This is a genomic window from Microbulbifer maximicatervae (SeqCode) (genome assembly GCF_052467815.1).
On the sequence record NZ_CP174326.1, the window covers coordinates 5,031,982 to 5,089,652 of the forward strand.

General features: G+C 51.6%; 55 protein-coding genes and 1 pseudogene (2 of these 56 only partly in view). 21 read left to right on the forward strand and 35 right to left on the reverse strand.

Features of this window, described 5'->3' with window-relative positions; all coding sequences use genetic code 11:
• Positions 1-176, forward strand: partial view of a hypothetical protein gene (locus ACJJIW_RS21775; protein ID WP_444936344.1) — the 3' portion only. Its footprint begins 175 nt before the window's first position; 176 of the gene's 351 nt are visible here — the last part of the coding sequence; the start codon falls outside the window, past its left edge; its stop codon occupies positions 174-176.
• Positions 177-287: 111 nt separating this feature from the next.
• On the opposite strand, the gene ACJJIW_RS21780 is transcribed toward ACJJIW_RS21775, so the two are convergent.
• The 7 genes from ACJJIW_RS21780 to ACJJIW_RS21810 form a co-directional block, all read right to left on the reverse strand.
• Positions 288-605 carry a hypothetical protein gene (locus tag ACJJIW_RS21780; protein WP_444936345.1) on the reverse strand — a complete coding sequence of 106 codons (318 nt, stop codon included), beginning with the start codon at positions 603-605 and terminating at the stop codon, positions 288-290.
• Between the two features lie 405 nt (positions 606-1,010).
• Positions 1,011-1,250 (reverse strand): hypothetical protein, encoded by a 240-nt coding sequence (locus ACJJIW_RS21785; protein WP_444936346.1) that lies wholly within the window; start codon positions 1,248-1,250, stop codon positions 1,011-1,013.
• Positions 1,251-1,870: 620 nt separating this feature from the next.
• On the reverse strand, positions 1,871-2,761 hold the full coding sequence (locus tag ACJJIW_RS21790) for a hypothetical protein (protein ID WP_444936347.1): 891 nt from the start codon (positions 2,759-2,761) through the stop codon (positions 1,871-1,873).
• A 151-nt stretch (positions 2,762-2,912) separates the two neighbouring features.
• A complete protein-coding gene (gene lysS, locus ACJJIW_RS21795; protein ID WP_444886817.1) occupies positions 2,913-4,397 on the reverse strand; it encodes a lysine--tRNA ligase in 1,485 nt (494 codons plus the stop codon).
• 72 nt (positions 4,398-4,469) lie between these two features.
• Positions 4,470-5,565, reverse strand: a protein-coding gene (gene prfB, locus ACJJIW_RS21800) for a peptide chain release factor 2 (RefSeq protein ID WP_444893198.1) whose coding sequence is annotated in 2 segments (ribosomal slippage) — positions 4,470-5,492 and positions 5,494-5,565 — 1,095 coding nt in all. Because the reading frame shifts where the segments join, the coding sequence is not laid out codon by codon here.
• 103 nt (positions 5,566-5,668) lie between these two features.
• On the reverse strand, positions 5,669-6,061 hold the full coding sequence (locus tag ACJJIW_RS21805) for a MerR family transcriptional regulator (protein WP_444936348.1): 393 nt from the start codon (positions 6,059-6,061) through the stop codon (positions 5,669-5,671).
• A 22-nt stretch (positions 6,062-6,083) separates the two neighbouring features.
• Entirely contained in the window at positions 6,084-6,542 is a 459-nt protein-coding gene (locus tag ACJJIW_RS21810; RefSeq protein WP_444936349.1) for a hypothetical protein, read from the reverse strand.
• A gap of 642 nt (positions 6,543-7,184) precedes the next feature.
• On the opposite strand from ACJJIW_RS21810, the gene ACJJIW_RS21815 reads away from it, so the two are divergent.
• Genes ACJJIW_RS21815 through ACJJIW_RS21830 form a run of 4 tightly spaced genes read left to right on the forward strand, consistent with a single transcriptional unit; the run spans position 7,185 to position 8,078 of the window.
• Positions 7,185-7,355 (forward strand): hypothetical protein, encoded by a 171-nt coding sequence (locus ACJJIW_RS21815; protein ID WP_444936350.1) that lies wholly within the window; start codon positions 7,185-7,187, stop codon positions 7,353-7,355.
• 24 nt (positions 7,356-7,379) lie between these two features.
• Positions 7,380-7,679, forward strand: a complete 300-nt coding sequence (locus ACJJIW_RS21820; protein WP_444936351.1) for a hypothetical protein — start codon at positions 7,380-7,382, stop codon at positions 7,677-7,679.
• Position 7,680: 1 nt separating this feature from the next.
• Positions 7,681-7,926, forward strand: a complete 246-nt coding sequence (locus tag ACJJIW_RS21825; protein WP_444936352.1) for a hypothetical protein — start codon at positions 7,681-7,683, stop codon at positions 7,924-7,926.
• The gene (locus ACJJIW_RS21830) at positions 7,923-8,078 is read left to right on the forward strand and encodes a hypothetical protein (RefSeq protein WP_444936353.1); all 156 of its coding nucleotides are present in this window, start codon (positions 7,923-7,925) and stop codon (positions 8,076-8,078) included. The genes ACJJIW_RS21825 and ACJJIW_RS21830 overlap by 4 nt, the downstream gene beginning before the upstream one ends.
• 573 nt (positions 8,079-8,651) lie before the next feature.
• On the opposite strand, the gene ACJJIW_RS21835 is transcribed toward ACJJIW_RS21830, so the two are convergent.
• From ACJJIW_RS21835 to ACJJIW_RS21860, 6 genes are all read right to left on the reverse strand, one after another.
• Positions 8,652-9,602: an IS5 family transposase gene (locus ACJJIW_RS21835; RefSeq protein ID WP_444935921.1), complete on the reverse strand. Its 951-nt coding sequence runs from the start codon at positions 9,600-9,602 to the stop codon at positions 8,652-8,654.
• A 343-nt stretch (positions 9,603-9,945) separates the two neighbouring features.
• Positions 9,946-10,572 carry a LysE family translocator gene (locus ACJJIW_RS21840; RefSeq protein WP_444936354.1) on the reverse strand — a complete coding sequence of 209 codons (627 nt, stop codon included), beginning with the start codon at positions 10,570-10,572 and terminating at the stop codon, positions 9,946-9,948.
• An 8-nt stretch (positions 10,573-10,580) separates the two neighbouring features.
• Positions 10,581-11,492: a DMT family transporter gene (locus ACJJIW_RS21845; RefSeq protein WP_444936355.1), complete on the reverse strand. Its 912-nt coding sequence runs from the start codon at positions 11,490-11,492 to the stop codon at positions 10,581-10,583.
• Between the two features lie 79 nt (positions 11,493-11,571).
• Positions 11,572-13,299 carry a single-stranded-DNA-specific exonuclease RecJ gene (recJ, locus tag ACJJIW_RS21850; protein ID WP_444936356.1) on the reverse strand — a complete coding sequence of 576 codons (1,728 nt, stop codon included), beginning with the start codon at positions 13,297-13,299 and terminating at the stop codon, positions 11,572-11,574.
• Between the two features lie 60 nt (positions 13,300-13,359).
• Positions 13,360-14,760 carry a threonine synthase gene (gene thrC, locus ACJJIW_RS21855; protein ID WP_444936357.1) on the reverse strand — a complete coding sequence of 467 codons (1,401 nt, stop codon included), beginning with the start codon at positions 14,758-14,760 and terminating at the stop codon, positions 13,360-13,362.
• A gap of 88 nt (positions 14,761-14,848) precedes the next feature.
• Positions 14,849-16,171: a homoserine dehydrogenase gene (locus tag ACJJIW_RS21860; protein ID WP_444937379.1), complete on the reverse strand. Its 1,323-nt coding sequence runs from the start codon at positions 16,169-16,171 to the stop codon at positions 14,849-14,851.
• A gap of 406 nt (positions 16,172-16,577) precedes the next feature.
• Between ACJJIW_RS21860 and ACJJIW_RS21865 the strand changes: the two genes are divergently transcribed.
• From ACJJIW_RS21865 to aspA, 3 genes are all read left to right on the forward strand, one after another.
• Positions 16,578-17,591: an asparaginase gene (locus ACJJIW_RS21865; protein ID WP_282933656.1), complete on the forward strand. Its 1,014-nt coding sequence runs from the start codon at positions 16,578-16,580 to the stop codon at positions 17,589-17,591.
• A gap of 105 nt (positions 17,592-17,696) precedes the next feature.
• Entirely contained in the window at positions 17,697-18,512 is an 816-nt protein-coding gene (locus ACJJIW_RS21870) for a helix-turn-helix domain-containing protein (RefSeq protein WP_444893190.1), read from the forward strand.
• A gap of 106 nt (positions 18,513-18,618) precedes the next feature.
• Positions 18,619-20,085: an aspartate ammonia-lyase gene (aspA, locus tag ACJJIW_RS21875; protein ID WP_444893189.1), complete on the forward strand. Its 1,467-nt coding sequence runs from the start codon at positions 18,619-18,621 to the stop codon at positions 20,083-20,085.
• 52 nt (positions 20,086-20,137) lie between these two features.
• Here aspA and ACJJIW_RS21880 read toward each other — a convergent pair whose 3' ends face one another.
• From ACJJIW_RS21880 to ffh, 6 genes are all read right to left on the reverse strand, one after another.
• A complete protein-coding gene (locus ACJJIW_RS21880) occupies positions 20,138-20,887 on the reverse strand; it encodes a DsbC family protein (RefSeq protein ID WP_444893188.1) in 750 nt (249 codons plus the stop codon).
• Positions 20,888-21,206: 319 nt separating this feature from the next.
• Positions 21,207-21,563: a 50S ribosomal protein L19 gene (gene rplS, locus ACJJIW_RS21885; protein WP_282934563.1), complete on the reverse strand. Its 357-nt coding sequence runs from the start codon at positions 21,561-21,563 to the stop codon at positions 21,207-21,209.
• 73 nt (positions 21,564-21,636) lie between these two features.
• Positions 21,637-22,401 (reverse strand): tRNA (guanosine(37)-N1)-methyltransferase TrmD, encoded by a 765-nt coding sequence (trmD, locus tag ACJJIW_RS21890; RefSeq protein WP_444936358.1) that lies wholly within the window; start codon positions 22,399-22,401, stop codon positions 21,637-21,639.
• Between the two features lie 12 nt (positions 22,402-22,413).
• The gene (gene rimM / locus ACJJIW_RS21895) at positions 22,414-22,953 is read right to left on the reverse strand and encodes a ribosome maturation factor RimM (RefSeq protein WP_108735295.1); all 540 of its coding nucleotides are present in this window, start codon (positions 22,951-22,953) and stop codon (positions 22,414-22,416) included.
• Between the two features lie 22 nt (positions 22,954-22,975).
• Positions 22,976-23,215 carry a 30S ribosomal protein S16 gene (gene rpsP / locus ACJJIW_RS21900; protein ID WP_108733998.1) on the reverse strand — a complete coding sequence of 80 codons (240 nt, stop codon included), beginning with the start codon at positions 23,213-23,215 and terminating at the stop codon, positions 22,976-22,978.
• A 155-nt stretch (positions 23,216-23,370) separates the two neighbouring features.
• Positions 23,371-24,783, reverse strand: coding sequence for a signal recognition particle protein (ffh, locus tag ACJJIW_RS21905; RefSeq protein WP_444893186.1), 1,413 nt, complete (start codon positions 24,781-24,783; stop codon positions 23,371-23,373).
• A 205-nt stretch (positions 24,784-24,988) separates the two neighbouring features.
• Between ffh and ACJJIW_RS21910 the strand changes: the two genes are divergently transcribed.
• Entirely contained in the window at positions 24,989-25,789 is an 801-nt protein-coding gene (locus tag ACJJIW_RS21910; protein WP_444936359.1) for a cytochrome C assembly family protein, read from the forward strand.
• Positions 25,790-25,868: 79 nt separating this feature from the next.
• Positions 25,869-27,131 carry an HlyC/CorC family transporter gene (locus ACJJIW_RS21915; RefSeq protein ID WP_282933663.1) on the forward strand — a complete coding sequence of 421 codons (1,263 nt, stop codon included), beginning with the start codon at positions 25,869-25,871 and terminating at the stop codon, positions 27,129-27,131.
• A 15-nt stretch (positions 27,132-27,146) separates the two neighbouring features.
• Here the strand turns inward: ACJJIW_RS21915 and rnhB are convergent, their stop codons facing one another.
• The 16 genes and pseudogenes from rnhB to rpsB all read right to left on the reverse strand — a co-directional run bounded on the left by rnhB (position 27,147) and on the right by rpsB (position 43,722).
• Positions 27,147-27,764 carry a ribonuclease HII gene (rnhB, locus tag ACJJIW_RS21920; protein ID WP_444936360.1) on the reverse strand — a complete coding sequence of 206 codons (618 nt, stop codon included), beginning with the start codon at positions 27,762-27,764 and terminating at the stop codon, positions 27,147-27,149.
• Between the two features lie 8 nt (positions 27,765-27,772).
• On the reverse strand, positions 27,773-28,942 hold the full coding sequence (lpxB, locus tag ACJJIW_RS21925) for a lipid-A-disaccharide synthase (RefSeq protein WP_444936361.1): 1,170 nt from the start codon (positions 28,940-28,942) through the stop codon (positions 27,773-27,775).
• Between the two features lie 101 nt (positions 28,943-29,043).
• Positions 29,044-29,823: an acyl-ACP--UDP-N-acetylglucosamine O-acyltransferase gene (lpxA, locus tag ACJJIW_RS21930; protein ID WP_444936362.1), complete on the reverse strand. Its 780-nt coding sequence runs from the start codon at positions 29,821-29,823 to the stop codon at positions 29,044-29,046.
• Positions 29,824-29,929: 106 nt separating this feature from the next.
• Complete coding sequence (gene fabZ, locus ACJJIW_RS21935; RefSeq protein WP_108734005.1) at positions 29,930-30,370, reverse strand: 3-hydroxyacyl-ACP dehydratase FabZ; 441 nt, start codon at positions 30,368-30,370, stop codon at positions 29,930-29,932.
• Positions 30,371-30,448: 78 nt separating this feature from the next.
• Positions 30,449-31,510, reverse strand: coding sequence for a UDP-3-O-(3-hydroxymyristoyl)glucosamine N-acyltransferase (gene lpxD, locus ACJJIW_RS21940; RefSeq protein ID WP_282933667.1), 1,062 nt, complete (start codon positions 31,508-31,510; stop codon positions 30,449-30,451).
• 14 nt (positions 31,511-31,524) lie between these two features.
• On the reverse strand, positions 31,525-32,040 hold the full coding sequence (locus ACJJIW_RS21945; RefSeq protein WP_282933668.1) for an OmpH/Skp family outer membrane protein: 516 nt from the start codon (positions 32,038-32,040) through the stop codon (positions 31,525-31,527).
• A 68-nt stretch (positions 32,041-32,108) separates the two neighbouring features.
• Entirely contained in the window at positions 32,109-34,661 is a 2,553-nt protein-coding gene (gene bamA, locus ACJJIW_RS21950; RefSeq protein WP_282933669.1) for an outer membrane protein assembly factor BamA, read from the reverse strand.
• 61 nt (positions 34,662-34,722) lie between these two features.
• Positions 34,723-36,000 (reverse strand): annotated as a pseudogene (gene bamA / locus ACJJIW_RS21955) (outer membrane protein assembly factor BamA); the annotation flags it as partial.
• A gap of 111 nt (positions 36,001-36,111) precedes the next feature.
• On the reverse strand, positions 36,112-37,467 hold the full coding sequence (gene rseP / locus ACJJIW_RS21960) for an RIP metalloprotease RseP (RefSeq protein WP_282933671.1): 1,356 nt from the start codon (positions 37,465-37,467) through the stop codon (positions 36,112-36,114).
• 60 nt (positions 37,468-37,527) lie between these two features.
• Positions 37,528-38,712: a 1-deoxy-D-xylulose-5-phosphate reductoisomerase gene (ispC, locus tag ACJJIW_RS21965; RefSeq protein WP_282933672.1), complete on the reverse strand. Its 1,185-nt coding sequence runs from the start codon at positions 38,710-38,712 to the stop codon at positions 37,528-37,530.
• Positions 38,713-38,821: 109 nt separating this feature from the next.
• Positions 38,822-39,667, reverse strand: a complete 846-nt coding sequence (locus ACJJIW_RS21970; protein WP_282933673.1) for a phosphatidate cytidylyltransferase — start codon at positions 39,665-39,667, stop codon at positions 38,822-38,824.
• Positions 39,668-39,789: 122 nt separating this feature from the next.
• Positions 39,790-40,545 (reverse strand): polyprenyl diphosphate synthase, encoded by a 756-nt coding sequence (uppS, locus tag ACJJIW_RS21975; RefSeq protein WP_444893183.1) that lies wholly within the window; start codon positions 40,543-40,545, stop codon positions 39,790-39,792.
• The gene (gene frr / locus ACJJIW_RS21980; protein ID WP_282933674.1) at positions 40,545-41,102 is read right to left on the reverse strand and encodes a ribosome recycling factor; all 558 of its coding nucleotides are present in this window, start codon (positions 41,100-41,102) and stop codon (positions 40,545-40,547) included. The genes uppS and frr overlap by 1 nt, the downstream gene beginning before the upstream one ends.
• Entirely contained in the window at positions 41,099-41,836 is a 738-nt protein-coding gene (gene pyrH, locus ACJJIW_RS21985; protein WP_282933675.1) for a UMP kinase, read from the reverse strand. Before pyrH ends, frr begins: the two co-directional genes overlap by 4 nt.
• Positions 41,837-41,998: 162 nt before the next feature.
• Entirely contained in the window at positions 41,999-42,862 is an 864-nt protein-coding gene (gene tsf / locus ACJJIW_RS21990) for a translation elongation factor Ts (RefSeq protein ID WP_282933676.1), read from the reverse strand.
• Positions 42,863-42,975: 113 nt separating this feature from the next.
• Entirely contained in the window at positions 42,976-43,722 is a 747-nt protein-coding gene (gene rpsB, locus ACJJIW_RS21995) for a 30S ribosomal protein S2 (protein ID WP_282933677.1), read from the reverse strand.
• 325 nt (positions 43,723-44,047) lie between these two features.
• On the opposite strand from rpsB, the gene map reads away from it, so the two are divergent.
• From map to ACJJIW_RS22050, 11 genes are all read left to right on the forward strand, one after another.
• Complete coding sequence (gene map / locus ACJJIW_RS22000) at positions 44,048-44,818, forward strand: type I methionyl aminopeptidase (RefSeq protein WP_282933678.1); 771 nt, start codon at positions 44,048-44,050, stop codon at positions 44,816-44,818.
• Positions 44,819-44,940: 122 nt separating this feature from the next.
• The gene (locus tag ACJJIW_RS22005) at positions 44,941-47,646 is read left to right on the forward strand and encodes a [protein-PII] uridylyltransferase (protein WP_444936363.1); all 2,706 of its coding nucleotides are present in this window, start codon (positions 44,941-44,943) and stop codon (positions 47,644-47,646) included.
• 31 nt (positions 47,647-47,677) lie between these two features.
• Entirely contained in the window at positions 47,678-48,850 is a 1,173-nt protein-coding gene (gene dapC, locus ACJJIW_RS22010; RefSeq protein ID WP_444936364.1) for a succinyldiaminopimelate transaminase, read from the forward strand.
• A gap of 74 nt (positions 48,851-48,924) precedes the next feature.
• Entirely contained in the window at positions 48,925-49,593 is a 669-nt protein-coding gene (nth, locus tag ACJJIW_RS22015; RefSeq protein ID WP_413662821.1) for an endonuclease III, read from the forward strand.
• Between the two features lie 2 nt (positions 49,594-49,595).
• Positions 49,596-49,940 (forward strand): ArsC family reductase, encoded by a 345-nt coding sequence (locus tag ACJJIW_RS22020; RefSeq protein ID WP_108734022.1) that lies wholly within the window; start codon positions 49,596-49,598, stop codon positions 49,938-49,940.
• 21 nt (positions 49,941-49,961) lie between these two features.
• A complete protein-coding gene (gene dapD, locus ACJJIW_RS22025; RefSeq protein WP_444936365.1) occupies positions 49,962-50,993 on the forward strand; it encodes a 2,3,4,5-tetrahydropyridine-2,6-dicarboxylate N-succinyltransferase in 1,032 nt (343 codons plus the stop codon).
• A 94-nt stretch (positions 50,994-51,087) separates the two neighbouring features.
• Complete coding sequence (gene dapE, locus ACJJIW_RS22030; RefSeq protein ID WP_444936366.1) at positions 51,088-52,221, forward strand: succinyl-diaminopimelate desuccinylase; 1,134 nt, start codon at positions 51,088-51,090, stop codon at positions 52,219-52,221.
• Between the two features lie 280 nt (positions 52,222-52,501).
• Positions 52,502-53,344 (forward strand): cupin domain-containing protein, encoded by an 843-nt coding sequence (locus ACJJIW_RS22035; protein WP_444936367.1) that lies wholly within the window; start codon positions 52,502-52,504, stop codon positions 53,342-53,344.
• Positions 53,341-54,225: an SDR family oxidoreductase gene (locus tag ACJJIW_RS22040; protein ID WP_444936368.1), complete on the forward strand. Its 885-nt coding sequence runs from the start codon at positions 53,341-53,343 to the stop codon at positions 54,223-54,225. Before ACJJIW_RS22035 ends, ACJJIW_RS22040 begins: the two co-directional genes overlap by 4 nt.
• Before the next feature lie 702 nt (positions 54,226-54,927).
• Positions 54,928-55,572, forward strand: a complete 645-nt coding sequence (locus ACJJIW_RS22045; RefSeq protein WP_444936369.1) for a hypothetical protein — start codon at positions 54,928-54,930, stop codon at positions 55,570-55,572.
• A 741-nt stretch (positions 55,573-56,313) separates the two neighbouring features.
• Positions 56,314-57,671, forward strand: the 5' portion of a protein-coding gene (locus ACJJIW_RS22050; RefSeq protein WP_444936370.1) for a S9 family peptidase. Its footprint extends 718 nt past the window's final position; the window shows 1,358 of its 2,076 coding nt (coding positions 1-1,358); its start codon is at positions 56,314-56,316; the stop codon falls past the right edge of the window.

Here is a 57,671-nt window from a genome sequence, read left to right on the forward strand (position 1 = left end):
TTAAAGCTATTGAGAAAGATCTACCACGAGGATCGAGCCACGGCGGTGTAGACGGCAAAAAACAAACTCAGCCTTATATGTTTCATTACCTGATCAACTACTTAGCCACACCGATACCCATAAATCACCCACATAGAGAAACAACATTAATGCTAACGCCAAAGAGTACATGGTAATTGCACGATGTATACCTTCACGTTTTAACAACCCGCAGTCGAAATGTTGCGAAGCGGGGTGCAAACTGCCGAGTGCCAAAGAAACTTAATTAATTGGGTATTTAAGTGTACTCACTGGGGAGCACCAAATATGGCCAACCCCATGAGCGTTACAATAAAGCTGGACAAGCTGGCAAATAGCACCACCATTAATAGAACTGAAATCATACGAGCGAAATACCCCAGAACTTGAAATGGTGAATTGAATGCACAGCGCCATATTGCGACCGCTCCTGCAACACACCAAATAGCGACAGTTGAGTCCAGCATCAGTTCTGAATACGGTGAAACAGGAATACTTAAATAAAGTAAGCACAACGGAAATAATGGCAACAAAAGGTAACCCAGAAAAACCGTCGATAACTTCGCTTGCCCGCAAAATCCTTTCATACTTTGATTCCAATTCAATACTTCACGCCTTTGGCTGCGGCAACCGGACCCACGTACAGAGTGTCCTGCGAGCATTTATTGCGGGTGAGGCTACCCAATTTTGTTATTCAATTTCACTGCCACACTTTGGGCAAAAGCCTTGGTTTGAATTTTTACCCAATTGCATTAACACTGCCCCAAGTTCACAATTACAAGAACCGCATTCTATAGCCCTAGTGAATGATCGAGCCAATAACCAAGCAATATAAAAAGTTACAATTACAACAAAAACAATCCAGATCTTTGGAAAACCTATCTCACTAATTAGAAACAATGAGCCAAGTATAATCGCGAGTGATGAGCAAACCACATATAGGCTTTTTAATTCACCTCTCAATTGATGGCTTTGTTGAATATATCATACACTTAACAGCCTCCACCATCGCCACCACAACCTCCGCCACCGTCACCGCCACCAAAGAAGCCACCTCCACGACCCCCACCGCTACCACCAGAACTAAGAGTACACACCACATCCGTAAGTAGACAAATTGCAAATATAACCAATAGTGTTGGGCAAACTTCGCTTTTAAAGGAAGAGTCAGAATTGAGGTCCATAAAGTGCCACGAAGTGAGCAACCCTACAATATTTATTATCCACAACATATATTTGTAATTCCCCGCAACATTTAACACCTTAATAAAGGACATCCAAAATGGAATCTAGGCTGCCCCATGGAAGTCCAACAGACCAGTATGCACTTGGGCAACTTGTTAAGTGCGTCGACAAACTGAAAATACCGAGATCAGGAATGCTACCCTCCTTTAATATCCTCGACTGAGTGACCAATCGCTTGATTAAACAACCGGCTAAATTCGGGTAGTCACCGAGTTCAAACTTAACATCATTGAGTATTCGTATAAATATACCAACTGGTTTTCTATCAAAGATATACTCTACTTTCACTTCCTGACTCATGTATCAGTGAAATTTAGCTATGTATATGGTCACCCGCAGGCCACCATTAGCTTGACGACTATTTCAAATGTAAATTCGCTCCTCACATTTACTTTTCAGTATCAAATCAATTAGATGCATATAAACTAGACTATAGAACCAAGTGAAAAATGATCCATATAACCACTATTGCGAATCCAAGATAAACAACCAACTCTGTGATATTAAAATTATTACGCCAAAGATCTTAGTTTCTTCAAAAATAACTGTCACCAACAAGATCTGTGAGCAGAACCACACACCCTGATCACCAATATAACTAGCTCAGCTACCACCGCCAAGTTGCCGCAATATACGGGCCATGTTGAGTAATATCATAAGCAAACCGCCCGTCAGAGAGTCGATCGGAATAGTCAATACTGTAATACTGATACCCAAAACGCAGCGAGGTTGTCTTCCAGGCGCGCCAGTCGAATCCGGCTAGTAGATTCCACTGTAAGTCATCACCCCCAGCGCCAAAGCCTCCCAGTTCCGTGCGTACAGCAATGGTTAGGCATTCAGTAATTCCGATTGCACCTCGCGCAGATAGTGTAGGTTCCCACCAACTCTGTTTGCCTCCAAGGCGATTCCTAAATTCGGGCCTGGGGCCTATGTTAATTCCCGCTCGTGCTTTCACTTCCTGCTTCAATCGGTTCCAGCGCAAACCCGCTCCCACATCAACGAAGTACTTTCGCCCACTATTAGCCAGGTTCCCTTCTAAAATCCGGTAACCGGCTAGGGCATTTATCCAGCCCTGGCGAGCATCCACCTCAACATCAATATCTATATCGATATCCAGCTGTGGGTTTCGCGGCGGGGTTATGGTTGCTCCCTTGTCCAGTCTGAGGTGCACATAGTAGAGATCCGCCACTACCCCAAAGCGCCCATTCCAGGCTTCCAGACGTACAGAAAATGCAGCGTTGAGGAGCTCCAGGGTTTTGCTTAAATCCAGATCAATATCGACACTGGTGTCAGCGACAGTAGAAGTCCCTTTAGTGCGAAGCGGGAGGAAAAGATAAGGAGTGGCAAGGAAGCGCCAGTCATCGGGCTCTTTGGAAGTTAGGCTGGCAGCTGTTGCAGGCTCCGAACTTTGCGCAGCGGCGGTACAGGAGATAAAGCTACAGAGCGTTAGCGCCAATATCTGCCTTACGCTTTTTGCTTTCGCCTGTCCCTGTTTCATAGCAGCAACCGCTCCAAATCATTCGAGGCTCCATAGAGCACCAATGAATAAGGATAGATAGAGCTGAGGGAAGTTTCAGAGTGAGGAAATCTGCGGCATAGGGGGAGGAAATACTGCCGGGCAGGTAAAACTACCCGGCAGTGAGAAGCGATTAGTCGTTCGCTTCTGGGCGCATATGCGGGAACAGCAGTACGTCGCGAATCGACGGAGAGTTGGTAAACAGCATTACCAGACGGTCGATACCGATGCCCTCACCAGCGGTGGGCGGCAGGCCGTATTCCAGCGCGCGGATATAGTCGGCGTCGTAGTGCATGGCTTCGTCGTCACCGGCATCTTTCTCCGCAACCTGGGCTTTAAAGCGCTCGGCCTGATCTTCCGCGTCGTTCAACTCGGAGAAACCATTGGCTATCTCGCGGCCGCCTACGAAGAATTCAAAGCGGTCGGTGACAAACGGATTGTCATCGTTACGGCGAGCCAACGGAGACACTTCGGTTGGGTACTCAGTGATAAAGGTCGGCTGGTCGAGACGATGCTCTACAGTCTTCTCGAAAATCTCGATCTGTACCTTACCCAGGCCCCAGCTGTCTTTCAGCGGGATTTCCAGCTTCTCAGCTACCGCGCGGGCGGATTCGATATTGTCGATATCGGCCGCAGTGAGTTCCGGGTTGTAGTGCAGGATGGAGTCGAACACAGACAAACGCGCGAACGGCTTGGAGAAGTCGTAGCTGCTGTCCTGGTATTCCACAGTAGTGGAGCCCAGTACATCTTCACAGATACCGCGCAGCATCTTCTCAGTGAGGTCCATCAGGTCGTTGTAGTCCGCGTACGCCTGGTAGAACTCAAGCATGGTGAATTCGGGGTTGTGGCGCGTGGACAGACCTTCGTTGCGGAAGTTGCGGTTAATCTCGTAAACCCGCTCAAAACCACCCACAACCAGACGCTTCAGGTACAGCTCCGGGGCAATACGCAGGTACATATCGATATCCAGCGCATTGTGGTGGGTAACGAACGGACGCGCGCTGGCACCACCGGGAATAACCTGCAGCATGGGCGTTTCCACTTCCATAAACTGCTGGCCGTTGAGGAAGTCGCGGATGTACTCGATCACTTTGGAGCGCACGCGGAACACTTCGCGGGCTTCCGGCGTGGCGATCAAGTCCACGTAGCGCTGGCGATAACGCATTTCCTGATCGGCGATGCCGTGGAATTTTTCCGGAAGCGGGCGCAGCGCTTTGGTCAGCAGGCTGTACTCTTCACAGTTGACGTAGAGGTCGCCCTTGCCGGATTTGTGCAGAGTGCCTTTTACGCCGACGATATCGCCGATATCCCAGGCACCGAAGCGCTCTTTAATATCTTTCTGTGCCGCTTTATCGGCGTAGAGCTGGATGCGGTCAGACACATCCTGGATCACCATAAAGGGTCCGCGTTTAGCCAGGATTCGCCCTGCTACGCATGCCCGTTTACCCAGTTCTTCCAGCTCCTCTTTCTGTTTATCGCCGAACTCAGCTTGCAGGTCGGCAGCGAGGTTCTCGCGGCGAAAACTATTGGGGAAAGCATTGCCCTTCTCGCGCAGAGCGGAAAGCTTGGTGCGGCGCTCGGCGATCAGTTTGTTTTCGTCTTGCTGGATATCAGTCATGGTGATCTATCAGTTTTGTGATTGATATTGCCCCTCATCGACGAGGGGCGCGGTGAGAGTGGAGACTTTAAATCAGAGGCCGGCTTTTAGGCTGGCTTCGATAAATTGGTCCAGGTCTCCATCCAGTACTGCCTGGCAGTTGCTGGTCTGGACATTGGTGCGCAGGTCCTTGATACGCTGGTCGTCCAACACGTAAGAGCGGATCTGGCTGCCCCAACCGATGTCGGCCTTGCTGTCTTCCATGGCCTGCTTCTCTGCGTTGCGCTTGAGCATTTCCTGCTCGTACATTTTTGCGCGCAGCATTTTCCAGGCTTTATCGCGGTTCTGGTGCTGGGAGCGCTCGCTCTGGCACTGCACGACGATACCGGATTCTGTGTGGGTCAAACGCACCGCAGAATCGGTTTTGTTCACGTGCTGACCACCGGCACCGGACGCGCGGTAGGTGTCTTCACGCACCTGGGATTTGTCGATTTCAATCTCGATATTGTCATCGATCTCCGGTGACACAAATACCGAGCTGAAAGAAGTGTGACGGCGGTTGCCGGAATCAAACGGCGATTTGCGCACCAGGCGGTGTACGCCGGTTTCTGTGCGCAGCCAGCCGAAGGCGTGGTCGCCGGCGAAATGCACAGTGGCACTCTTGATACCGGCAACTTCCCCTGCGGAGACCTCTTCCAGGGTGGTCTTGAAGCCGTGGGCTTCACCCCAGCGCAGGTACATGCGCAGGATCATTTCCGCCCAATCCTGGGCCTCGGTACCACCGGAGCCGGCCTGGATATCCAGGTAGGCATTGTTCTCGTCGTTCTCGCCGGAGAACATACGGCGGAATTCCAAAATCCCCAGCTGCTGCTGGAGGCCTTCGATCTCAGTGGAGACCTCCCCTACGGAGTCCTCATCATTTTCCTCGACGGCCATTTCCAGCAGTTCGCGGCAATCGGCGATGCCGGAGTCGAGATTTTCGATGGTATTGACCACCGTTTCCAGGGAGGAGCGCTCGCGCCCCAGTTCCTGTGCGCGGTTGGGGTCGTCCCAAACGCTCGGCTCAGCCAGCTCCAGCTCTACTTCGGTAAGGCGTTCTTTCTTGCTGGCGTAGTCAAAGATACCCCCTAAGAACGTCGGTGCGCTCTTCGAGGTCTTTTAATTGATTGATGAGGGGATTGATTTCCATGAACTTTCGGTGTCCGGACAAAATAAAAAGCGGCGCGCATTCTACCGCAGCGCGCGGGGGTCCTTCCAGTCAGATAGGGGCTGATATGGCGGCAAATCCTCTACTAGGCGGTCTGTCCCGAGAGCTTTTCCAGAATTGCGCAGTCTGGGGACTCATTGCCGGCGCAGCTGTCGGCAAAGGCCCGCAAGGTTGCACGCATCCCCAACAGGGTCTGCAACTGCTCTTCGAGCTGGGTAAGCTTGTGATTTACCAGGTCTTTGGTCTCGCGGCTGTGGCGTTCCGGGTTATCCCGCAACCCCAGTAGCGCCCGGACCTCCTCAGTGGTAAAGCCACAAGCCCGCGCGCGGCGCACGAAGCAGAGGGTTTCGACATCGGCAGTGGAGTAATCCCGATAGCCATTAGCAGAGCGGCCGGGCACCACCAGGCCAATATTTTCGTAGTGGCGCAGGGCTTTGGCACTGAGGCCCGAATTCTTTGCGGCTTGGGAAATATTCACAACGCCCCCTTCAGATCACGGCTCAGGCGCTGTTATCCCGGCAGGCTGCAAACTGATACTGCACTTTCTCAGCGGGGTTATACCCCAGCTCAAGTGAGGCATCCAGGGCATCCATACCGATCAGGTGCATCAGGATATCTCCAGTGGGTGCGCCACATACGGCTGGATACATCCGGTCTGTGCGGACTCCACAGCGGGACTCCTGTACCATCACCCCGCTGTCACGCAATTTGGCCAAGCTCTGTTGAAGGGTCATACCACCCCCTTCGCACTGCTTGCTGCCGCTGCTGCGGTAAATCCACACCATTTCCCCTGGGGTCATAGTGGCTGCGGGAGGCGTGGGTGCGACCTCGGGTTCCGCCGCGCCGGGCGTGTTCTCAACCTCGTTCTCCATCGCTTTCTCCTCTCTCGACTGGCCGCAAGCCGCCACTGAGATAATCAGGGCCCATACCCACAGGAAAGACAACCGTTTTTTCAGCACAGAACATCCTCCATAAAGCGATAAATAGCCGTTTCAAGAAAGCGCCAGCCAGTGCGCCATTGGCATACTTGCTCACAACGCCATCTATTACCTTGTGATGGAGAATACCACCTCCCACAATCTCAGTGGTGGATGGTAGCCCCAAAAGTCTAAAGTTTTGATATGGATTTGAAACTATAAGATGGCGAAAAACACTTTTTTCATGGCGTAGAAATATACCCCAGAGCCTTAGCTACCCATTCTCTCAAATTCCGGGTACGAGCAGCTATAAGCGGATTTATCGCATCACCCATCGACCCCTTGAGGAAGTTTCTCGACATCAGATTTGAGGTGCTCCACCAGCGACTCAATCACTGCCCGAAGTCAGCACGGGAGGGACGCTCCACGCACACCAGATAGCTAGGCGACCTGCTCTCACAGCCCATTGGCACGAAAGAAACCACTGAAATGTCCGCCCAACGAGGGCTAGAATCGCTCCTTTCATCTCACAACCCGCATTGGGGGGGCAAGCGTACGTTTGAGTGCCAATTACCCTAACTTAGCCTGTTTTGTGTGTGTCATTATTCCCGACCAATACCATGAACAGTTACAATCGGGGCTTTTCATCATCGAGGAATAATGATGACAGGCCTCCGCCTCAGAATGCGAGACGAATTAGAGCAGCGATATAACAAACTACGACTCGATGCATTAAATAGTGCGACCCGCGTGCTGGATAACCCAAGCATACAACTCAAATTGGTCGATAACGCTACCTACTCAGCCTTTCAACAATGGGAAAAGCAGCCTAACCGTATCAAGGATTGGGACTGACCAAGCACATTACAGCAATGGAAGATGCGCTTCCCCAAGAGATTTGAGGCGGCAGCTTGGAAGAACAACAAACTTGCAGGTTTGTCGTTAGGTAGACCAACCTACGCAGGTACAGGGCTTCGGCTCGATTACATCGAAAAAGCCCCCGTGACAGACATTAGGCTGGTCGAAACCATGTTGGTGGCACTGACTGCCTATGGTACGTTGTTAGGAGCAAATCACCTTAAAATCATGCATCCTGTCAATGCAGCGGTAAGAGATTACTATGTGAGTTTCGGATTTACCTATATAAGCAAGCAGGACTGCTGCATGAAGAGGTTGTGATATGGCAAATATTAAACAGATCAAAGATAAGCAGGATGAAAAGCTCAAAGGTAAATCTGATGAGGAAAAAGCCCTTGCTGCTGCACGTCGCGCCATGGCAGAGATGCGCAGTAAACGCCACTTAAAAGAACCCGATCAGATTGCTTCTGGTAAATCAGACAAGGATGGCAATATGGTCATTGAAGAGCTAACACCGAAAGACGATATCGACATTGACGAAGAAAACAGTAAAGGTTCCCCAAAATGACTGATCATCAAAAACCTAAAACCCTGACTCCAGAAGAAAAGCAATATACAGTACTACCCAACGAGGCAGAGCCGAACACCTCAATGACCAAAGCGATAGCAGCGGCACTTAAAGCAAAAGGTAAAACGCAGAAAATCCATAAACCAAGATAAAAAAGACAGCAATTCCGGGGAAGGATTTGGCACTTTTACGGACTGGGGTGAAACTGCATAAACTATCGACTAAAAAGACACATTCATCTTGCCCCTAATTCCGAGCTCATAGATATCAGGATATCGTCTCATTGATTACGGTAAAAATTTAAGTTATTAACAATACTTCAGACATTTTTTTAAACTATACCCCGACAAGGCAAGGCCTATGTCTTGATGATTGATATTTTTCATGTATCTTGGGCAGCCTTAAATTGCAAAAAAATCACATAGCGCTCCAAGTGTCGGAATCACCAAGCTAAACCCACCCAAGATATTGAATTAAAACTATCAGGCAGCTAAAAATTACATTAATGGCAACCAACATGCTCATAATCGCAGAGAGACATAAATCGTGAGCGCTATCATATAAATGATCAATTAAGGAACCCCTGATCAATGAAGCATTTTTCTAGAATTAAGCTGATTTTTTTGAAAAATTCACTTTTCGACGCAAAACGCTTAATTTTCGCGTAATAGCCCCCTAATTTTTCACCTAAAATCCCCAGTTGGCGGATTTCAGGCGCACCACCCCTAGGTGGCCAAGTATTTTCTCCCTATTAATAAGTTGGTAAAGCCTGCCAGTAAGCACAGCCTCTCAGTATTTTTTACCAGTCCCCGATAGCGGACCTTGTCATAACCAAATACCCGTTTTATGTATCGAAAGGGGTGCTCGACCTTTGCTCTTATCTGCGCCTTGATCTTTTCCGCTTTACGGAGTGCATCACGCCCTGGAAGAGTTTTTAGCTTACTCGGCTTCATTGCTATGTACCAATCTGCCTCCCGCTCTTTCAACTCTTCACGTTTCTCCGCACCAATGTACCCAGAGTCTCCCCAGATTCTTTTCTCCTCCCCGTGGAGAACTCGCTCTGTGGTTGTGACATCATGCGAATTGGCTGCTGTTGTATCTATGCTATGTATTACTCCGAGCACATCATCAACCCCGATATGCATTTTCATTCCAAAATGCCACTGATTGCCTTTCTTTGTTTGATGCATTTCTGGATCACGTTTTTTCTTTTTATTCTTGGTTGAAGTTGGCGCAGAGATAATAGTGGCATCTACAATCGTGCCTTCACGCAGTACCATGCCATTCTCAGCAAGATGCTTGTTGATTTCATCAAAAAGAGCTGCACCTAGCTGATTGAGCTCCAATAAGTGGCGAAAGTTAAGAATCGTTGTTTCATCGGGAATTGGGCCACTCAAAGTCAATCCAGCAAAACTACGCATGGATTCAATTTCATACAGTGCATCCTCCATAGCGGGATCACTGAGATTATAAAATAGCTGCATGCAATGAATACGGAGCATGACACTCAATGGATATGGCTGTCGGCCACGTTTGGCTTGTGGATAGCAAGGAGTGATCTGAGCCTCTAGTCGTTGCCATGGGATGAGGGCTTCCATTTTAGAAAGAAACTGCTCTCGGCGAGTTATACGGCGCTTTAGCTTATATTCTGCTTCGGCAAAGGTGACTTGGTGCATAATCTATCGTAGTCTTGACGGATTACTGAATACTACCAAATTGGCTTGGAATTATTCAGAGGTTCCTTAAAAATAACGCTGAATATAGACCTTAGAATAACCATCAATATAAGCAGCTCCAACGATAAAGCGGCTACGCACAAATTAATTACTTGCAATACAAGCTCAATAACAGATATCAATTCCTCATTCAACTTGCCAGTATTAAACGCAGTACCATTGCTGCAGTGCACTTGAATTTTTACACCATTTATACCGAATTTTAGAAAAGTAGTGTTCGGAAGCGACACCGCATATGATGCGATCAAACCAACCTATAGCTGTTAGCGTAAAATACGCCAATTCAGGATAAGGCCAACCAGGCTCCCACCGATAGCATCAAAGTACCAGAGATCCGATTAACCAAACGCACATTTTCAGACCGCTCCAGTAGTCGACTCAGGGCCTGGCCACCACTGGCATAGATCAGCAGGCACAACGCCTCCAAAAATAGCAATATCGCTAACAAGACTGAGAGCTGCGGTACCAATGGTTTGGCATCGTTAATAAATGGCGGTAATAACGCAATAAAAAACGCCCAGCCCTTGGGGTTGGCCACAGCAGTGACAAAACCCTGTAGTGCCAGCGCTCTTCGCGATGGTCGGCTAGCATCGACCGTATCACCCTGATCCATCAGAGCCAGCTGCCCCCGGGAGCGCCACATCTGCACGCCTACCCAGGCTAAATAGGCGGCCCCGCAGTATTTGAACAGCTGAAATAAAGTCGGATACTGAACCATCAATACCGCAGCACCGAGTGCAGAGGTAATCGCCACCGACGCAACACCGATCAACTCTCCCACCATCATCCACAGAGTCTGACGCACGCCCAGGGTAATTCCCAGACTGAGCGATAGCATCATGCAGAGCCCCGGTGTGACCGAGGCAAAGAAGCTTGCGGGAACAAAGAGTGCCAGTGTCGATAATTCCATTGATATTCCTAGTGGTGAGTGCCGCTGTGGTTGCCGTAATGACTGACCAGCATCCCCGCCAGCATCAAACCACAGCCAATTAACTCCGTGGTATTGAGCATTTCATTGAGGAATAGCCAGCCCGCCGCCAGGGCAAAAACTGCCTCCAGGCTCATAATTACGGTAGCGTGAGAAGGCGCGGCGTAGCGTTGGGCCAAGAGCTGGAAAGTAAACGCCAGTGCCGTGGAGAAAATCATCATATAGGCAATGGGCCAAGCCGCATCGATCGCCGATTGCAGTGTCGCCTCTTCGGTAAATAGCGAAGCTACGGCGGACAAAAGGCCACACACCAGGAACTGGATACAGGCGAGTCGCAAAGCGTCGTAGCGTTTTACTAATCGATCCGCCGTCAATACCTGGATGGCAAAAACAAAGGCACTGGCAAATACCATTAAGTCACCCACCAGCTGGGATTCTTCACTGAAGTCCGCCAGCCAATAGAGGCCAAACAAAGCGAGACCAATTCCCATCCAGGTCCAGCGGTTGGTTTTATGCCCCAAGGACAAACCGATCACCGGCACCAACAGTAAATAAAAACCGGTAATAAATCCGGCGCGGCCGGCAGTGGTATAAAGCAGGCTCACCTGTTGCAGTGCCGCGCCGAGAAACAGCCAAAAACCCAACAGTGCGCCACCGGGCAGGCAGGCGCGCCAGGTGTGATTCACCGATTGCCCTTTGGCTTCACCGGGCTGGGCATCGCGACGGGAGGATAACCAGTAAACGATGGGAATCAGGATTAAACCACCGAGAATAAAACGCCATGCGTTAAATGCCAGCGGCTCAATATCCGCCATGGCAATCTTTTGCGGCACAAAGGCTACGCCCCAGAAAAGAGCGGCTAATAACAGTAGGACTTCGGCCTGAACTTGTTTACGTTTCACTACTTTTTACTTCCAAACAACTTGGGAGCTGTTGCAAAAAACTCCGTGTTTTTCCCAACAGCCAAATACAAAGTGCACCCTATACCGCTTCTAACAGGCTCACCATTAATTGCAGGGATTCCCGCCCGCGAAATTCGTTAACATCGAGCTTAAAAGCCAAGCGCACTCTTTCCGTGGGCTGCGGCCACTGCTCGGTGTCCACATTAAAAGCAATAGCATCCAGCGCTAATTGCGGCGCCTGGGGCGGCGCCACCACCATTTTTAAATGGCGCTCGCCGACAATGCGCTGTTGCAGCAACAGGAATTCACCGTCAAATACCGGCTCTGGAAACGCCTGTCCCCAGGGCGCGCAAGCGCGCAACATGGCTGCCGTGTGCAAAGTGTAATCCCCAGATTCCAACTCACCGTCAGAGTCGATAACCGCGTGCAGCTGGTTTTCATTCAGGCGGTTGCGCACCACCTGCTCAAAAGCCTTGCGGAAAGCCTCCAGGTTTTCCTGGGGTAAGCTCAGCCCCGCCGCCATGGCGTGGCCACCGAACTTGCTGATCAGGTCCGGGTGAGAGGCGGCTACGTCACTCAGGGCATCGCGAATATGCAGCCCGGGAATCGAACGCGCAGAGCCCTTCACCAGGCCGTTATCACCCTCAGCAAATGCGATCACCGGGCGGTGGAATTTCTCTTTGATGCGGCTGGCCAAAATACCCACCACACCTTGATGCCAGTTGGCATCGTACAGACACAAACTCCAGGGAATTTCGCCCTCCAGGCGCAACTCATCCAGGGCCGCCATTGCCTCCCGCTGCATCCCCTGCTCGATCGCTTTGCGATCCCGGTTCAGGGCGTCCAGCTCGCCGGCCAGCTCCCGCGCTTCACTGGGATCGCGGGTGAGCAGGCAGCGGATACCGGTGCCGATATCGTCGAGACGACCAGCCGCATTAATTCGCGGCCCCAAAATAAAACCAATATCTGTGGTAGAGAGCCTGCGCTGGTCGCGCCCGGCAACCTCCATCAGGGCGGCAATACCGGGCCGGCAGCAGCCGGCACGGATACGGGCGATGCCCTGATGAACCAGAATCCGGTTGTTGTGATCCAGCGGGACCAGGTCGGCCACAGTACCCAAGGCGACCAAATCCAGGTATTCGGCCATATTGGGCGGGGCGATACCGCTCTGCTCAAACCACCCACTCTGCTGTAGGGCCGTGCGCAAACGGCTGAGCAGATAAAAGATCACCCCCACCCCAGCGAGGTTCTTGCTGGGAAAGTCACAGTCCGGCTGGTTCGGGTTTACGATGGCATCCGCCTGCGGCAGCTCACTGCCGGGCAGGTGGTGATCTGTCACAATCACTTTCATACCAGCAGCTTTTGCCGCTGCCACGCCCTCGATACTGCTAATACCGTTATCTACGGTGATCAGCAGATCGGGCTGATAATCTTTGGCTACCTCGACAATTTCTGGAGTCAGCCCGTAGCCGAAGTCAAAGCGATTCGGCACCAGGTACTCCACTCCCGGCGCGCCCATTGCACCCAGGGCCAACACCCCCAAGGTGCTACTGGTGGCTCCATCCGCATCGAAATCCCCCACGATAAGGATTTTCTTTTGCCCGTGGATAGCATCCACCAGCAAGGAAACGGCAGCCTCCAGCCCTCGCATACTCTGCGGGCTCTGTAATTGAGAGAGGCTGTGATCCAACGCTTCTTCGCTGACAATCCCCCGCCCCAACAGGACACGCTGCAATATTTTTGGTGTTTCAGAAGCAAAACGGCCAGTAGACAAATCCACTGGCCGTCGCTGAATTTTTGTACTCAATGTATTTCTCAGCAAACTAATAGCTAATCGGTTGCCGCTTATTGCACGACAGTGTGCCGATTAACTGCCTTCTGACAGCATCGTCGCCATATAGTCGTGTACTTGGGACAAGTTATTGGGCAATACCTTGAAGCGCTCCTCCCGCTGCCAGAGATCCTGCATATGACTCGGCAGGGGAATCTCTTTTTCTGGCAGGGCCTGGGCCACGGCATCGGGGAATTTTGCCGGGTGTGCGGTAGATAAGCAAACCATGGGCTGTTCGGTAGAGTGACGTACCTGTCGTGCGGCTTCAACCCCGATAGCTGTATGCGGATCGAGTAGATATTCGCAGGAGCTGAAGGTCTCGCCAATCATTGCAACCGTGCGCTTGTCATCCACACGGCTGGAGGAGAAAACTTCTCTCGCTTTGCCCAGGGCCGATTCACTCAAATGCATGGGCTGGCTGCGATCCGCGAGCAATTCGGCAACCGTCGCACCATCGCGACCGTAGAGATCAAACAGTAATCGCTCAAAGTTGCTCGACACCATAATATCCATACTGGGAGACAAGCTGTGCACCAGTGGTTTGGGAGTGTGGTCATTGCCGCTGATGCAACGATGCAGAATATCGTTGGCATTGGTCGCAATTACCAATTGGTCGATAGGCAATCCCATCTGCCTCGCCAAGTAACCGGCAAAAATATCGCCAAAATTACCGGTGGGCACGGAGAAGTTAACGGTTTTATCCGGCGCCCCCAGGCGCAGGGCAGCATAAAAGTAATAGACGATCTGCGCCATAATCCGCGCCCAGTTAATGGAGTTAACCGCTACTAGGCGGCGTCCATCAGGCAGGAATGATTGATCGGCAAAACTCGCTTTCACCATATTCTGGCAATCGTCGAAATTACCTTCGAGAGCGATATTAAATACGTTGTCCGATTGCACTGTGGTCATCTGGCGTCGCTGGACTTCAGACACACGGTTATGGGGGTGCAGAATAAAAATATCGATATTGTCGCAGTGGCGGCAACCTTCGATCGCGGCCGAACCGGTATCCCCAGAAGTTGCCCCCATAACCACCACTCGTTCACCACGCTTTTTCAGCAGGTGATCAAAGAGTTGACCGAGGAACTGTAAGGCAAAATCTTTGAATGCCAGGGTGGGCCCATGAAACAACTCGAGCACCCACTCATTGGTGTCTGTCTGCACCAGCGGGGCAATAGCTTTGTGGCGGAAGTGCTTGTAGGAGCGTCCGATAATACCGCTCAGCTCTTCATCACTGAGATCATCCCCCACAAACGGCTGGATAATGCGAAAGGCCAGCTGCTCGTAATCGAGCCCCGCCATAGAGGCAATTTCCTCGCAGGAAAATTTCGGCAAAGTCTCGGGCACGTAGAGGCCGCCATCGCTGGCGAGGCCGGTGAGAACGGTATCGGCGAAGGAGAGAGGCGGCGCGCTGCCGCGTGTGCTGACAAATTTCACAGTATTTCTTGGCTCTTATCGCTGGCTGGGGGGGTTATTGATCGGGCGCCGAACGTGAGAATTCCCTCTCTCGGCGCCGATAAGATTTTTAACCGAGACTCTCGACTCGAATTCTGACGACTTCACCTTCGACCGTCTCCAGGCCCTCTATCTGCGCAACCGCTTCGCGCAGGCTGGCCTCATCGGCGCGGCTGGTTAAGATCACCACCGGCACCAGCGCCTCACCTTCAACCGGTTCGTGCTGGATCAACGCCTCGATGCTGATACCCTGATCACTGCAAATGGTGGCCACCTGAGACATAACACCGGGCTTGTCGTGGGCGGCGATACGCAGGTAATAACTGGTAATAACATCTTCTTCCGGCAGAACCTGGGTTCCCCCTTGGTTCGCAAGAGCGACACCCGCTGCCGGCACTCTGTGCTCCGGCTTGGCCTCAAGAGTGCGGGCCACATCAACAAGATCGGCGATCACTGCCGATGCCGTGGCTTCATCGCCCGCACCAGCGCCGTAATACAGGGTTGGTCCCACAGCATCGCCGCTGACCAGCACCGCATTCATAACGCCGTTTACGTTGGCGATCAGGCGGCGCTGGGGGATTAAGGTCGGGTGCACCCGCAACTCCACGCCCTTGTCGGTGCGACGCGCAATCCCCAGGTGCTTGATACGGTATCCCAGCTCATCGGCGTAGCGAATATCTTCACTACAGATCCGGCTGATGCCTTCGGTGTACACCTTGTCAAAAGCGAGCGGCATAGCAAATGCCAGGGAAGCCATAATCACCAGCTTGTGAGCAGCATCGATACCTTCCACATCAAAAGTGGGGTCCGCTTCTGCATATCCTAATGCTTGGGCCTGGGCCAGAGCTTCATCAAAGCTCCGCCCTTTTTCCCGCATCTCAGTGAGGATGTAATTGCCGGTGCCATTAATAATTCCGGCGAGCCACTGCACCTGGTTGCCCACCAATCCTTCGCGCAGGGATTTAATAATAGGAATACCGCCAGCTACTGCCGCCTCATAGGCAATAGTGACATTGTGCTTTGCGGCCAGCTCAAACAGCTCGTTGCCGTGTTCGGCAATCAACGCCTTGTTAGCGGTGACAACATGCTTGCCATTTTCAATCGCTGTGCGCACCAGCTCCTTGGCTACCGTAGTACCACCGATAAGCTCCACCAAAATATCCACGTTGGGATTATTGGCGACATCGAAAATTTCCCGGGTAACGTTTATCTGGCTGGTATCACAGTGTGCGTTATCGCGGCGCGCACCTATTTGTTCAATGACCAGGGCGCGACCACAACGGGCAGCAATTTCCCGTCCATTGCGCGCCAGTACATTCACCGTTCCGCTACCGACGGTACCCAAGCCACAGATACCAATCCGCACGGCACGGGGTGCCTTTTTTACAACCACCTGAGCCTCCGCCTCCGCAGTCTCTTCCACTGTTGCGCTCACAATGTTCCTCCGCGCATTTACCTCGGGGCAGCGAACCAGGCCGGGATCTATCCCCCGATGTGGCTCACTGTGCCATCACAGGAAGCTGCGCAATAAATGCAAATAAAATTGACAAAAGATCAACAACCTTACCGAGCGAAGCGTGAAAAAGTCAATATAATTGCGCCATAAAGGCACCACTTCCGGCGAGAGAGCAGTCGAAACTTTTGTCACCTAAAATCACTACTTGAAACCTATAGCGTCCTCAGTAGATGCTATAGAAGCATCTACTAGCATCAGGTAACAGCAACCTGCGAAATTGCATCCACCGCGCCTTTGAACAAAATAGGGCGCACTGAATCCGGACTCAGATAGTGGTCGAGTAATGAAGAAAACCCTAATCCTTTACACAGGTGGAACCCTGGGAATGCGCCGAAGCGAATCGGGCTATGTACCCGACGCTGACCTGGAAGGCGCACTGGGCCGCCTCTTACAAGATGTTATCGGCCAGCTTCCACAATACGATTTCCAGGCACTCGACCCACTGCTGGATAGCGCCAATATGCGACCAAAGGACTGGTATCACATTGCCAGCCTGATACGCGACAACTATAGCCAGTACTCAGGCTTTTTGGTGCTGCACGGCACCGACACCATGGCCTACACCGCCTCAGCACTGTCCTTTGCCCTGCAAGGCATAGAAAAGCCTGTAGTCGTCACCGGCTCCCAGATCCCTCTTCGAGAAATGCGCAGCGACGCCTATAACAACTTAATCGCGGCGCTACTATTAAGCGGCTCCGACGATATCAGGGAAGTCTGCCTCTACTTCAACGGCAAACTTCTACGCGGCAACCGCGCAGTAAAGGTCAGCTCCGGCTCATTAGACGCTTTTAGCAGCCCCAATTACCCCTGCCTCGGGGAAGTGGGTATCCAGGTCAATATCGATCACAACGCCCTGCTGGTTCCCACCGGTGAACCTCAGTTTCAGATTCCCGCAGACGCCAATGGCGGAGTGATTTTGCTGAAACTATTCCCCGGTATATCCCCCTCACTGATTGAGAAAATTTTGGAGAGCCGCCCCAAGGGCCTGATTATTGAAACATACGGCACCGGCAATGCGCCGACTGACGACAGTGCATTTACCGAGCAACTTGAGAAGGCTTCAAAGCTCGGCACTATCTGTGTAGCAGTGTCCCAGTGCTTGGAGCACCAGGTGGATCTGGGTAAATACGCTGCGGGCTCCGCCCTGCTTGATGCCGGTGTTATAGGTGGCCTGGATATGACTAGCGAAGCCTGTTTTGTAAAGCTCAACCACCTGTTGGCAATGGGCTATCCCGACAAGGAAATCAAAACCCTTTTGCAGCGCCCATTGTGCGGAGAATGCAACCACCCCGACTGATAGAAACTGGAATTATTGGCGAAGCCATATGGCTTCGCCCTTTATAAGGAACTGAGTGATTAACAGGGTTTGAAGGGACCCCCTCTATCCAGAAGCAAAATACCGATGAGCAACGATTTTTCGCAAAACCTCCGCCTTCTGTGCAGCTTCTACCCATCCATAGCCGAGGTGTGCCGGCGAATTGGGGTAAACCGTGCCCAGTTCAATAAATATCTCAACGGCAACACTCAACCCTCCCAGTATACCCTGGGAAAGATATGTCATTTTTTTGGCGTAGAGCCCCATGAAATCGTGATGCCCCACGAGCAATTCAGCCAAATTGTTCGCGTGCGCAACGCGCCCGTCTCCGACAGTCTCCCCGCCAGACCTTACAATCGCGATATTGATATTCTGATGCGGGAGTCCCAGGGGCGGGCCGATAAATATTTAGGCTTCTATTTCGAGTACCACTACTCCATGACCTTCTCCGACCATATTATTCGCAGCCTGCTGCATATTGAGTCGGATGGTGATGGGTATTATTTTCAGCGCTTCGAACGAATGCGCTACCCGGACAGGGACGAGTGGTATAAATCCCGCTATAAAGGCATGCTGCTCTTTCTTGCCGATCGTATTTTTTTGGTCGGCTATGAATCCTTGACTCACAATGAAATCGCACAAACTATTTTATACCCCACCTATAAAAGCCGAGTCAGCTATTTATCCGGATTAAAATTGGGAGCATCCGCCAGTGACAGGCGTGAGCCCGTCTGCACAAAAGTAGTTCTCGAATCTCTCGGTCGCAACATCAGCATAAAAAATGCACTGAAACTATGCGGTGTTTTTGGTCCTGAGTCCGAAGAGATCAACAGAAATATTCGCGAGAATATTCGCGCAACCTCTACAGAGGGGCCGCAGAGTTTCTTTGCGACACCACTCTAAAAATACTTCCCAATTAATTACTAAATTACCCCAACACGAGGCTTGCGGGAGGTGGGGATATTACCTCACCCCACACAGGCCCATACGATGAAGAGAAGAGAAACTGATGACCAACGATTTCCACACACTCAAACCAATGCCGGTTTTTAGTGCAGGTGCAGAAACCCGCTTGGAGAAAGACTTATTGGGTGAGCGCGAAGTACCGGCCGATGTCTATTTTGGCATTCAAACTTTGCGCGCTTTGGAAAATTTCCAGATTACCGGAATTACCCTGAACCACTTCCCCAATCTGGTAAAAGCACTGGCGATGGTAAAAAAAGCTGCGGCCAGGGCCAATGGACAGCTCGGCTACCTGGAGCCCAAACTGCAAGATGCGATTGCCACTGCCTGTGACGAGATTATCGATGGCAAACTGCACGATCAATTTTTAGTAGATATGATTCAGGGCGGCGCCGGCACTTCTACCAATATGAATGCCAATGAGGTGATTGCCAACCGCGCGCTGGAATTACTCGGTCACAACAAAGCCGAGTACAAAAAAGTACACCCCAACAACCATGTAAACCTGTCGCAATCTACCAATGATGTTTATCCAACCTCGATAAACCTGGCCATTCTACTCAGCTACAGCGATCTGGTTCAGTCCATGGAGAGCTTGTGCGTTGAGTTCGACAAGAAGGCTAAAGAGTTTGCCTCAGTAATTAAAATGGGTCGCACCCAACTGCAAGATGCGGTACCTATGACCCTGGGCCAGGAATTTGCCGCCTTCGCCGCCACTGTGCGCGAAGATGTCGACAGAGTTAAGGAGCTGGTCGCCCTATTCAAAGAGATCAATATGGGTGGTACCGCGATCGGCACCGGCATTAATACCGACCCGGAATATCGCCAGCTGGTTGTTAACGCGCTGTCAGAAATTTCCGGCATCGATTTTATCTGCGCAGAAAACCTGGTGGAAGCCACTTCCGACATGGGCGCCTTCGTGATGTTCTCCGGCGTCATGAAACGCATCGCCGTTAAGATCTCGAAAATTTGCAGCGATTTACGCCTGATTTCCAGCGGCCCTCGCGCTGGCCTCAATGAAATTAACCTGCCGCCGATGCAGCCCGGTTCATCCATTATGCCCGGCAAGGTCAACCCGGTTATTCCCGAAGTGGTTAACCAGGTCGCCTACCAGGTGATCGGCAACGACCTCACGATTACCCTGGCTGCTGAATCCGGCCAGTTACAGCTCAATGTAATGGAGCCAGTGATCGCCTTTAACCTGTTACAGTCCATGCGCCTGATGACCCAAGCCATGACCACGCTTGCGGATCGCTGTGTGAGCGGCATCACTGCCAACGAAGAGCACTGCCTGCAACTGGTTGAGAACAGTATCGGCCTGATTACTGCGGTAAACCCGTTTATTGGCTATGAAAATGCCACCCGTATCGCCAAGCAGGCACTAATTACCGGAGCCAGTGTGAAGCAGTTAATCCTTGATGAGGGGTTACTGAGTGAGGAGGAACTGAACGATATCCTCGCGCCGGAGAATATGACCCAGCCGAGAAAAGTAGAAATTAAAAACCCTGCTTAAAAACAAAAACCGGCAACCTCTCGGTTGCCGGTTTTTTAGCTATCAGCCGGGCTTAGATTCCCAGCTCTTTAAGCAGGCGATCCGGTGGTAAGTAACCGGGAACAACCCGGCCATCTTCCATCACGATAGTCGGCGTACCGCGCACATCGATAGCCTCGTTGCCCAACTTGTATTGAGCTGCCACCGGGTTTGTCTTACAAACATCCAAAGGCACGTTTTCACGGTTCTTAAGTGCAGTCAGCGTCTTATTGCTGTCTTCCGCACACCATGCAGTTGCCAGTTTGCGATATCCCAGGGAGTTAAGACCACCACGCGGGAACGCCAGGTAGCGCACTTCGATACCGCGCTTGTTCAACTCGGGCACATCCTGGTGCAGCTTGCGGCAGTAACCGCAGTCCACATCGGTAAATACATAAACGCTTGCCTTGGTTTCACCTTTCGGGGAGAAGACAATCATATCCTCTGTATCAAGGGCGCCCATCACTTCAGCGCGGCGCGTCGTCCTACGCTGCTCGGAAAGATTGGCAACACCGCCAGCCTTCACCTGGTAGAGATCGCCGTAAACAAAGTGATTGCCATCAGCAGAGACGAACAGGGTCGTGTTGCCGTCATCGACATCCACTTCGTAAAGCCCCTCAATTGGACTCTCCCGTACCTCTCCATAGGTTGCTTTGGGATTACTCGCCTCAAGGCGTGTCTTGATGGTTTTTACAACGTTGGTATCGACTTCTGCCAACGCTGCAGAGCCCACCAGACTGAGTAGCGCGCCAGCGATTGCCAGCGGCTTCTTGATAAGCGTCATTACCAATTGCTCCTTAAATTCTCATTGGGCTTCGACTTAATCATCGGCCTTCAGTTCCAGCCAGTATGGCAGCTCTTTGCCGCTGCGAACCTAATTGGCACGTTTTAACATATCCAGTCATCTTGGACCACGCAAAACACCGCAAGACGTGAGCGCTTTAGCGAAATTGACTGTATCCCCGCGCCAGGGCAAGCCCGTGTCCATTTATGTCAGTTAAGGCAAGCAGGCCCAATCAGGGACACCAAATATGCTGCTCGTAACCCACATACAAAAAAGGCCGAAGCGTACGCTTCGGCCTTTTTCTGCGATCAAGGAGAGCTTAGTTGAGCTTCTCTTTGATACGTGCAGCTTTACCAGTCAGGCTGCGGAGGTAGTACAGCTTGGCCTGACGCACGTCACCGCGACGCTTAACCTTGAGGCTGTCAACCATCGGGCTGTGAGTCTGGAAAGTACGCTCAACGCCAACACCGTGGGAAATTTTACGCACGGTGAAGGAGGAGTTCAGACCACGGTTGCGCTTACCGATAACCACGCCTTCGAACGCCTGCAGACGCTCACGGTTGCCCTCTTTTACTTTTACCTGAACGATTACAGTGTCGCCCGGTGCGAAGGGAGGTACTTCGCTCTTCAGCTGTTCCTGCTCCAGCTGCTGGATAATTTTGTTAGTCATTTGGATCGCTCCCAAATACAGATTGTGTAGCTTCTCAGCTAGTTCACCGAACTACTCGCGCCTCCCGGCGAATTCGGCCTCAATTTTCTTCGAGCTTCTGTTCCCGCTGGATCTCATCCAGCAACAACTTCTGCTCATCGCTCAGCGCCAACCCTTGCAATAAGTCCGGGCGTCGCTGTTGCGTGCGCACCAATGCCTGTTTCAGGCGCCAGCGGCGTATTCTTTCATGGTTGCCGGAAAGCAAAACTTCCGGTACCGCTACTCCCCGATATTGTTCCGGTCGGGTGTAGTGTGGGCAGTCCAGCAGGCCAGAGGAGAAAGAGTCCTCAACCGCCGATTGGTTGTGTCCAAGTGCGCCGGGAATCAAGCGGGTAATAGCATCCACCATCACCATAGCAGCCAGTTCGCCACCGCTGAGGACATAGTCACCAATGGACCACTCCTCGTCGATCATAGATTCGACGATACGCTCATCCACACCTTCGTAGCGCCCCGCCAACAACACCAGGTTGCCAGCTGCAGACAGCTGCTCCACTCCACCCTGATCGAGCTGTCGACCCTGGGGAGACATGTAGATACTGCGTACAGATTCACCATCTTCACCAGCCCAAGCTCGAGCAGCCTCGAGAGCCTGGTAAAGGGGCTCAGCCAACATCACCATTCCCGGTCCGCCGCCGTAAGGGCGATCGTCCACAGTCCGGTGCCTGTCACTGGTAAAGTCCCGAGGATTCCAACAGCGAACTTCTAAAAGGCCATCTTTCACAGCCCGTCCACTGACGCCATACTCGGTCAATGCGGCAAACATCTCCGGAAAAATGCTTACCAGAGCGATTCGTTTTGTCATCGCTCCTACGCCTTAAAAAGCCGGGTCCCAGTCGACGGTTATTACACCGACTTCCAGGTCAATATTGGTAATAAACTGATCAGGTAGATAGGGAATCAAGCGCTCGCGCTTATCCGCTCCACCGCGCACCACCATTACATCGTTGGCGCCAGTTTCCATCATGCGAGCAACGGTACCAAAGTCGTGATCTTCGCCATCGAAATGGCTGACAACCTTTAACCCTTCGAGCTGGTGCCAGTAATACTCACCATGCTCAAGCTCAGGCATCAGTTCACGAGCTACAGCAATATCGCGCTGGCAAAGTCGAGCCGCCAAATCGCGGTCATCAATGCCTTTCACATGTACGATCAAGCCCTTGCCGTGACGCTTACCAGCGTCAATTTCGAGAGCTTCCCAACCTTTCGGCCCCTGCAAGCGCCAATTAGGGAACTGCAGGATGTTGTCCATCGGCTCGGTATAGGAGTGAACCTTGACCCAGCCGCGCACACCATAAACGGTAGTAACGCGCCCAACCGTGACCAACTCTTCGGAAGGTTTTCCGTTATCTGTCACAGGAGCACCACTTACGCGCAAATTAAGCAGATTCTTTCAGAAGCTTGCCGACGCGGTCAGAAACCTGTGCGCCACGACCCAGCCAGAAATCAACACGCTCGCGATCAACACGCAGACGCTCTTCCTGACCACGGGCAACCGGGTTGAAGAAACCAACACGCTCAATAAAACGACCGTCGCGAGATTTGCGGCTGTCGGTAACGGTCAGATGATAAAACGGGCGCTTTTTAGCACCACCACGGGCCAAACGAATGGTTACCATGTAACTTTCCTATAGGTTCAACACTAGGCAACCGCACTAAGCAGTCACCACAACAACTTTTTACCGGCAGCAGGGCCGGCAGAAAGGCGGCGTATTCTAATGTACCACCCCAGATTTGTATAGGGTCGCCAAGCCGCCCGGAGAACTGCGGTTCTCTACTTCTTTTTGAGGCCCGGTGGCAGGCCTCCAGGCATACCGCCCATACCGCCAGGCATACCACCGCCCATACCGGGCAGGCCGCCGAGGCCGCGCATCATTTTGCCCATGCCGCCGCCTTTGAGCTTCTTCATCATCTTGCCCATCTGCTTGTGCTGCTTGAGCAGGCGATTCAAGTCCTGTAGCTGGGTGCCAGAACCAGCAACGATGCGGCGCTTGCGCGAACCGTTAAGAAGGTCAGGATTGCGGCGTTCGGCCGGCGTCATGGAGGAAATCAGGGCATCCATACGCTTAAATTCTTTGCCCATATCGGCCTGTTGTGCAGCCTGCGCTACACCGCCCATGCCGGGCATTTTCTCCAACAGGGAGCCAAAGCCACCCATGTTTTGCATTTGCTGCAGCTGATCGCGCAGGTCTTCCAGGTCAAAGCCTTTACCCTTCTGGACCTTCTTAACCAGCTTTTCGGCTTTCTCTTTATCAATCTTCTGCTCTGCTTCTTCAATCAGAGACAGAATGTCACCCATACCCAGGATACGGGAGGCGATACGATCCGGGTGAAAGGTTTCCAGGGCGTCGGTCTTTTCACCAACACCGATAAACTTAATTGGCTTGCCTGTGACGTGACGCACGGAGAGAGCGGCACCACCACGGGCATCGCCATCGGCCTTGGTGAGAATCACACCGGTCAGCGGCAGTGCATCATTAAAGGCACTTGCGGTATTTACCGCATCCTGACCGATCATTGCGTCGATCACGAACAGGGTTTCCGCCGGGTCCAACTCACTGTGCAGCTCACGGATCTCATCCATCAGCTCGGAGTCCACATGCAGTCGACCGGCAGTATCCACAATCAGCACATCGGCAAATTGTTTGCGGGCAGCGTCCACAGCACCCTTGGCAATATCCAGCGGTTTCTGCTCAGCTGTAGAGGGGTAAAACTGTGCCCCCACTTCACCGGCCAGGGTCTCCAGCTGTTTGATAGCGGCGGGGCGGTAGACATCCGCACTCACCACCATGACTTTTTTCTTTTCACGCTCCTGCAGGTATTTGGCCAGTTTGGCCACACTGGTGGTTTTACCAGCGCCCTGAAGGCCCGCCATCAGGATTACCGCCGGAGGTTGCACGGCGAGGTTGAGAGGCTCTGCAGCCGCACCCATCACCTTAACCAGCTCATCCTGAACAATCTTGACGAACTGCTGGCCCGGGTTGAGAGCCTTGCTAACCTTCTGTCCTACCGCAGCGGTGCGCACTTGCTGAACAAATGCCTTAACCACTGGCAGAGCGACATCCGCCTCCAACAGCGCCTTGCGCACTTCGCGCAAAGTATCGCGGATATTGTCATCCGTAAGGCGCGCTTTACCGGTAACTTTCTTTAAGGCCGCCGATAAGCGGTCACTCAGGTTATCGAACATAAATTCGTCTCGATCTCTCCGTTTACGGACTCAACCCCAGTGCGGAGGGGCGCGAAATTAGGGGGGAGCAAACTGCAACTCCCTCTCTGAGGCGCGGCAGTATAGCCCAGGTCTCGCCACAGCCGAAATATCGCAAGTCTTCCTTGTTTCAACTGGCTATGACACACTCCTGCCCTAACGCAATAATGAAGACACGGATTTACCCATGGCGGCTTTCGCCCACTGGACAGCTATCGCTCTCTACCTGGCCACAACCATAGTTGCAGGTGCGGCTCTGGCCCGAAAACAACAGCCGAATTCCAATCTGCTTCTCAGCCTTTTGGCGGGTGCACTTGTCACCCACGGAATATCCCTGGGACACGTTCTCTTTTCACCCGAAGGCTATCGCTTTGACCTGCTGGCAATGCTCTCGCTGATTGCCTGGGTAGTTAACTTTCTATTATTGATCCTGGCCGTTGGCCGGCCACTTACGCTACTTATTCTTATTTTCGCACCAGTGGGAGCCGCCACTGAATTTGCCGCATCCCATATTTGGGGCACCGTAACGCCACATCAACAGATCTCTACCGGCATTGCGGTACACGCTCTATTGTCTATTTCTGCCTATTCGCTGCTGACCCTGGCTACCCTTCAGGCGATCTATCTCTATTACCTTAACCAGCAGCTGCACAACCACAGGCCGGTAGGCGCCACCCGTCTTCTGCCACCATTGCAGAGTATGGAATCACTGCTGTTCGGCCTGATCACTTTCGGGCAACTACTGCTCACCGCCTCCCTGCTGACCGGTTTCGTCTTTGTTGGCAATTTGTTTGAAGAGGGGCCAATACACAAAACCATCCTCTCTATGGTCGCCTGGGTTCTTTACACCATACTCCTATGGGGACACTGGAGGTTGGGCTGGAGAGGCAATACCGCTGTGCGTTGGACCTTAAGCGCTTTCGCCGCCCTACTACTTGCCTATTTTGGTAGTAAGCTGGTTATGGAAGTCATTCTCCAGCGCGGGTAATCGAATATACGACTGCAAAGCTTGCGGAGGTCGGCAATATGTTCCAATATCTCCGCTTGGAAATAAAAAGAGTTCTCCCTTGAACGAGATGCCCATGGGCCTGCTATTCGGTTTGCTGGCCCTATTGATACTGATATCCGCCTTCTTCTCCAGCTCCGAAACCAGCATGATGGCGCTTAACCGCTATCGCCTGCGGCACCAAGCCAAAAGCGGGCACCGCGGGGCAAAGCGCGCCACCGAGCTGCTCGCACGCCCGGACAAGCTGATCGGCTCAATTCTAATCGGCAACAATCTCGTTAACGTTCTTGTATCCGTAATCGCCGGCTCAGTATTCGCGCAGATATACGGAGAAATACTCACCACCATAGTCTTAACTCTTGCCCTACTGATTTTTGCTGAGGTCACACCAAAGACTATTGCCGCTCTACACCCGGAAAAAATTGCTTTCCCCGCCTCATTTATTTTGCGCCCACTGCAATGGCTGCTCACTCCCCTGGTGCTGTTGATTGGTGGCATATCCAACGGCCTAGCGCGCATGTTGGGAGTCGAAACAAAAGCGAATAGCGAAGCGGAACACCTGGCCCCCGAAGAGCTCCGAACCGTTGTATTCGAATCAGGCGCCCTGCTTCCCAGCAAACACAAAGGCATGTTGCTCAACGTGCTGGACCTGGACCAAGCAACCGTTGAAGACATCATGATTCCGCGCAATGAAGTCATGGGCGTTGACCTGGAAAACAGCGCCGAAGAGATCCTGCAGCAGCTAGCGGAAAGCTCCTACACTCGCCTCCCCGTATATCGCGGTGACATCAATCGAGTAGTAGGCATACTTCACCTGCGAAAAGCGGCGCAAATACTGCGCGACGGACCGGAAAATTTAACGGCAGAGCAGCTCAACTCCTTCACCGATGAGCCTTACTTCGTACCCGAGGCAACACCACTCCCCACACTGCTGATGAACTTCCAGAAAACCAAGCGCCGCATGGGGCTGGTAGTTGATGAGTACGGAGAGGTAATGGGTATCGTTACCCTGGAAGATCTGCTGGAGGAAATTGTCGGCGACTTCACCGCAAGTCCAGTACCCAGCGATGACGAGGAGATAGTCGCCATAGAAGATGGCTGGTACATGATCGAAGGCGGCACTTCTATTCGCGATATTAATCGCACCCTGGGCTGGGAACTGCCCACTGATGGGCCAAAAACCTTTAACGGCCTGGCAATGGAACACCTGGAGAGCATCCCCGACGGTAATATCAGCCTGTACATCCTCAATTACCTGGTGGAAATTGAGGAGGTCTCAGACAAGATGATTACCCGGGCCAGAATCAAGCGAATCGATAAATAGCGCTACAACCGTTTATCACTCAACCTCTTCTAGCAAGCGCCTTACCGGCGCAAAGCTGGTGCGGTGTATTGGAGTGGGACCCTGCAACTGTAAAGCTTCCATATGCGCCTTGGTGGGATACCCTTTATGACCTGCAAGGCCGTAACCGGGATATTCAGAGTCCAGCACCACCATTTCCCTATCACGGGTCACCTTAGCCAAAATAGATGCCGCCCCAATTGCAGCGACACGACCATCGCCCTTTACAACGGTATCGCAAGGGTAATCCCAGTTCGGTTTTTTATTGCCATCCACCAACACAAATTCAGGCTGCACGGATAGCTGAGCAACTGCACGATGCATCGCCAGTAAACTTGCCTGCAAAATATTTAGCTGGTCAATTTCCTCAACTGTTGCAAGAGCTATGGAGTAACTGAGCGCTCGCTCACAAATCTCATCAAACAACTGCTCGCGCTTTTTTTCAGTCAGCTTTTTGGAGTCGGCAAGCCCGGCGATTGGCTTGTTAGGATCAAGAATCACAGCTGCGGCAACTACATCACCAGCTAAGGGGCCGCGCCCAACCTCATCGACACCTGCAATCAAATCACCCTTGAAAGGGCAAACATAGGGGGGCAATTCTGTTTTACTACTCATAACTTATACTACTCGGCAGATTCAGGCTTAGCTTCCAGCAGCCCCACCACGGCATCAGCAGCCCGCTCAGAAGCATTTCGCCTCAACTGTTGATGCATCTCGAAAAACTCGCGCTCTAAATGATCCCCAAGAAGCGGGTCTTCAAAGTACTGCATCACTGCCGCACCAAGATTCTCTGGAATGGCATCATTCTGCAAAATTTCTGGCACCAGTTCTTTTTGGGCTAATAAATTTGGTAGCGAAACCCATGGGGTGTGCAGCATCCGTGAGACGATCAATGACGTCAACCTGCCCAGCTTATAGGTAACGACCATGGGCTTTTTAAGCAGCATTGCCTCTAAGGTTGCTGTACCCGATGCTATGAGCACACAGTCTGCCGCAGAAACGGCCCGTCTCGATTGCCCCTCAAGTAAAGTAATAGGGAGTTCAGGGTAATCTTTTAGCTGCTCTTGAATCTCATCCATACGCTGCTTGTTGGCAGCGGGAATAACAAATTTAACATCCGAGTGACGCTGGTGGCACCATCGGGCCGTCTGCAGAAACAACGGCCCCAGCATGCGAACCTCACCTCCACGACTGCCAGGCAAAAGGGCAATTACCCGGTCGTCTTCCTCAAAGCCCAATGCTTTGCGTTCGCCGGCTACATCCACTTGCAGGGGAATTTCATCAGCCAAAGGGTGGCCAACAAAGGTCACCGGTACTTGGTTATCTCGGTAGAAATTCGCTTCAAATGGAAGCAGGGTCAACATGTGGTCGACAGCCCGCGCAATCTTTTTAATTCGACCCTGCCGCCAGGCCCAAACCGAAGGACTGACATAATGGACGGAGGGGATACCCTCAGCCTTGAGCGCAGCCTCGAGAGTCAATGTAAAGTCCGGGGAATCTATACCAATAAATAGATCGGGCGGGTTATCAGTAAAGTGGCGACGGAGAGATCTGCGGATTTTCAACAGTTCTGGAAGGCGCTTCAAAGGTTCTACCAGCCCCATTACCGATAGTCGCTCCATAGGGAATAAACTTTTAGCACCCAGTTCCAGCATGCGCGGCCCGGCAATTCCCTCAAACTCTACATTGGGAAGCCGAGTTTTTAATGCAGTCATCAAACCAGAACCGAGGATATCTCCTGACGCCTCACCGACAACAATACCAATTCGTATCGGCTTATTTTTTTCTGACACGCCTAAATCCCTCCTCTTGGGGAGCTGTTTATGTTGGAATGAAATGGGAGCTCAATAAAGTGCAATCGGAGCTGCACGAAACAGCTCCAAAGGGAAGTGAATCAGCGAACAATGCCGCGGGTGGAAGATTGCAAAGACTCTATCCACGGCTGAATAACTGGAGATTGTTCGCGCAACTCCATCAAGGCCTGCAGCGCCTCTTGCATAGTGAGACCGCGACGATAAACAGTCTTGTAAGCTTTATTGATCAGGGCAATATCTTCTCTAGAAAAGCCCCGTCTGCGCAGCCCTTCTGAGTTAATGGTCTTTGCTTCGGCAGGATTCCCGGCAACCATAACATAAGCAGGAACGTCTTTACCGATAGCAGCACCCATCCCCAGAAAGGCATGCTCTCCCACGGTACAATTCTGGTGAACCAGACTATAACCACTCAGAATCGCCCAGTCTTTTACAATCACATGACCGGCTAGCCCGCAGTTATTCACCATAATTGTGTGATTACCGACGACGCTATCGTGGCCTATGTGGGCATAAGCCATAATCAAGTTTTCGTTACCGATTGTGGTCTCGCCCCGGTCTTGGATAGTACCGCGATGAATCGTCACCCCCTCACGGATCACGTTATTGTCGCCAATAACGAGTGTCGTCTCTTCACCACGATACTTTTTATCCGGGGTATCCTGCCCTACGGAAGCAAACTGGTAGATTCGGTTGCTCTTCCCCAGTTTGGTCGGCCCACTAAGCACCACATGAGAGGCAATATCACAGCCATCACCTATCTCTACGCCGGCTCCAACAATGGTGTAAGCACCAATACTCACCCCGGAACCAATTACTGCCGTAGAGTCGACAATAGCTGTAGGGTGGATACTTGTCTGCATTCTGGGATCTACTCCTCGGCATTAATCGTACTGGGTAACCTGCACCCTTAAAAACAAAGGCTACCCGGAAAATCCTGAACCTAACTCTCCAGCGAGCTTTACAGAATTACTGAACCTTTTTCACGGCACATAGGATATCAACAGAAGCCGCCAGCTCGCCATCAACACTGGCTTTACAAGCGAATTTCCAGATATTTCTGCGAACAGATACCGCTTCAGACTCGAGTTCAAGGCGATCACCTGGGATCACCTGACGCTTAAAGCGCGCCTTATCAACCCCACCGAACAGATACAGATATCCATCTTCCGGTTTTTTGCCAAACGTTTTAAAGCCGAGGATTCCCGAGACCTGGGCCAGGGCTTCAACAATCATCACTCCCGGGAAAATAGGCATTTCCGGAAAGTGGCCATTAAAAACTTCTTCGTTTCCAGAAATGTTTTTATAGCCTTTTATATACTTCCCTTCTTCGAGTTCTACTACACGATCCACCAACAAAAAAGGATAACGGTGCGGCAGGTACTCGCGAATTTCACGTACATCCATCATTCCAAATGCCCCCAGAAACCACTTCGGGGCGTAAAACGCCCCGAAAACAACAAAGCTAAATTAATTAATAACTAAAGTTCAATCGTCTGTCCCACTCTTTTGGGACAGTGCCTGAACCTGTTTTTCCAAATCTTTCAATCTGCGCGCCATTTGATCCAACTGACCAAAACGCACAGCATTACGACGCCAGGTAGAACTATCGGCAAAGGATAGCGCTCCAGAGTAGCTACCAGTATCCTTTATCGATTTAGTGACAAACGTGTTGCCCAACACCTGACTGCCATCTGTAATCGTTATATGTCCGTTAATACGGCTACAACCACCGATAAGACAATGCTTCCCTATCTCAGCACTGCCAGCAATTACGGCACACCCGGCTATGGCCGTGTAGTCACCAATCTTCACATTGTGCGCGATTTGGACCAGATTGTCGATCTTGACTCCTCGCCCAATCACCGTATCACCCAAAGCTCCACGGTCTATACAGGTATTGGCTCCAATTTCCACATCTTCGCCAATTTGCACTCCACCTAGCTGGTGAATTTTTACCCAGCTGCCTTTATTAGGCGCAAACCCGAAGCCATCGGCTCCAATAACCGTCTGGCTATGAATAATACCGTGTGCACCGATAGAGCAGTTATGATGAAAAACAACGCCGGCATACAGGCGTGTTCCTGCACCGACTAAACTGCCCTCGCCAACATAGCAGTTAGCACCAACAATCGCTCCAGGCTCTAATTTTGCGTAGGCCTCGACCACAGAGCCGGGCCCCACACTGACACCAGTACCAATCTCTGCCGTAGGGTGAACCACTGCAGAGGGGTGAATACCAATAGGTGCTTCAGGAGTTGTATCGAACAGGGCTGTTGCTCGAGCAAAGGCCAAGTAGGGGTCCGCAACACATAAAGCCGTTACCGGGCACTCTTCAACAAACTCTTCCGATACCAGCACTGCGGCAGCTTTGGTCGTTTTCAGAAAGCGTCGATAATTGGGGCTTGCAAGGAAAGCCAAGTGCTCTGCACCGGCATCCTGCAGTGTATTTAAACCCTGAACTTTTTGATTGGAATCTGAACCGGGCGCCAACCGCAAGTCGGCCCCCAGCTCTTGCGCCAACTGGGCAAGAGAAAAGCTATCTTTCATATAAGACTATCGACTTACTTGGCTGCGTTCATACGCTTAACAACAGCCTCTGTCAGGTCGACGCTGGGGCTTACATAGTAGGCAGTATTGGAATCCAGCACTACGTCAAGCTTTTGCTCTTTAATCAGTGCATCCAGGGCATCCCTAGCCTTTGGCCCCATAGAAGCCTGGATCTCTTGACCCACTTGAGCTTCCATTGCACGCAATTTTTTCACCGTCGTCTCAAAATCTGAACGCTGAAAATTCATTTTGCGTTGGTATTCGGTCTTTTGTTCATCAGACCAGGTCACACTATTTTTCTTGGCATCTTCTGCCATTTTTTGCAGTTCAGCTCGAATCGACTCAGCACTGCTTTGCAGCTTGGAATACTCAGAACTGGTCTTCAGGGAATTTACCTTGGTCTTAGCTGCATCAGTGCTCATGATCGCAGCCTGTAGGTTAAGTACCGCGACCTTGGTTTGCGCCAGCGCTGCGCCGGACAAGGTCATACCTGCAAGCAGTATTGCTACAATTTTTACATTCTTAAGCACGTCGGTCTCTCCAATAGATTTTATTTTAATTGCGCTGATTTACGCCTAATTCATTTTATCTGACAAATTTAGAAGCTGTTACCCAGGGTAAACTGGAACACTTCCACATCGTCATCTTCATTTTTCTTAAGGGCTTTTGCCAAGCTGAATGTCAGCGGGCCAAAGCCAGTGATCCAGGTCAAGCCTATCCCCGCAGAAACGTTCATCTTACCAAAGTCCACATCGTAACAGTTGATCTGGGTATCGCCACAGCTAGTATCGAATACATTACCTGCATCGACGAAGAAAGCAGTTTGCAGAGAGCGCTGATCCTTGATAAATGGCATCGGGAAAATTACCTCAGCACTACCTTCGATCAGGATGTTACCGCCGAACGGATCGGCATCATCGTAGGAGTTAACCACCAGCTCGCCATCGTCATCGACATAGTAACAATACTCAGTGATCTCTCCGTCCTCAGTAGCACAACCAAGAGCGGTGTAATATTCGTAAGGTGTGGAACGAGGCCCCAGAGTGTTACGTTCAAACCCACGTACTGAACCAAAACCACCGGCATAAAAATTCTCAAAGAACGGCAGTTCATCAAGATCGCCAAAACCGTCGCCGTAACCCAGACGAGTGCGGAGGCGTAAAGTCAGACTCTTAGTTAATGGGCGGAAGTACTGCCCCGTATAAATCAGCTTGTAGTACTCAAGGTCACTACCGGGAACTGTAAATTCCAATGAAAGATTCTGTGAAGCACCACGAGTCGCCAAGATGCCCCGATTCAAGGTTGAGCGGGCGTAGGACGCTGTCAAAGCAACGTTATCAAATGAATCACCGTAACGATCGATAAACCCATCAAAAGTGGTATTGAATTGACTATCATCAATATCCATAGCCAAGTCGAGGGTCTCGTCCTCAGCAAGAGCCTCTTCGATTAACTCATAGTTATCATATGTGATTCCCTGGAGGGAAACACCATCAATCAGATCAGGGCTCGATGCAATTTCCTGTACCGTACCTGAGCCCGTGGACAACTCCAGGTGATTAAAGCTCACATTAAGGCCGACGCGGGAAATCTCCGACATTGGGTAGCCGAAGTTAACGCCACCACCATAGGTTGTAGTGTTGTAATCGGAAAGATTAACCTCGGAATAATCATTCTCTGTATAGAAAACGTTAAAGCCACGGCTCACACCATCCGGAGTGAAGTAAGGGTCGAGGTAAGAAAAGTTCACAGAAGTCTGGTAGGTAGAGGCATTCATTCCGATACCTACAGATTTACCAGTACCTAACCAGTTGTTCTCCTGAATATTGGCTCCCAGCACCAAGCCACTGCTCTGGGCCCAACCAATAGTACCTCCGATAGAACCTGATGGCTGCTCTTCAACGGAGTACTCCACATCAATTTGGTCGGAAGTTCCCGGCACCTCTGTGGTTTCCACCTCTACTTCCTTAAAGAAGCCCAGGCGCTCAAGGCGTACTTTAGATTGCTCAATGCGCGCAGAGGAGGCTGATGCTGACTCCATCTGACGCATCTCACGGCGCAAAACCTCATCTGTAGTACGGGTATTACCTCGGAAATTAATTCGGCGAACATAAGCCCGCTTACCAGGGTTGATAAAGAAGGTAATTTTTACCGTCTTCTCTTCTTTATTGGGCTCAGGGATACCATTAACCTCAGCAAAGGTGTAACCCTCATTCCCCAGACGCTTGGTAATATAATCCGAGGTCGTTGTCATGCGAACCTGGGAAAAGGTCTGCCCTTCCCGCACCAACAGTAAACGCTTAACTTCTTCCTCAGGAACTACAGGATCACCAGCCAGATCCACTTCGCTAATGGTGTAAACATCGCCCTCAAACACATTGACAGTGATAAATACACTCTCTTTGTCGGGGCTTAGGGAAACCTGAGTGGAGTCAATTTTAAAATCCAGGTACCCACGATCCAAGTAATAGGATTCGAGACGCTCCAGGTCGCCGGTCAATTTCTCTCGGGAATACTTGTCATCACTGCGCAGCCACGACAACCAACCGGTAGTTTGCAGCTCGAAAATCTCTCCAAGCTCTTCATCGGAAAACGCTTTGTTACCGACAATATTGATGTGCTTAATAGCGGCCACTGAGCCTTCATCGACAATTACGCGAAGCTCAACCTGGTTGCGTGGCAACTCTTTTACTTCAGTTTTAACACTGGCGTCATAGCGTCCCTGGGCAACATATTGGCGTTGCAGCTCCTGGGCCAACCCCTCAAGGGTAGCGCGCTTGAAAATCTGCCCCTCTGAAAGGCCATTCTCCTGCATGCCCTTCAACAGGTCTTCTGTTGCGATCGCCTTATTGCCTGTAATTTCGATCTTGGAAATTGCAGGCCGCTCGCGCACAGTGATAACCAGAACACCATTCTCCTGGCCGATTTGGATATCCTCAAAGTAACCAGTGCGAAACAGTGCCCGAGTGGCGCTCTGAATTTCCAGAGTCTCCACCTCATCCCCTACTCGCACAGGGAGAGCTGAGAATACGGTACCGGCAGAGACGCGCTGTAGCCCTTCCACACGGATGTCATCAACTACAAATGACTGTGCTAAAGCACTGAGAGGCAGTGCCAGGCTAAGAGAAGCCGCTTTCAGGAAATGTTTCATCTACTAATTCCAGGTGTTTTTATTCGCAATCCAGGAGTTACAGCGCCAACTAGCGCCCCGCTCCCCCAGAATCAGAGGGTTGCCCCTCTACCATGTAATCAACATCGGGCCGGTCTGAGGTGCCGGACACCTTAGTTGTTTCAACTTTCACTACCTTCAAGTATCCAAGGCGCTCGAGACGCACTTTGGATTGCTCTATACGCGCAGTGGAAGCCAAAGCTGACTCCATCTGGCGCAGTTCACGCCGCAAGACTTCATCTGCGGTGCGAGTGTTCCCGCGAAAACTAATACGTCGCACATAAGTAAGCTTTCCCGGATCAATGAAGAAGGTAATTTTTACTGTACTTTCTTCTTCATTGGCCTCAGGAATACCATTCACTTCAGCAAACGCGTAACCTTTGTTACCCAAGCGTTTAGCAATATAGTCTGAAGTGGTCGTTACCCTCGCTTGGGAGAACCGCTGACCTTCTCGCACCAATAGCAGGCGGTTGATTTCCTCCTCCGCTACTATCGGGTTTCCGGCAATTTCCACCTCACTAACCGTGTAAACACCACCCTCAACCACGTTAATGGTAATGAATACACTCTTCTTGTCCGGCCCTAGAGATACTTGTGTCGAATCAATCTGAAAATCAAGATATCCGCGATCCAGGTAATAGGACTTTAAGCGCTCCAAATCACCAGTGAGTTTCTCACTAGAGTACTTATCATCACTGCGCAACCAAGAGAGCCAGCCGGTAGTTTTAAGCTCAAAAATCTCTTCCAGCTCTTTATCAGAAAATGCACGATTTCCTACGACATTAATATGTTTAATCGCAGCAACAGCCCCTTCATCAACAGCAACCTGCAGTTCAACCTGGTTGCGCGGCAGTTCCTTGAGCTCCGCTTTAACACTGGCGCCATATCGACCCTGCGCCACGTACTGGCGTTCAAACTCCTGGGTCAACCCCCTGAGGGTCGAACGCTTTAGGATCTGGCCTTCGGCGAGACCGTATTCCTTCATCGCCTTCAGTAGATCCTCAGTGGCAATCGCCTTGTTCCCGGCTATATCTATCTTTGATATAGCCGGTCGTTCTCTCACGGTAATAACAAGAACGCTGTTTTCGTGGCCAATCTGAATATCTTCAAAAAAACCAGTGCGAAACAATACTCGGGTCGCATCCTGAATCCCGACAGGCTCAACTTCGTCGCCTACCCGAATCGGAAGCGCTGAAAAAACTGTACCTGCAGAAACCCGCTGCAACCCGTCCACTCGGATATCGCTGAGAACGAACGACTGTGCCAAAGCGCTGATAGGCAGCACCAAGCCCAGAAAAATCGCTTTCAGCAAATACTTCATACCGCTTCCGAGTCGCTTTTACTCACAACAACATCGTGCCAAGACAAAACGTCTCACACGCATAAAAATCTCTCTCACATTATCAGCCCGGAAAAAAACCAATCCAGGACACTACAAACGTAAAATATCGTTGTACAGAGCTAGCCCCATAATGCAAAGCACCAAGGCCATACCCACTTGCAAACCAATCACCTGCACCCTCTCTGACACAGGGGACCCCTTGATCGCCTCAATACCGTAGTAAAGGAGGTGACCACCATCGAGTACCGGAATAGGCAACAGATTGAGTACACCAAGGCTAATACTGAGCAACGCCAGCAATGACAGGAAAGACTGCCATCCCGCTTCCGCGGAAGTACCCGCCACTTTAGCAATGGTAATGGGGCCACTCAAGTTTTTGGTCGAAAGTTGACCAAATAATAGTTTCTTCAAGCTATTCAGGGTAAAGACTGTTTTATCCCAGGTCTCCTGCAAGCCCTTAACTAAAGCGCCCCCCACCCCATAGTGGTAAATCCGTACTCGATCATCCGGCCAAGTCTCTGATACCGGCTGCACTCCAACCTGCCCTATGGTTTCACCACTATCCAGCTTAATCTCCGCCGGTGTTACGGACACCGTCAGCGGTTCGCCTCCACGCTCGACAGTGATATCCATTGGAACACCAGCGCGGGCTCTCACATAATCGGTCCAGCTTTGAAAAGATGAAAAGTCACGGCCATCGGTCGAGACAATCTTGTCTCCAGCCTTGAGTCCAGCTGAGGCTGCCGGGCTCCCCTCCACCACATTATGAAGAGTCATACTCACCGGTGGAGTCCACAGCTGCAGACCAATCTCCCCGAGCGGATCGGGAACTTCGCGGCCGGCAAGCCAGCGATTGATATCCGCCACCATATGGTATTCAAGGTTGGAATCCGGATAGCGCACAGAGAATTCTATGGTGCCACTATCACCCAGGCGGTTTGCCAGGCGCCAATTGAGGGCCTGCCAAGTGGGGGTAGCCTCACCATCAACAGCAACAATTTCCTGCCCGGACTCAAGGCCTGCCGACGCAGCAATACTCCCGGGCTCAACGGATTTCACAATAGGAACCGGGCCCGCTGTTCCACCGAGGAACACCGCCCAGAAAAAGACTACCGCCAAAAGAAAGTTAGCGGCAGGACCGGCAGCGGCAATCGCCATCCTCGCCCATACGCTCTTGCGGTTAAACGCCTGATCCAGCTCTTCAGCCGCTACAGGCCCTTCGCGCTCATCGAGCATTTTTACGTAACCGCCGAGGGGGATAGCGGAAATAGTGAATTCGGTACCGTGGCGATCATAGCGGGAGATCAACCGGCGGCCGAACCCCACAGAAAAGCGCAGCACCTTAACACCACATAGGCGTGCTACAAGAAAGTGCCCAAACTCGTGGAAAGATACCAGTACACCGAGGGCCACCAAGGCCCAGATTACCGTCTGAATTAGATCCATACTCAGCTACAACTTCTTGTCATACGCAATTTAGCGGCCATTATACGCCGGGCAATGTGTTTAGAGGGCGGCAAGCGCCTGCTTGGCCAGTTCTCGCGCATTGAAATCAATGGCTTCGACTGCCTCGAGTCCCGACAGTTCAACAACGGGAGCCCTATTCATCACTTTTTCTATCACCAATGCAATATCAGTAAATGCTAAACGCCCCTCCAGGAAGGCTTCTACTGCAATTTCATTCGCTGCATTTAAGACTGTTGGAGCACTTTTTCCCTCATTAACAGCCTCTCGCGCCAAACGCAGACAAGGAAAACGATTAAAATCCGGGGCCTCAAAATCCAGCCGGCCTTGCGCAATCAGATCCAAAGCTGGCACCCCTGCATCGATGCGCTGGGGAAAAGCCAGGGCATGGGCAATAGGAGTGCGCATATCCGGGTTACCCATCTGCGCCAGTAAAGAGCCATCCCGGTACTGTACCATCGAGTGAATAATACTCTGGGGGTGCACGACTATCTCAATCTGCTCAGGGCGCGCATTAAACAAATAGCACGCTTCTATAAACTCGAGCCCTTTATTCATCATTGTGGCGGAGTCAACAGAGATCTTCCGGCCCATCGACCAATTGGGGTGTGCACAAGCCTCATCTGGCGTCACCGCCCCCAACTCGCTCGCAGCCCGAGTGCGAAATGGCCCACCCGAACCCGTAAGCAGTATTTTTTCCACGCCCGCAGCTTCGAGGTCCTCGCAGGGGAATGGCAAACATTGAAAGATTGCATTGTGCTCACTGTCAATCGGCAACAGTTGCGCACCACTCTTATTCAAGGCCCTCTGAAATATTGGGCCCGCCATAACAAGCGCTTCCTTGTTCGCCAGTAACACTTTCTTGCCCGCGTCTACTGCCGCCAAGGTTGGGCGCAATCCCGCAGCTCCTACGATCGCCGCCATGACTGTATCGACCTGAGTATCGGAGGCAACACGACACAAGCCCTCCACCCCACTTAGAACTTCCGTATCGACTTCGCCGCCAAGCAGTATTCGCAACTCTTCAGCTCGCGCCTCATCGACAACAACAGCATATTGAGGCTTAAATCGCCGACACTGCTGAGCAAGGTCGGCAACTCTTTCACGGGCGGTAAGAGCAAAAACAGAATATTTTTCCGGGTGTCGCGCCAACACATCCAGGGTGCTCACGCCGATCGAACCAGTGGAGCCGAGAACGGTAATTTGTTGCGGGGGAATTACTTGCATAGGCCCTTTTCGTACCTCTGATAGCAATATTGCTGCCACCAAACAATTGCACGCCCAGCATTAAGCTAGGCGCTAGCGAATAAAACACAAAACTGGAGCGGAAACGCCTCTACAAGTATTTCGGCAGCTCGCTCGCTAGTGCGGCCATCGTAAACACTGGAAGAGCCGCGGAAAGGCTATCTATCCGATCGAGGATGCCACCGTGCCCCGGTAACATATGACTACTGTCCTTAATCCCTCTGTGCCTCTTAAACATACTCTCCACCAAGTCCCCAATAACTGAAGCCAGTGCAGTAACCAAGACACCAAAAGTGAACAAGACAGTATTTTTCAGTGGAAGCTCAAATAGGTAGGAGGTTACGAGGGCCAAAATCAAGCAAGCACCCAAGCCACCGAAAAAGCCCTCCCAGGACTTGCCTGGACTAACTTCTCTAGCCAGCTTCCTCTTACCAAACTTGCGGCCGACAAAATAAGCACCGACATCCGCCGCTGCAACGATCGCCACCACGTAAAGAACCAGCCAGGCTCCATGATCCAAGCCTCGCAAAACTACCAGTGACAACCAGGTTGGAACTAATACAACAAGACCTATCAGACCTCGCACCCATCGGTTGCCCCACAGAGCAGCACTGGACGGGTAGCTCTGCACCCACAAGAAAGCGAGCGCCCACCAACCACAGGCTACAGCCAGAATCTGGCGGCCGCGATCGATATCTGGATCATCAAAATTCATTGAAAAGACGTATTGAGCCGTGACCATTAGGGCAAACCCCAATGCGGCGAGGAAAACAAAGCGCAGCGCACGGTTCAAGTTCGATAGATTGGCCCACTCCCACCCCGCCAGGAGGATAACCGCCACAAATATCAGTGAAAACCACTGCATTGGAAGTAAAAACAATACCCCCATAAACAGTGCTAATAGCACCAAAGCAGTAATTATTCTTTGTTTTAGCACCGCAAACCCCTTTGTAAGTAGCTAGACAACTCTGTCTGGATAAACTGCACAGATCAAGAGCGTGTCGGCAAAGATTTCCAACCAATTTGTATTGCAAGCCTGGCGCCGCAGACTTGCCCGGATCACGCCTGAGCGATCGCGTCATCCCCCTCGGCGCGACCGCCGAAGCGGCGATCACGTAACTCATATTCTGCGATAGCCTTATCCAGCTCGGCTTCGTCAAAGTCGGGCCAAAGCGTATCAGTAAAATAGAATTCACTGTAAGCGGCCTGCCAGAGGATAAAGTTGCTAATACGCTGCTCACCGCTGGAGCGGATCAAAAGGTCTACCGGCGGCAGATCTTGAAGCTGTACGTATTTGCCAAGTTCATCCTCAGTAATCGACTCTGGGGAGCGTGTGCCATCGGCAACCTCTTGAGCCAATCTACGGGCCGCCTGGGCAATATCCCAGCGCCCGCCGTAATCAGCAGCAATTATCAGGTCGCCCTCAGTCCCTGCGCGGGTGATATCTTCCGCTTCGGCTATAGCGCGCTGCAAGCGAGGAGAGAATCGGTCCCGTCGACCAATAACTCTCAGGCGAACCCCCTCCTCCCGCATCCGTCGGGCCTCTTTGCGCAAATAGGAGTTAAACAGGCTCATCAGCAGCTCGACCTCCTTCGGGGGGCGCTGCCAATTCTCGCTGGAGAAGGCGAACAGAGTAAGCGCTTTAACGCCGCGAGTTTTACAAGCTGAAAGCAGGTCGCGGATACGCTCGACACCGGCCTTGTGGCCGGCTGAAGGGGAAAGGCCCTTGCGGGCAGCCCAGCGCCCATTGCCATCCATAATAATGGCGATGTGACGTGGGCCGGGAGCATGTAGCTCGGTACCACCGATGCTCATTAAATTTCCATCAGGTCTTTTTCTTTCGCTGCCAGTGCTTTGTCCACATCAGCGACAAACTGATCGGTAATTTTCTGAATGTCGTCACTTGCGCGGCGCTCATCGTCCTCAGAAATTTCCTTATCCTTGACCAATGACTTCACGTCCGCCAGCGCATCGCGACGAATATTGCGAATGGAAACCCGCGCTGTCTCTGCCTCACTCTTTGCCTGGCGAGTGAAGTTTTTGCGAGTCTCTTCGGTAAGCATAGGCATTGGAATACGGATAACCGCACCAGCTGTGCTGGGATTGAGGCCCAAATCGGACTTCATAATGGCCTTTTCGATATCCGGGACCAGATTTTTCTCCCAGGGAGTTACGGAAAGAGTGCGCGCATCCTCAACAGTAACATTGGCAACCTGAGATAACGGAGTATCAGAACCGTAATAGGAGACGTGGATGCCATCGAGAATACTCGGGTGTGCACGGCCGGTGCGAATCTTGTTGAAATTTCCAGCCAGGGCATCAAGTGCCTTACCCATACGAGCTTTCGCGTCTGTTTTTATATCTTCAATCACGATTTCACTTCCTCTTCAATTAAGGTGCCTTCCACGCCGCCAACCACAATATTCAACAGCGCCCCGCTCTTATCCATGCGGAATACACGTACAGGCATATTGTGCTCGCGACACAGGCAGATAGCGGTCAAATCCATCACGCCGAGCTTCTTATCGAGAACCTCATCGTAAGTCAACTGGTCATAGCGAGTTGCTGTCGGGTCGAGCTTGGGATCAGCAGAGTAGACGCCATCGACCTTGGTGGCCTTCAGAACCAGCTCAGCCTCAATTTCGATACCACGCAGGCAAGCTGCAGAATCAGTGGTAAAGAAAGGGTTGCCGGTACCGGCAGCAAAAATCAGAACTTCGCCACGCTCCAGGTAGCGAATAGCCGCACGGCGATCGTAGTGATCGACAATACCGCTCATTTGAATCGAGGACATCACTCTCGAGGAGATGTCAGATCTTTCCAGGGCATCGCGCAGCGCCAGGGCATTCATCACCGTAGCGAGCATCCCCATGTGGTCACCAGTAACACGATCGAGGCCGGCCGCACTCAGCGCAGCGCCACGGAACAGGTTACCACCGCCAACAACCAGGCCCACCTGGACCCCGATACCAACCAGCTGCCCAATTTCCAGGGCCATTTTGTCCAGCACCTTGGGACTGATACCGAAACCCTGATCACCCATCAGCTCTTCGCCGCTGAGCTTTAACAAAATTCTCTTATACTTGCGGTCTTTAATACCGGGCATTCGTTAGTCCCCTTCAATGTACCTGTTAGTGGCCAGGCCTTGCCGCTGAACATTACAACAATTTCAGTCATTTACACAGAGGGGTGCTCCGCTGTAGGTAAGAAACCCCAGCGGAAGCACCCCACTGCGATTGAGTGCCCGAGGGCACCCAATAATATGCGATTAAGAAGAGGATTTAACCTGGGCCGCAACTTCCGCTGCGAAATCCACCTCTTCCTTCTCGATACCTTCACCCACTTCGTAGCGAACAAAGGAAACCACATCGGCACCGGCATCTTTAACCAGTTTGCCAATGCTTACGTCCGGGTTCTTAACGAAAGGCTGCTCTACCAAGCTGTTCTCTTTCAGGAACTTCTTGATACGGCCACCCATCATTTTCTCTACGATTTCAGCCGGCTTGCCTTCCATATCCGGCTGAGCCTTGATGATGTCCTTTTCTTTTTCCAGAACGTCAGCAGGCATATCTTCCGGCTTGTTCACCTGCGGGTTAACCGCAGTCACGTGCATGGCAACATCTTTAGCCAGCTCGATCTCTCCACCGCTCAGAGCTACTAGGGCAGCGATGCGGTTGTTGGAGTGAACGTAAGCACCTACAACTGGAGCTTCAACCAGCTCGATACGACGCACGCCGATGTTCTCACCGATTTTCTGAACCAGTGCTTCACGAGCAGTTTCCAGCTCGCCTTCCATCAGGGCAGCTACGTCTTGCTGGCGATCGGCAAATGCCTTCTCCACAACCTTGGCAACAAACGCCTGGAAGTTTTCATCGCGAGCAACGAAGTCAGTCTCGGAGTTCACTTCAACCAGTACGCCGTAGCTGCCGTCTTCTGCAACTTTAGCGGCAACAACGCCGTCAGCAGCGGTGCGGCCAGCTTTCTTAGCGGCCTTCAGGCCGGAGGCTTTGCGCAGGTCTTCAATCGCCTTTTCGATGTCACCATCAGCAGCCGTCAGAGCTTTTTTACACTCCATCATTGGCAGGCCGGTACGCTCGCGCAGTTCTTTTACCATAGACGCGGTAATCGCCATGATTCAATCCTCGGGGTTCTGTCACTAATAATTAGAAAAAAGGGGCCGTAATTCGGGCCCCTTTTTGAGTTCGCAGTGTAAAACTATTGTGTTACACCACTTAGCCCTGCAAATTACTCTGCAGCGGCTTCGTCATCGTTAGCTTCGACGTACTCGTCCTTTGCAACGGTGTTACCAGCTTCTGCAGCGCCAGCAAGTACTGCGTCGGCTACAGCTGTGGTGTACAGCTTGATTGCGCGGATAGCGTCGTCGTTACCGGGGATCACGTAATCAACACCAGCGGGATCGCTGTTGGTGTCGACAACACCAATTACGGGGATACCCAGCTTGTTAGCTTCCTGGATAGCGATGCGCTCATGCTCAACGTCGATTACGAAGATCGCGTCAGGCAGGCCACCCATATCCTTGATACCACCGATGGAGCGCTCAAGCTTATCCATGGCACGGGTACGCATCAGAGCTTCTTTCTTGGTCAGCTTCTCGAAAGTACCGTCCTGAGACTGGGCTTCCAGCTCACGGAAACGCTTGATGGAAGCGCGGATGGTTTTGTAGTTGGTGAGCATACCACCCAGCCAGCGGTTGCTGACGTAAGGCTGGCCACAACGCTCTGCCTGCTCTTTGATAGACTTCTGTGCAGCACGCTTGGTGCCAACAAACATAATCTTTTTCTTTTGAGCAGTCATGCCCTTGATGATCTGCAGGGCTTCGTTGAAAGCCGGTACAGTGTGCTCAAGGTTGATGATGTGAATCTTGTTGCGGGCACCAAAGATGAATTGACCCATCTTCGGGTTCCAGTAGCGGGTCTGGTGACCAAAGTGAACACCAGCCTGCAGCATATCGCGCATACTTACTTGCGGCATAATAAACCTCTATATATACGGGTTAGTCCTCCACGTATCCCATGCGTCAACCCCTTTCAGGGCACCCAGACACATGTGTCGATGCGTGTGCGGCTTTTACTCGCCCAGGGAGTATCCCCAGGCGGCGCGCTTTATACCACAAGTGCACCCCATAGTGAAGAATTGGCACCGATTTCGCGCAAATGATCACGCCTCAATGCTGTTGGCGGGACGCCTGAGCCATCCTTGCGCTAATAGCGGCAAAATGTGTCCTACAGCCAGCAATCCGCTACAATAGCCCGCCTCTTGGGCGCTACCCGCCCCAACCCAGAAACAAAGGATACGCATGACCTCAGCCATTAAGACCCCAGAACAAATCGCCAAGATGCGCACCGCAGGCCGCCTCGCCGCAGAGGTGCTGGAAATGATTGGCGAGTATGTCGTTCCAGGAGTCACTACCGAAGAACTGGATCGACGCTGCCACGAACACATCGTGAAGGTACAGAAAGCGATCCCGGCCTGCCTCGGTTATCGCGGCTTCCCAAAATCTATATGCACTTCCGTCAACGAAGTGGTGTGTCACGGTATCCCCTCCGAGAGCAAAATTCTCAAGAAGGGCGACATCATTAATATCGATGTTACCGTTATCAAAGATGGCTGGTACGGTGACACCAGCAAGATGTTCTTTGCCGGCAAGCCCGCCGCCCACGCTGAACGCCTGGTACAAATCACCCAGGAGTGCATGTACAAAGCCATCGAAATTGTCCGCCCCGGCACTACCCTCGGCGATATTGGCCACGTCATCCAGCAGCACGCTGAGAAAAACTATTACTCAGTGGTACGCGACTTCTGCGGACACGGCATCGGCGACGTCTTCCATGAAGACCCACAAATTCTTCACTACGGTCAGCCGGGAACTGGTGAAGTACTCAAAGAGGGCATGACCTTCACCATTGAACCCATGATTAACGCAGGCAAAGCGGCCACACGAGTGTTGGGAGATGGCTGGACTGCAGTAACCAAGGACCGCCGCCTCTCCGCTCAATGGGAACACACCATGGCAGTGACTAGCGACGGTGTAGAAGTGCTCACAGCACGCAGCGAGGAGAACTTCTAAAGCCGTACTGACGGGCCGCGAGGAATAAGTGCATTACTCGCGGCACTACAGTAGCGGATCTCCGCAAACCGAACCCAAGCCGCTCCCCACCTGCGGCAGCCCAAGAGCCAAACGGACTTCCCATGCAGCCGGTCAGCCCTCCCTATTTTGAACGCCCCCTGTTTTTCTTTGATCAGTCCCGTTTTCGCAGGGATTTAAGCTCCGGCGACAAACCCACTCTGGAGATATTCAAAGATGCTGTCGGCGCAGCCGAACGGCAAATGGCAGAGCGTTTTCGCGAGGGAGAGGACGTTGTCACGCTGGTACACGAGCGAGCCTTGTTTATAGACTGCCTTCTGCATTACGCCTGGCACCAGTTCGAGTGGAGAGACGATATAGGGCTTCTCGCTGTGGGCGGCTACGGGCGCGGAGAGCTGCACCCCCACTCCGATATCGATTTACTCATCCTCTCCAGCGATCACCCTGCCCCGGATACCATCGACAATATAGAGCGCCTGGTGGCCTTTTTATGGGACCTGGGCTTGGATATCGGCCACTCTGTACGAAATATCGCGGAGTGCCTGGAGTTGGCCGCGAAGGACATCACCGTGGCCACCAACCTCACTGAGTCCCGCACAGTTGTCGGCGACAGTACTGTTGGCGAGCAGCTAACTGCACAAATGGAACACAAAAGGCTCTGGCCCACCGAAGAATTCTTCAAGGCCAAGCTCGCCGAACAGAAAAAGCGGCACAGCAATCAGCAGGCTGCTGAATATATTCTCGAGCCCAATATTAAGAACTCTCCCGGGGGCCTGCGGGATATCCAGACAATTGCCTGGGTTGCCAAATATTTTTTCCAGGTGCGCACCCTGAAGCAACTGCAGGGAAAGGCATTTTTTACCGAGGAAGAGTTCGCCATATTACAGTCCGGGGAAACCTTCCTCTGGCGTGTGCGCTACGGCTTGCACCTGCTCGCCGGCCGCGCGGAAGAGCGACTACTGTTTGACTACCAAAGAGAACTGGCGAAGCAATTCGGTTATGTGGATAGCGACACCCAGCTCGCCGTTGAGCAGTTTATGCACAACTACTACCGCATCGTGATGGCACTGCAGGAATTGAACGATGTACTTCTCCAATATCTCGGCGAAGCCATCCTTCAGCGCAAAGGCAGCCAGCTGGTCATTCCGCTAAATGAGCGATTCCAGCTGCGCGACGGCAATATTGAGGTTACCCACGCCCAGGTATTTAACCAGGAGCCCTCGGCCCTGCTCGAGATCTTCGTGCTGATGGCCAACAACCCGGATATTAGCGGGGTACGGGCCTCCACCATCCGCCTGATTCGCGAGCACCGACACCTGATCGACGACGAGTTCCGCGCAGATCCGAAAAATACCCAGTTGTTTATGCAGCTGCTTCACTCACCCAGGGGATTGTCGACCCAGCTATCCCGAATGACCCGCTACCGCATTCTCGGGCGATACCTACCAGAATTTGGGCAGGTAACCGGGCAAATGCAGCACGACTTATTCCATATCTACACCGTGGATGCCCACACCTTGCAAGTTGTGCGCAATATGCGCAGCTTCCGGAGCCCCGAGGCGCGGGAAAAATTCCCGATTGCAGCGGAAATTCTCGAGCGCATGCGCCAACCGGAACTGCTGTATATTGCCGGTCTCTACCACGATATCGCCAAAGGGCGCGGTGGCGACCACTCCAAGCTGGGCGTTGTGGATGCAGCGGAATTCTGCCAGCGCCACCATCTGCCCGCCCGCGACCGGCGTCTGGTTTGCTGGCTTGTAGAAAAGCATCTATTGATGAGCCAGGTTTCACAGAAGCAGGACATCAGTGATCCCGAAGTCGTACATGCTTTCGCCCGTGAAATGGGTGACCGCGAACATCTGGACTACCTGTACGCCCTCACAGTCGCAGATATCAATGCCACCAACCCGGAACTCTGGAACAGCTGGCGGGCCAGCTTGATGCGCCAGCTCTACCAGGCCACCCGGCACGCCCTGCGCCGAGGCCTGGAAAACCCCATCGACCGGGAAGAAATCATCGAGGAAACCCGCTGCCAGGCAATGGAAAAACTGGACGCTATGGGACTTCCGCAAGCCTCGGTGGAAAATATCTGGGCACAAATGGGGGATGACTATTTTGTTCGCGAAACCGCTGACAATATCACCTGGCACACTTCGGCCATCCACGAACTGCACAGCAGCCCCGACACCAGCCAAAAAGACACCCTGGTTTTAACGCGAAACTCAGGGCCTGGCGAGCACGACGGCGCTACCCAGGTTTTTGTCTACACGCCTGATAGAGCCAACGTATTTGCCGCAGCGGTTACCGGGCTGGATATGCTCAACCTGAACGTCCACGATGCGCGCCTATACAATTCTGCCTCCGGTTATACGCTGGATACTTTTTACGTGCTGGATGAAGCGGGCCAGCCGCTACTGGACGAACCCCAGCGCCTAGCGCAGATTCGCGACACTCTACAGCAGGAATTGGCCCTGGTTGAGGACTACTCAAAGATCATTCAGCGACGTACGCCCCGCCGCCTTAAAATGTTTGAATTGAAGAGCCAGGCTCATCTCTCCACTGAGCCCGGCGATCATTACAGCACCCTGGAAATTACCAGTGCCGACAGACCCGGCTTGCTGGCCCGCATCGCGCGTATTTTTATTTCCCACGATCTGCGCCTGCACAATGCAAAAATTTCGACACTCGGCGAACGAGTCGAAGATATTTTTCACATTACCGACGCCGAGGGATCACCACTTACCGACATCGAGGCCAACGGCGCACTGGAAAAAGCCATTTGCCTGGAACTGAACAACCAAGACGCCTAACCGAAAAAACGCCCGAGGCCCGCTCACGACCATGAACCCAAATCTGGAACAGCTGCAGCCCTATCCATTTACCAAGCTGCAAGCCCTGAAAGAGGGCCTCCAAGCGGCGGACAAGCCGCATATTGCACTGTCCATCGGTGAACCCAAGCATGCGCCACCGGAGTTTGTCAGTGCAGAACTAGTTCGGCACCTGGACAAGCTTGCCGCCTACCCACTGACCAAGGGAATCGAGCCCCTGCGGCAGGCGATCGCCAATTGGCTGAGCCAGCGTTTTCAGTTATCCAATGTGAGCGCAGATAGCCAGGTGCTGCCGGTGAACGGGACCCGGGAAGCACTTTTTGCATTCGCCCAGGCGACCGTTTCCGCAGGCAGCAAAGTCCTGATGCCCAATCCCTTCTACCAGATCTATGAGGGCGCGGCCCTTCTCGCCGGGGCGCAGCCGCACTTTATTAACTGTGTGGCAGAAAACCAATTCAAACCAGATTTCACCTCGGTTCCGGAATCGGTTTGGCAGCAATGCGAATTGCTTTACCTCTGCTCTCCCGGCAACCCCACCGGCGCTCTTCTCGAAGCTGAAGATTTTAAACAGCTGATAGAGAAGGCAGACCGCTACGATTTCACCATCGCCTCCGATGAATGTTATTCGGAGCTGTATTTTGACGAGTCATCACCGCCGGTAGGACTATTACAGGCCTGCGAGGAAATGGGGCGAACAGACTTTCGCCGCTGTGTAGTATTCCACAGCCTGTCGAAGCGCTCGAACCTACCCGGGCTTCGTTCGGGCTTCGTCGCCGGTGATGCCGATCTGCTGCAAAAGTTTTTGCTCTACCGAACTTACCACGGCTGCGCCATGCCGCTGCCCAATCAATATGCTTCGATCGCAGCCTGGCAGGATGAGGAACACGTCCGTCAGAATCGCACACTTTACAGTGAAAAGTTTTCTTCAGTTCTCGAAATTCTCGATGGCTGCCTCGAAGTACAACAGCCACAGGCAAGCTTTTACCTTTGGCCCAAAGTGGGGGATGGTGAGCGTTTTGCCAGAGAACTCTATGAAGCGCAAAATATCACAGTACTTCCCGGTGCATTTCTCGCCCGCGATAGCATCGGCATGAACCCCGGTCGCGAGTATGTGCGTCTGGCACTGGTAGCGACACTGCAAGAGTGCATCGACGCTGCGCACCGTATAAAGGCATTTTGCAGGTAAGGCCAACTCACTCTTCAAGAACAACTGACAACTCGAGCACATACAGGAACTCCACGCCCAGGCATATCTTAACAATGGCAGTAAAAAATCTACTCAAGCAAGAGCGCGTCACTTATATTTTGCAGCGCCTGGAGGAACTCTACCCGGAAACTCCCGTTCCTCTCGATCACAAAGACTCCTATACCCTGTTGGTTGCGGTACTCCTTTCCGCTCAATGCACCGATGAGCGGGTCAACCAGATAACCCCTGCACTCTGGCAGCTGGCAGACAATCCCAGGGATATGGCGCAGGTCCCGGTAGAGGAGATCCAAAAAGTCATTCGCCCCTGTGGCCTCTCACCGCAAAAATCCAAAGCCATCAGCAAGCTCTCGCAGATCCTGATCAACGAATACCACGGCGAAGTGCCCGAGAATATGGCCGCGCTGGAGACCCTGCCTGGGGTCGGACACAAGACGGCGAGCGTGGTTATGTCACAGGCTTTTGGGCACCCAGCGTTTCCCGTCGATACCCACATTCACAGATTGGCCCAGCGCTGGGGGCTAACGAATGGCAAAAATGTCACCCAGACGGAAAAAGACCTGAAGCGACTGTTCCCAAGAGACAAGTGGAATAAATTGCACCTGCAGATTATTTTCTACGGTCGCGAGTTCTGTTCTGCGCGGGGCTGTGACGGCACCGTTTGTGAAATTTGTACTACCTGTTATCCCAACCGTAAAAACCCCAAGAAAACCAAAAAGGCGTAACCGTGATTACTCTGTACGGCATTAAAAACTGTGACACCGTAAAAAAAGCCCGCAAATGGCTGGAGAAAAATGGAGTCGATTATCGCTTTCACGATTTTCGCGTAGACGGCATGGAAGATGTCCCCCTACAAGCATGGCTGGATAAATTTGGCTGGCAAGAGGTCCTAAATCGCCGCTCAACGAGCTGGCGTGAACTGAGCGATGAACAGAAAAACGAAATGGACAATGCACTCGCCTTAGATCTGGCCAGTGCGACCCCTACCTTAATCAAACGCCCGGTCACCACCACCTCAAAGGAAACCCTTTTCGGTTTCAAAGAGGCGACCTTCGAACAACTGCAAAGCTAGTCGAATTAGGAGATAACCACCATGAGCAATATTTACAGCATCGGTTTTGGTGTCGGCACCTGTAACAGCAAGGGCGACTGGCTTGAAGTTTATTACCCCAAACCCCTGTTTAAACCCAGCGCAGAAATCGCTAACGCGGTTACTGAAACTCTCGGCGTGGCAGAGGGAAATCACAGCCTGCCTCTGGACTCCACCCAGCTGCAGAAATTAGCCGATGCTCTCCACGGTGCCGGCGCCTCTGACCAGGCGGAAATCCTGCAGCAATTTGCCAATTCCCAAAGACCTCTCGCAGTAGTTATTTTGGCTACTGACGAAGCCCCGCAGTCAGTGCCCGAGGCCTACTTAAAGCTACATCTTCTCTCCCACCGCCTGGTAAAGCCCCACGAGACCAAACTCGACGGTATTTTTGGCAAGCTGGTCAATGTCGCTTGGACCAACCAGGGAGCCATTGATCTCGAGGAATTACCGCAGCGACAACTGGATGCAAGACTCAAAGGTGAGTACCTGGATGTCTCCTGCGTGGATAAATTCCCCAAGATGACCAACTACGTAGTACCGGCTGGGGTTCGTATCGCCCACACCGCTCGAGTACGCCTCGGCGCATACCTGGGGGAAGGCACCACAATCATGCACGAGGGCTTTGTTAACTTTAATGCTGGCACCGAAGGGCCCGGCATGATTGAAGGCCGTATTTCCGCCGGGGTATTTGTCGGCGCCGGTTCCGATCTCGGTGGCAGCAGCTCCACCATGGGCACGCTTTCCGGCGGCGGAAATATCGTTATCTCGGTAGGCGATAACTGCCTGCTCGGCGCTAATGCCGGCATCGGCATTCCCCTTGGCGACCGCTGCACTGTAGAGGCTGGGCTCTACATTACAGCTGGAACCAAAATCGCCCTGCTGGATGACAGCGGCAAGCTGGTAGAGCACATCAAGGCCAGAGACCTGGCTGGAAAATCCGATTTACTTTTCCGCCGCAACTCCACTAATGGTGTAGTGGAATGTCTCACCAACAAGAGTGCTATCGAGCTCAATGAAGCTCTACACAGCAATTAAAATTGCACAGTGCGGAACTTCAGTTCCGCACCGCTGCACCCCACCCCTCTAGCCGCTTCTTTGCGGCCCATCTCCCTAAACAAGGAAAGCCCAAGTGACTCCCACCCTCCAACTCGCTTTCGACCTGATTCGCCGCCGCTCTGTCACCCCCGAAGATGCGGGGTGTATGGACCTTATGATCCAGCGCCTGGAAAAAATAGGATTCCAGGTAACAAGATTGCGCAAAGGTGACACCGATAATTTTTGGGCAGTACGCGATGGCTCTAGTGAAGGCTCCCTACTCGCCTTTGCCGGACACACCGATGTCGTACCCACAGGCCCAGAAGAAAACTGGAGCTGCCCGCCCTTCGAGCCTGAAATTCGCGACGGTTTTCTATATGGCCGCGGTGCGGCGGACATGAAGGGTTCCCTGGCAGCCATGGTGGTTGCCTGTGAGGAGTTCGTTGCGACACACCCAGACCACAGTGGTCGCATAGCATTTCTGATCACCAGCGACGAAGAGGGCCCCGCAACAAACGGTACCGTTAAGGTTGTCGAGTGGCTCGAGGAACAGGGAGAAAAGATTGACTGCTGTATCGTCGGCGAGCCATCCAGTAGTGAACGGGTTGGCGATATCATCAAAAATGGGCGCAGGGGCTCACTCGGCCTGGAACTAAAAGTTCTCGGCACCCAAGGCCATGTAGCCTACCCTCACCTAGCCGAGAATCCGATACATACTCTGGCCCCTGCTCTCGCTGAACTCGCTGCCGAAGAGTGGGACCAGGGGAACGAATTCTTCCCCGCAACCAGCTTCCAGGTTTCAAATATCAATGGCGGCACCGGCGCAACCAATGTTATTCCCGGCGAAGTGGATTTACTCTGCAACTGGCGTTTTTCCACTGAATTAACCGCCGAAGACCTTGAGACTCGGGCCCGCGCAATCCTGGATAAGCACAACCTCAAGTACGAGGCGAATTTTAAATTATCCGGATTGCCTTTTCTCACTGCCGCAGGCCCACTGGTTCAGGCAACCCAGCAGGCAATTCTCACGATCACCGGGGAAAAAACGGAGCTATCAACCGCCGGCGGCACTTCCGATGGCCGCTTTATTGCCCCTACCGGAGCCCAGGTCGTAGAACTGGGACCGGTAAATGCCACTATCCATAAAGTGGACGAAAGGGTTGAGGCCGACCACCTGGATATCCTCAAAGATATTTATCGGGAAGTATTAAAAGAGCTGCTTACTTAAATTAATCCGACCCCCTAGAGGCTCGAAAAGGGCGAAAGCTCAAAATATTCTCTTGAGAGGCCCCGGTTTTCATGGCTGGGGCAGTAAAACTCCAACAGGTTTATCTGGCCAAAAACTGGCTACTTCTTGAATATTACTATTCAGCGTATTTGCCAACTCTTCCTATACCCCCCATTACTCCAGACTGTGCAGGGTGGCTCGGGCCGACACAATTTATAGAGAGCAACATCTATCGCCAAGTTGGTTTAGACTACTAAATGAGTTGCGACAGAGATACTTAGTGAATCGCGCCGACGACCACCAACCGCTCACTGTTTCTCGAGTCGCGCGGCTCCTGCCACCAACTCGAGCCCTCGAGAAAGACGCCATGAAAAGCGTAATCAAGTTGGACCCGCACAACCCAAGTGGTGAAGGCCTCAAGTCCTGGGCTGTCATCCCTCCCTCTTTTCTTACCGGCCCGACGCCAATCCAGCGAGGGTATAAAGCCTTTGAGCACAACGGCCTCTGCACTGGGACCTGGGATTGCTCGGGCGGAAGCAACACAGGGCTCAATCCCTATCCTCTCTTTGAGTTCATGCTTCTGATCGAAGGCCATGTCGGCATTATCGACGAAATAGGACACAAAGAAATTATCTCTGCTGGAGAGCCGTTTTTCCTCCCGCAAGACTTTAATTGCGCATGGGACATGCCGGTATATTACCGTAAGTACTTTATCAATTTATTCAATGATGAATATCCTGCAGAGACTGATCCGTCTAAGCTGAGAGTCGTGGGCCCGCTTCCAAATATTTCAGAAGACGACTGCAGAGAGACTAGTCTCAGCGCTCTAGAGCCACACCAAGCCCGGCATCTGGCATACGAGCCTGGTGATGGCAGGATCCAGGTCGGCACATTAATATCCGGACCTTGTCGTTGCGATATCACAGATTTCAGTCGGAGCGAGCTGATATGTATGCTGGAGGGGGCGGTACGGGTCACAACATCAAACGGCGAGGAGACCTTCCACGCCGGTGACAGCTTCTTCATACCATTGAATGCCCCGGTAGGGTGGCACGCCGACAAACCTTTTCGCGCATTCTTTTGCGCAGTCTGCGCCCTGAGCATCAATGGATTACATCGATGACTGTTCTCATCTTTGGTGGCTCAGGAAACGTCGGCCGGGCCCTCATTCCGATCTTGTATGCGAGTGGAGCAAAGATCCGGGTCGCCACACGATCGACTGTCTATGCCGCAAGTCTCCCCGATGATATTGATACAGTCATTGCCGATATGGACGACCCTTCCACCCTAAGGTCCGCATTTAAGGGAGTTGAGAGTGTCTTTCTACTCATCGCAAATAGTCCCAAGGAGACCCATCAAGGCCTCTCCACGCTGGCGATCGCCGCTGAATCCCCCCCCAGGCACATCGTTTATCTATCGAGCGATCTTGCAGTTCGCGCACCGATGATTCCCCATGCGGGTGGAAAATTCGCCATTGAAACAGCGCTGCGAGCAAGTGGGATCGCGCACACGATACTACGGCCCACCTACTTCGCTCAGAATGATCTTGTTCAGAAGGATATGATCACTGCAGGTGCTTATACAACGCCGTTGGGCCCCCACCCCGTTGCACGCATCGATATCCGTGATGTTGCGCTCTCAGCAGCGTCAGCACTCTTAGACATAAGGGCGAAGAACGAAGTAATTCTTTTGTCGAGTTTGGATGCCCCGAACGGCAATGAAACCGCTGCACTCTGGTCCACAGCACTTGGTCACGCCGTCATCTACCCGGACCTAACGCCGGAAGAATTTGCCAACAGCATCGAAACCATGGTGCCTCCGTGGCTGAATTTCGATCTTCTGGTCATGCATCGCTGGTTCAAAACAAACGGCCACCCAGTAAATCAGGAAGATCTTGAGGCTCAGGCCACACTTTTGCCGCAGGGGCCACGAAGCTATCGAAGTTTCGTAGAGGAGACGGCCAACACATGGGAAAGTGAAACCCAAAGCCACCAAGTACCGTAACTCACCCCCCCTTCTTGAATACAGCCGCTAACATCGTAGTGGCAGGTCGCCCTTTGTGCCGTTAGCCCAATACACACCCTGACCCCAGCTCTCAATTAAATGGAGAGTGACATTGATTCAATAATCGAAATGATGAAGATTTTCCACGCGAGTACTCATAAGATTGTTTCCGATCTTTTTACTCGACAACTTATTGCGTTAAAAACGCAAGTTCAATCATCAATAAATTACTTAATATAAATAGCCTAATCACCTTTTAACAAAAACTAAAATAAACATGCGAAATGAGCATTCTAAAGAATATTGCAAACTGGAAAACTTGGTGCTTTTAGTAAATGAAACCCACACTAGCGAAGAAGTTAATCCATGCTTTCTCAATAGACCGGGCAATAATTGATTCCTTTTGTCCTACGTAATTAAGAGCGCCGTACCAGAACCTTTCTTACAAACAACCCCCATCCCACCCCAAAACCCAACCCTCTTCAAAGAGGGAAGTAAAACCCTAAATATTACCCCCATGGATCAAGCGATAATTAAAGTTAAGATTTGTAAGTACAACACTTCTTAACATTAGAGGCTTTTTTAGTCTTCCACTTCCCATATAATTTCGAGCCTTATATACTCGGATTCAGTAACCAACACTGCTATTTCAGCTAAAAAACCACCACTGGTTACGTTTCGATATTAAAGAAATGATAGCTTATGAAAAACTTCAAAAACCCTCTTCAAACCATTATTAACTGGAGCTTTTGGTCACTGCTCTTTTTATTATTTTCCTGGTGGCATGGGGCATTCGAACACCCTCTTTCTGCAGAAGAAAAACAGCACTACTCCGAAAAGCTGGCAGAATTAAATCCCGATGAATCGCCATCAGAATTTTTGAAGTTGCTTGAACGGGATCGCGGTGAACCAATTTTTATTCTGAATGCTATCAAGTACTATGACGAACCTGTTATAACCAAAGATCACAGTAAACCAATGGGTTCAAAGGAGGTCGCGCAAAAATATAATAATTACGTGACGAGCTTCTTAATTAAGCGCGGGAGCTATCCGATTTTTTTCGGAGACGCCTTAGGCGTAACTGCGGCAAAGTGGGGTGTTGATTATGAAGGTGACTGGTCTACTGCCGCAGTGGTAAGATATCGCAGTATGCGCACCCTTCTGGATTTAGCAATAGATCCAACCTTCAGGGAAAAGCACCACTATAAAAAATCAGCATTAGAGCGCACTATTGCTTACCCTAATGAAGCACGCCTGATAGCTGGAGGCCTCAACCTAGTGGTCTTTCTTATCCTTTTATGCGGAGCGCTAATCTCCCAGTTGATCATCAACAGACGGAAGAAATGAAAATGTGTGGACTACCTGTAATTGGCTTTAGGTGGGATCCCTTGGAATTCAATGCGTACGGCAGATAAAACCGTGCCTGGCAATACAAAAAATAGCGTCAATAACTTATATAGTTGGTATCTTTACGCTCCCTCGCTGCAAGGGCTAAAGATGTTCGATAGTTTTGAGTTGCACTTTTGACCAAATAAACGGCCACCCAGGCAATTAGGGAAATCTCGAGGCTCAGGCCGCTCTTTTGCCAGAGGACATGCGAAGCTGTCGGAGTTTCGTAGTAGAAATAACCAACCTATGAAGGAGTGGGACCCATAGCCGCTGAGTACCGTTACTTAATCTCTTTTTCAACACGGCCTCAATCGTCGTAGTAATAGTTAGCCCCTTGCACCGCAAACCCAATACGCGCCCTGGCCCTCCAAACCAGGGCCGCTAAATGCCACTATTCATAATAGCGACGAAAGGGTTAAGACAAACTTTTTGGGTACCCTCAAAGATATTTATCAAGAAATATTAAAAGAGATACCTATATAAATTAACCCACCTCAGGCTGGAGGCTCGAAAAGGGCGAAAACTCCAAGCGTGTTTTCAAGACATCCCAGATTTCCTAGCTGAGAAGGTAAGATTCCTGTAGTTTTCCACGCCAAACAAACTGACTATCTCCCCAATATTGCAATTCAGCGTATTTATCCCCCTTGGAACCGCCCCTTCGGTATGCTCCACCCAACAATAAAAAGGAGCTCACGGACCATGGATAGGTTTATAAAGTTTATCGCAGCGGCAGTTATAGCAAGCCCGGCAATTTCCACCCACGCAAATACAAATGAACATTCACCCAATTTTAGCTACGAGGATATCTTCGACCTGGAGTACGCCAGCGACCCACAGTTTGGCACTAACGATAATAACATTTATTACGTACGCAACTCCCTGAACAAAATGGCAGATACCACAAGGGCAAACCTCTGGTATATCAGCGATGATGGCAAAGATCACCGCCCCTTAACTTCGGGAGATTTTCACGACCACTCCCCACTTCTATCTCCAGATGGAAAAACTATTGCCTTTATCAGCGATAGGAGTGGAAAGCCCCAGATACACTTATTGTGGCTGGACAATGGTAAAAGTGAGCAAATTTCCCATCTACCCAAAGCCCCATCAAATATCCAGTGGTCCCACGATGGTCAGCATATAGCCTTCACCATGTTCGTGCCCGAGAGCAAACCGCTGCCAGTGGAGCTTCCCACACCACCAGAAGGGGGCGAGTGGGAGGAAACACCTCAGTTTATCGACAAGGGCTTGTATCGCATTGAGGGCCAGGGATACTTAGAGCAGGGTAATTCACAGGTTTTCATGATTTCCCGTGAAGGAGGTACCCCCCGCCAGCTCACCAGTGGGGACTACGAGCACAACAGCCAACTCAGCTGGGGCAAAAATAATAAGGCCATTTACTTTTCAGCAAATCGCCACCCAAATCATGAAATTGAACTGCTGGATTCAGAAATTTACAAGGTAAATATCGACGATGGGAATATTGAGCAAGTAACCGAAAGATTTGGCCCAGATTTTCAACCTCAAATCTCACCCGATGGAAGAAAGCTGGCTTATTTAGGCTATGAAGATCAGCGGTTTTCCTATCACCAAAACACTTTGCGAGTGATCGACCTCGCTAGCGGAAAAAACCAGCTAATAAAAACTGCCAGCGATCGTAGCGTTTACGATTTTCAATGGCTCTCTGACAGTAAGCGTATTGCCTACAGCTATGACGATCACGGCTCAACCAAAATTGCCATTAAGAAAATTGGCGGAAAGGAAACCTTGATAGCGGATGACGCCGGTGGACTGACACTAGGCGCGCCCTATAGTTTTTCAGATTTTTCTGTCTCCAAACGCGGGGACCTAGTTTATACACAAACCACACCTCAAATTCCCGCAGAACTTGCAATTTCCCGTGGAGGCAAGATAAAAACTCTCACGGCGATCAACAGTGATTTGATACCGCTACGCAATATGGCCCATGTGGAAGAGGTCAACTATAAGTCCAGCTTCGATGGTCGCAATATCCAGGGCTGGATAGCCTACCCTCCAAATTTCGACCCCCAAAATAA

What these genes read in the sequence shown, in the direction of transcription:
- bamA (WP_282933669.1), bottom strand. Translation starts at nt 34,661, where the DNA reads ATGAAACATTTCCTGAAAGCGGCTTCTCTTAGCCTGGCACTGCCTCTC.
- dapD (WP_444936365.1), top strand. Translation starts at nt 49,962, where the DNA reads ATGAGCAATATTTACAGCATCGGTTTTGGTGTCGGCACCTGTAACAGC.
- ACJJIW_RS21835 (WP_444935921.1), bottom strand. Translation starts at nt 9,602, where the DNA reads ATGCACCAAGTCACCTTTGCCGAAGCAGAATATAAGCTAAAGCGCCGT.
- ispC (WP_282933672.1), bottom strand. Translation starts at nt 38,712, where the DNA reads ATGCAAGTAATTCCCCCGCAACAAATTACCGTTCTCGGCTCCACTGGT.
- ACJJIW_RS22005 (WP_444936363.1), top strand. Translation starts at nt 44,941, where the DNA reads ATGCAGCCGGTCAGCCCTCCCTATTTTGAACGCCCCCTGTTTTTCTTT.
- nth (WP_413662821.1), top strand. Translation starts at nt 48,925, where the DNA reads ATGGCAGTAAAAAATCTACTCAAGCAAGAGCGCGTCACTTATATTTTG.
- ACJJIW_RS22040 (WP_444936368.1), top strand. Translation starts at nt 53,341, where the DNA reads ATGACTGTTCTCATCTTTGGTGGCTCAGGAAACGTCGGCCGGGCCCTC.
- ffh (WP_444893186.1), bottom strand. Translation starts at nt 24,783, where the DNA reads ATGTTCGATAACCTGAGTGACCGCTTATCGGCGGCCTTAAAGAAAGTT.
- lpxA (WP_444936362.1), bottom strand. Translation starts at nt 29,823, where the DNA reads ATGCAGACAAGTATCCACCCTACAGCTATTGTCGACTCTACGGCAGTA.
- dapC (WP_444936364.1), top strand. Translation starts at nt 47,678, where the DNA reads ATGAACCCAAATCTGGAACAGCTGCAGCCCTATCCATTTACCAAGCTG.
- rpsB (WP_282933677.1), bottom strand. Translation starts at nt 43,722, where the DNA reads ATGCCGCAAGTAAGTATGCGCGATATGCTGCAGGCTGGTGTTCACTTT.
- ACJJIW_RS21815 (WP_444936350.1), top strand. Translation starts at nt 7,185, where the DNA reads ATGCGAGACGAATTAGAGCAGCGATATAACAAACTACGACTCGATGCA.
- rseP (WP_282933671.1), bottom strand. Translation starts at nt 37,467, where the DNA reads ATGGATCTAATTCAGACGGTAATCTGGGCCTTGGTGGCCCTCGGTGTA.
- ACJJIW_RS21880 (WP_444893188.1), bottom strand. Translation starts at nt 20,887, where the DNA reads ATGACGCTTATCAAGAAGCCGCTGGCAATCGCTGGCGCGCTACTCAGT.
- trmD (WP_444936358.1), bottom strand. Translation starts at nt 22,401, where the DNA reads ATGACAAAACGAATCGCTCTGGTAAGCATTTTTCCGGAGATGTTTGCC.
- uppS (WP_444893183.1), bottom strand. Translation starts at nt 40,545, where the DNA reads ATGAGCATCGGTGGTACCGAGCTACATGCTCCCGGCCCACGTCACATC.
- rnhB (WP_444936360.1), bottom strand. Translation starts at nt 27,764, where the DNA reads ATGAGTAGTAAAACAGAATTGCCCCCCTATGTTTGCCCTTTCAAGGGT.
- fabZ (WP_108734005.1), bottom strand. Translation starts at nt 30,370, where the DNA reads ATGATGGATGTACGTGAAATTCGCGAGTACCTGCCGCACCGTTATCCT.
- map (WP_282933678.1), top strand. Translation starts at nt 44,048, where the DNA reads ATGACCTCAGCCATTAAGACCCCAGAACAAATCGCCAAGATGCGCACC.
- ACJJIW_RS22045 (WP_444936369.1), top strand. Translation starts at nt 54,928, where the DNA reads ATGAAAAACTTCAAAAACCCTCTTCAAACCATTATTAACTGGAGCTTT.
- ACJJIW_RS21830 (WP_444936353.1), top strand. Translation starts at nt 7,923, where the DNA reads ATGACTGATCATCAAAAACCTAAAACCCTGACTCCAGAAGAAAAGCAA.
- ACJJIW_RS21870 (WP_444893190.1), top strand. Translation starts at nt 17,697, where the DNA reads ATGAGCAACGATTTTTCGCAAAACCTCCGCCTTCTGTGCAGCTTCTAC.
- ACJJIW_RS21785 (WP_444936346.1), bottom strand. Translation starts at nt 1,250, where the DNA reads ATGTTGTGGATAATAAATATTGTAGGGTTGCTCACTTCGTGGCACTTT.
- ACJJIW_RS21820 (WP_444936351.1), top strand. Translation starts at nt 7,380, where the DNA reads ATGCGCTTCCCCAAGAGATTTGAGGCGGCAGCTTGGAAGAACAACAAA.
- pyrH (WP_282933675.1), bottom strand. Translation starts at nt 41,836, where the DNA reads ATGCCCGGTATTAAAGACCGCAAGTATAAGAGAATTTTGTTAAAGCTC.
- tsf (WP_282933676.1), bottom strand. Translation starts at nt 42,862, where the DNA reads ATGGCGATTACCGCGTCTATGGTAAAAGAACTGCGCGAGCGTACCGGC.
- ACJJIW_RS21865 (WP_282933656.1), top strand. Translation starts at nt 16,578, where the DNA reads ATGAAGAAAACCCTAATCCTTTACACAGGTGGAACCCTGGGAATGCGC.
- lysS (WP_444886817.1), bottom strand. Translation starts at nt 4,397, where the DNA reads ATGACTGATATCCAGCAAGACGAAAACAAACTGATCGCCGAGCGCCGC.
- ACJJIW_RS21790 (WP_444936347.1), bottom strand. Translation starts at nt 2,761, where the DNA reads ATGAAACAGGGACAGGCGAAAGCAAAAAGCGTAAGGCAGATATTGGCG.
- lpxD (WP_282933667.1), bottom strand. Translation starts at nt 31,510, where the DNA reads ATGAAAGATAGCTTTTCTCTTGCCCAGTTGGCGCAAGAGCTGGGGGCC.
- ACJJIW_RS21780 (WP_444936345.1), bottom strand. Translation starts at nt 605, where the DNA reads ATGAAAGGATTTTGCGGGCAAGCGAAGTTATCGACGGTTTTTCTGGGT.
- ACJJIW_RS21825 (WP_444936352.1), top strand. Translation starts at nt 7,681, where the DNA reads ATGGCAAATATTAAACAGATCAAAGATAAGCAGGATGAAAAGCTCAAA.
- aspA (WP_444893189.1), top strand. Translation starts at nt 18,619, where the DNA reads ATGACCAACGATTTCCACACACTCAAACCAATGCCGGTTTTTAGTGCA.
- ACJJIW_RS21910 (WP_444936359.1), top strand. Translation starts at nt 24,989, where the DNA reads ATGGCGGCTTTCGCCCACTGGACAGCTATCGCTCTCTACCTGGCCACA.
- ACJJIW_RS21840 (WP_444936354.1), bottom strand. Translation starts at nt 10,572, where the DNA reads ATGGAATTATCGACACTGGCACTCTTTGTTCCCGCAAGCTTCTTTGCC.
- rpsP (WP_108733998.1), bottom strand. Translation starts at nt 23,215, where the DNA reads ATGGTAACCATTCGTTTGGCCCGTGGTGGTGCTAAAAAGCGCCCGTTT.